The 56,063-nt window shown below is 42.2% G+C and carries 65 protein-coding genes (2 of these 65 cut by a window edge); 30 read left to right on the top strand and 35 right to left on the bottom strand.

Annotation, left to right across the window (positions count from 1 at the left end; translation table 11 throughout):
* The 4 genes from pheT to DLD82_RS15155 all read left to right on the top strand — a co-directional run.
* Nucleotides 1–1,128, top strand: partial view of a phenylalanine--tRNA ligase subunit beta gene (pheT, locus tag DLD82_RS15170; protein WP_109941993.1) — the 3' portion only. The gene continues 486 nt to the left of window position 1, outside the view; only the last 1,128 of its 1,614 coding nucleotides appear in the window; its start codon lies off the left edge, out of view; the stop codon is at nt 1,126–1,128.
* A 60-nt stretch (nt 1,129–1,188) separates the two neighbouring features.
* Nucleotides 1,189–1,665 carry an acylphosphatase gene (locus tag DLD82_RS15165; RefSeq protein WP_109941960.1) on the top strand — a complete coding sequence of 159 codons (477 nt, stop codon included), beginning with the start codon at nt 1,189–1,191 and terminating at the stop codon, nt 1,663–1,665.
* On the top strand, nt 1,665–2,036 hold the full coding sequence (locus tag DLD82_RS15160) for a hypothetical protein (RefSeq protein ID WP_109941959.1): 372 nt from the start codon (nt 1,665–1,667) through the stop codon (nt 2,034–2,036). Before DLD82_RS15165 ends, DLD82_RS15160 begins: the two co-directional genes overlap by 1 nt.
* Nucleotides 2,037–2,131: 95 nt before the next feature.
* Complete coding sequence (locus DLD82_RS15155) at nt 2,132–2,710, top strand: hypothetical protein (protein ID WP_109941958.1); 579 nt, start codon at nt 2,132–2,134, stop codon at nt 2,708–2,710.
* Here the strand turns inward: DLD82_RS15155 and DLD82_RS15150 are convergent.
* The 3 genes from DLD82_RS15150 to DLD82_RS15140 form a co-directional block, all read right to left on the bottom strand.
* Nucleotides 2,692–3,738 carry a response regulator gene (locus DLD82_RS15150; RefSeq protein WP_109941957.1) on the bottom strand — a complete coding sequence of 349 codons (1,047 nt, stop codon included), beginning with the start codon at nt 3,736–3,738 and terminating at the stop codon, nt 2,692–2,694. The genes DLD82_RS15155 and DLD82_RS15150 overlap by 19 nt on opposite strands.
* Nucleotides 3,735–6,029 carry a histidine kinase dimerization/phosphoacceptor domain -containing protein gene (locus tag DLD82_RS15145; RefSeq protein WP_109941956.1) on the bottom strand — a complete coding sequence of 765 codons (2,295 nt, stop codon included), beginning with the start codon at nt 6,027–6,029 and terminating at the stop codon, nt 3,735–3,737. Before DLD82_RS15145 ends, DLD82_RS15150 begins: the two co-directional genes overlap by 4 nt.
* 74 nt (nt 6,030–6,103) lie before the next feature.
* Complete coding sequence (locus tag DLD82_RS15140) at nt 6,104–7,492, bottom strand: PAS domain-containing protein (RefSeq protein WP_109941955.1); 1,389 nt, start codon at nt 7,490–7,492, stop codon at nt 6,104–6,106.
* 344 nt (nt 7,493–7,836) lie between these two features.
* On the opposite strand from DLD82_RS15140, the gene acs reads away from it, so the two are divergent.
* A complete protein-coding gene (gene acs, locus DLD82_RS15135; protein ID WP_109941954.1) occupies nt 7,837–9,726 on the top strand; it encodes an acetate--CoA ligase in 1,890 nt (629 codons plus the stop codon).
* 22 nt (nt 9,727–9,748) lie between these two features.
* Nucleotides 9,749–11,005: an L-lactate MFS transporter gene (locus tag DLD82_RS15130; RefSeq protein WP_245920468.1), complete on the top strand. Its 1,257-nt coding sequence runs from the start codon at nt 9,749–9,751 to the stop codon at nt 11,003–11,005.
* A 28-nt stretch (nt 11,006–11,033) separates the two neighbouring features.
* Here DLD82_RS15130 and DLD82_RS15125 read toward each other — a convergent pair whose 3' ends face one another.
* The 3 genes from DLD82_RS15125 to DLD82_RS15115 form a co-directional block, all read right to left on the bottom strand.
* Complete coding sequence (locus DLD82_RS15125) at nt 11,034–11,222, bottom strand: hypothetical protein (RefSeq protein WP_109941953.1); 189 nt, start codon at nt 11,220–11,222, stop codon at nt 11,034–11,036.
* A 25-nt stretch (nt 11,223–11,247) separates the two neighbouring features.
* A complete protein-coding gene (locus tag DLD82_RS15120) occupies nt 11,248–11,499 on the bottom strand; it encodes a DUF7123 family protein (protein WP_109941991.1) in 252 nt (83 codons plus the stop codon).
* An 85-nt stretch (nt 11,500–11,584) separates the two neighbouring features.
* Nucleotides 11,585–13,423, bottom strand: a complete 1,839-nt coding sequence (locus DLD82_RS15115; protein WP_109941952.1) for a DHH family phosphoesterase — start codon at nt 13,421–13,423, stop codon at nt 11,585–11,587.
* Between the two features lie 336 nt (nt 13,424–13,759).
* Here DLD82_RS15115 and DLD82_RS15105 point away from each other — a divergent pair, with 336 nt between their 5' ends.
* Complete coding sequence (locus DLD82_RS15105) at nt 13,760–14,302, top strand: flagellin (protein WP_109941950.1); 543 nt, start codon at nt 13,760–13,762, stop codon at nt 14,300–14,302.
* A gap of 87 nt (nt 14,303–14,389) precedes the next feature.
* Here the strand turns inward: DLD82_RS15105 and rnz are convergent, their stop codons facing one another.
* Genes rnz through DLD82_RS15085 form a run of 4 tightly spaced genes read right to left on the bottom strand, consistent with a single transcriptional unit; the run spans nt 14,390 to nt 17,346 of the window.
* Nucleotides 14,390–15,340: a ribonuclease Z gene (rnz, locus tag DLD82_RS15100; protein ID WP_109941949.1), complete on the bottom strand. Its 951-nt coding sequence runs from the start codon at nt 15,338–15,340 to the stop codon at nt 14,390–14,392.
* Nucleotides 15,331–16,101, bottom strand: a complete 771-nt coding sequence (locus DLD82_RS15095; protein ID WP_109941948.1) for a sugar phosphate isomerase/epimerase family protein — start codon at nt 16,099–16,101, stop codon at nt 15,331–15,333. The genes rnz and DLD82_RS15095 overlap by 10 nt, the downstream gene beginning before the upstream one ends.
* Nucleotides 16,098–16,646, bottom strand: coding sequence for a dephospho-CoA kinase (locus DLD82_RS15090; RefSeq protein ID WP_109941989.1), 549 nt, complete (start codon nt 16,644–16,646; stop codon nt 16,098–16,100). The genes DLD82_RS15095 and DLD82_RS15090 overlap by 4 nt, the downstream gene beginning before the upstream one ends.
* A complete protein-coding gene (locus DLD82_RS15085; protein WP_245920467.1) occupies nt 16,600–17,346 on the bottom strand; it encodes an anaerobic ribonucleoside-triphosphate reductase activating protein in 747 nt (248 codons plus the stop codon). Before DLD82_RS15085 ends, DLD82_RS15090 begins: the two co-directional genes overlap by 47 nt.
* Nucleotides 17,347–17,491: 145 nt before the next feature.
* Between DLD82_RS15085 and thiC the strand changes: the two genes are divergently transcribed.
* Nucleotides 17,492–18,772, top strand: coding sequence for a phosphomethylpyrimidine synthase ThiC (thiC, locus tag DLD82_RS15080; protein ID WP_109941947.1), 1,281 nt, complete (start codon nt 17,492–17,494; stop codon nt 18,770–18,772).
* A gap of 58 nt (nt 18,773–18,830) precedes the next feature.
* Nucleotides 18,831–19,250, top strand: coding sequence for a secondary thiamine-phosphate synthase enzyme YjbQ (locus DLD82_RS15075; RefSeq protein ID WP_109941946.1), 420 nt, complete (start codon nt 18,831–18,833; stop codon nt 19,248–19,250).
* Nucleotides 19,251–19,331: 81 nt separating this feature from the next.
* Here DLD82_RS15075 and DLD82_RS15070 read toward each other — a convergent pair whose 3' ends face one another.
* On the bottom strand, nt 19,332–19,595 hold the full coding sequence (locus tag DLD82_RS15070) for a UPF0147 family protein (RefSeq protein WP_109941945.1): 264 nt from the start codon (nt 19,593–19,595) through the stop codon (nt 19,332–19,334).
* A 63-nt stretch (nt 19,596–19,658) separates the two neighbouring features.
* Between DLD82_RS15070 and DLD82_RS15065 the strand changes: the two genes are divergently transcribed.
* The gene (locus DLD82_RS15065) at nt 19,659–20,060 is read left to right on the top strand and encodes an Sjogren's syndrome/scleroderma autoantigen 1 family protein (protein WP_109941944.1); all 402 of its coding nucleotides are present in this window, start codon (nt 19,659–19,661) and stop codon (nt 20,058–20,060) included.
* On the opposite strand, the gene DLD82_RS15060 is transcribed toward DLD82_RS15065, so the two are convergent.
* Both DLD82_RS15060 and glyS read right to left on the bottom strand, forming a co-directional pair.
* Nucleotides 20,030–22,282: a DEAD/DEAH box helicase gene (locus DLD82_RS15060; protein ID WP_109941943.1), complete on the bottom strand. Its 2,253-nt coding sequence runs from the start codon at nt 22,280–22,282 to the stop codon at nt 20,030–20,032. The genes DLD82_RS15065 and DLD82_RS15060 overlap by 31 nt on opposite strands.
* Entirely contained in the window at nt 22,282–24,000 is a 1,719-nt protein-coding gene (glyS, locus tag DLD82_RS15055) for a glycine--tRNA ligase (RefSeq protein ID WP_109941942.1), read from the bottom strand. Before glyS ends, DLD82_RS15060 begins: the two co-directional genes overlap by 1 nt.
* 252 nt (nt 24,001–24,252) lie before the next feature.
* Here glyS and DLD82_RS15050 point away from each other — a divergent pair, with 252 nt between their 5' ends.
* The 6 genes from DLD82_RS15050 (at nt 24,253) to DLD82_RS19455 (ending at nt 27,506) form a co-directional block, all read left to right on the top strand.
* The gene (locus tag DLD82_RS15050) at nt 24,253–24,864 is read left to right on the top strand and encodes a helix-turn-helix domain-containing protein (RefSeq protein ID WP_109941941.1); all 612 of its coding nucleotides are present in this window, start codon (nt 24,253–24,255) and stop codon (nt 24,862–24,864) included.
* Between the two features lie 7 nt (nt 24,865–24,871).
* Nucleotides 24,872–25,525 carry a metal-dependent hydrolase gene (locus DLD82_RS15045; protein WP_109941940.1) on the top strand — a complete coding sequence of 218 codons (654 nt, stop codon included), beginning with the start codon at nt 24,872–24,874 and terminating at the stop codon, nt 25,523–25,525.
* A gap of 256 nt (nt 25,526–25,781) precedes the next feature.
* On the top strand, nt 25,782–26,387 hold the full coding sequence (locus DLD82_RS15040; RefSeq protein WP_146199827.1) for a hypothetical protein: 606 nt from the start codon (nt 25,782–25,784) through the stop codon (nt 26,385–26,387).
* 413 nt (nt 26,388–26,800) lie between these two features.
* The gene (locus DLD82_RS15035) at nt 26,801–27,124 is read left to right on the top strand and encodes a histone family protein (RefSeq protein WP_109941938.1); all 324 of its coding nucleotides are present in this window, start codon (nt 26,801–26,803) and stop codon (nt 27,122–27,124) included.
* Nucleotides 27,125–27,279: 155 nt separating this feature from the next.
* The gene (locus DLD82_RS19370) at nt 27,280–27,405 is read left to right on the top strand and encodes a hypothetical protein (RefSeq protein WP_281268016.1); all 126 of its coding nucleotides are present in this window, start codon (nt 27,280–27,282) and stop codon (nt 27,403–27,405) included.
* Nucleotides 27,360–27,506 (top strand): DUF2117 domain-containing protein, encoded by a 147-nt coding sequence (locus DLD82_RS19455; protein WP_342764575.1) that lies wholly within the window; start codon nt 27,360–27,362, stop codon nt 27,504–27,506. The genes DLD82_RS19370 and DLD82_RS19455 overlap by 46 nt, the downstream gene beginning before the upstream one ends.
* 68 nt (nt 27,507–27,574) lie before the next feature.
* Here the strand turns inward: DLD82_RS19455 and DLD82_RS15025 are convergent, their stop codons facing one another.
* A complete protein-coding gene (locus tag DLD82_RS15025) occupies nt 27,575–28,657 on the bottom strand; it encodes a hypothetical protein (protein WP_109941936.1) in 1,083 nt (360 codons plus the stop codon).
* A 241-nt stretch (nt 28,658–28,898) separates the two neighbouring features.
* A complete protein-coding gene (locus DLD82_RS15020; RefSeq protein WP_109941935.1) occupies nt 28,899–29,270 on the bottom strand; it encodes a tetratricopeptide repeat protein in 372 nt (123 codons plus the stop codon).
* Nucleotides 29,271–29,416: 146 nt separating this feature from the next.
* On the opposite strand from DLD82_RS15020, the gene DLD82_RS15015 reads away from it, so the two are divergent.
* Nucleotides 29,417–29,971 (top strand): class I SAM-dependent methyltransferase, encoded by a 555-nt coding sequence (locus DLD82_RS15015; RefSeq protein ID WP_109941934.1) that lies wholly within the window; start codon nt 29,417–29,419, stop codon nt 29,969–29,971.
* Nucleotides 29,968–30,546, top strand: a complete 579-nt coding sequence (locus tag DLD82_RS15010; RefSeq protein ID WP_109941933.1) for an HD domain-containing protein — start codon at nt 29,968–29,970, stop codon at nt 30,544–30,546. Before DLD82_RS15015 ends, DLD82_RS15010 begins: the two co-directional genes overlap by 4 nt.
* A gap of 51 nt (nt 30,547–30,597) precedes the next feature.
* Here the strand turns inward: DLD82_RS15010 and DLD82_RS15005 are convergent, their stop codons facing one another.
* Together DLD82_RS15005 and DLD82_RS15000 are read right to left on the bottom strand one after the other, a co-directional pair.
* A complete protein-coding gene (locus DLD82_RS15005; protein WP_109941932.1) occupies nt 30,598–31,932 on the bottom strand; it encodes a hypothetical protein in 1,335 nt (444 codons plus the stop codon).
* Between the two features lie 106 nt (nt 31,933–32,038).
* Nucleotides 32,039–32,398 (bottom strand): hypothetical protein, encoded by a 360-nt coding sequence (locus DLD82_RS15000; RefSeq protein WP_109941931.1) that lies wholly within the window; start codon nt 32,396–32,398, stop codon nt 32,039–32,041.
* A gap of 81 nt (nt 32,399–32,479) precedes the next feature.
* On the opposite strand from DLD82_RS15000, the gene DLD82_RS14995 reads away from it, so the two are divergent.
* Nucleotides 32,480–32,935, top strand: coding sequence for an NDR1/HIN1-like protein (locus tag DLD82_RS14995; RefSeq protein ID WP_181391465.1), 456 nt, complete (start codon nt 32,480–32,482; stop codon nt 32,933–32,935).
* A gap of 70 nt (nt 32,936–33,005) precedes the next feature.
* Here the strand turns inward: DLD82_RS14995 and DLD82_RS14990 are convergent, their stop codons facing one another.
* From DLD82_RS14990 to DLD82_RS18710, 7 genes are all read right to left on the bottom strand, one after another.
* Nucleotides 33,006–34,358: an alpha/beta hydrolase family protein gene (locus DLD82_RS14990; RefSeq protein WP_109941929.1), complete on the bottom strand. Its 1,353-nt coding sequence runs from the start codon at nt 34,356–34,358 to the stop codon at nt 33,006–33,008.
* Between the two features lie 74 nt (nt 34,359–34,432).
* Complete coding sequence (locus DLD82_RS14985; protein ID WP_109941928.1) at nt 34,433–35,146, bottom strand: helix-turn-helix domain-containing protein; 714 nt, start codon at nt 35,144–35,146, stop codon at nt 34,433–34,435.
* Between the two features lie 101 nt (nt 35,147–35,247).
* Nucleotides 35,248–36,084, bottom strand: a complete 837-nt coding sequence (locus DLD82_RS14980; RefSeq protein WP_109941927.1) for a hypothetical protein — start codon at nt 36,082–36,084, stop codon at nt 35,248–35,250.
* 63 nt (nt 36,085–36,147) lie between these two features.
* Complete coding sequence (locus DLD82_RS14975) at nt 36,148–37,227, bottom strand: hypothetical protein (RefSeq protein WP_109941926.1); 1,080 nt, start codon at nt 37,225–37,227, stop codon at nt 36,148–36,150.
* A gap of 74 nt (nt 37,228–37,301) precedes the next feature.
* Nucleotides 37,302–37,592, bottom strand: a complete 291-nt coding sequence (locus DLD82_RS14970) for a DUF1294 domain-containing protein (RefSeq protein WP_245920466.1) — start codon at nt 37,590–37,592, stop codon at nt 37,302–37,304.
* Between the two features lie 82 nt (nt 37,593–37,674).
* A complete protein-coding gene (locus DLD82_RS14965) occupies nt 37,675–38,241 on the bottom strand; it encodes a cysteine hydrolase family protein (RefSeq protein WP_219968465.1) in 567 nt (188 codons plus the stop codon).
* Nucleotides 38,238–39,101 (bottom strand): GNAT family N-acetyltransferase, encoded by an 864-nt coding sequence (locus DLD82_RS18710; protein WP_181391464.1) that lies wholly within the window; start codon nt 39,099–39,101, stop codon nt 38,238–38,240. Before DLD82_RS18710 ends, DLD82_RS14965 begins: the two co-directional genes overlap by 4 nt.
* A gap of 104 nt (nt 39,102–39,205) precedes the next feature.
* Here DLD82_RS18710 and DLD82_RS14955 point away from each other — a divergent pair, with 104 nt between their 5' ends.
* Nucleotides 39,206–39,727: a TIGR04255 family protein gene (locus tag DLD82_RS14955; RefSeq protein WP_109941925.1), complete on the top strand. Its 522-nt coding sequence runs from the start codon at nt 39,206–39,208 to the stop codon at nt 39,725–39,727.
* On the opposite strand, the gene DLD82_RS14950 is transcribed toward DLD82_RS14955, so the two are convergent.
* On the bottom strand, nt 39,724–40,554 hold the full coding sequence (locus DLD82_RS14950) for a V4R domain-containing protein (RefSeq protein ID WP_109941924.1): 831 nt from the start codon (nt 40,552–40,554) through the stop codon (nt 39,724–39,726). The genes DLD82_RS14955 and DLD82_RS14950 overlap by 4 nt on opposite strands.
* Before the next feature lie 76 nt (nt 40,555–40,630).
* Between DLD82_RS14950 and DLD82_RS14945 the strand changes: the two genes are divergently transcribed.
* Nucleotides 40,631–41,848, top strand: coding sequence for an FprA family A-type flavoprotein (locus DLD82_RS14945; protein ID WP_109941986.1), 1,218 nt, complete (start codon nt 40,631–40,633; stop codon nt 41,846–41,848).
* 37 nt (nt 41,849–41,885) lie between these two features.
* Here the strand turns inward: DLD82_RS14945 and DLD82_RS14940 are convergent, their stop codons facing one another.
* A complete protein-coding gene (locus tag DLD82_RS14940; RefSeq protein WP_109941923.1) occupies nt 41,886–43,382 on the bottom strand; it encodes a transglutaminase domain-containing protein in 1,497 nt (498 codons plus the stop codon).
* Nucleotides 43,383–43,561: 179 nt separating this feature from the next.
* On the opposite strand from DLD82_RS14940, the gene DLD82_RS14935 reads away from it, so the two are divergent.
* Together DLD82_RS14935 and DLD82_RS14930 are read left to right on the top strand one after the other, a co-directional pair.
* Nucleotides 43,562–43,867 (top strand): GYD domain-containing protein, encoded by a 306-nt coding sequence (locus DLD82_RS14935; protein ID WP_109941922.1) that lies wholly within the window; start codon nt 43,562–43,564, stop codon nt 43,865–43,867.
* A gap of 92 nt (nt 43,868–43,959) precedes the next feature.
* Complete coding sequence (locus DLD82_RS14930) at nt 43,960–44,637, top strand: MarC family protein (protein ID WP_109941921.1); 678 nt, start codon at nt 43,960–43,962, stop codon at nt 44,635–44,637.
* Between the two features lie 6 nt (nt 44,638–44,643).
* On the opposite strand, the gene DLD82_RS14925 is transcribed toward DLD82_RS14930, so the two are convergent.
* The 5 genes from DLD82_RS14925 to DLD82_RS19015 form a co-directional block, all read right to left on the bottom strand.
* Nucleotides 44,644–45,387 carry an MBL fold metallo-hydrolase gene (locus DLD82_RS14925; RefSeq protein WP_109941920.1) on the bottom strand — a complete coding sequence of 248 codons (744 nt, stop codon included), beginning with the start codon at nt 45,385–45,387 and terminating at the stop codon, nt 44,644–44,646.
* Between the two features lie 111 nt (nt 45,388–45,498).
* Nucleotides 45,499–46,032, bottom strand: coding sequence for a DUF308 domain-containing protein (locus DLD82_RS14920; protein ID WP_181391463.1), 534 nt, complete (start codon nt 46,030–46,032; stop codon nt 45,499–45,501).
* A gap of 78 nt (nt 46,033–46,110) precedes the next feature.
* Nucleotides 46,111–47,268 carry a TIGR04083 family peptide-modifying radical SAM enzyme gene (locus DLD82_RS14915; RefSeq protein ID WP_109941918.1) on the bottom strand — a complete coding sequence of 386 codons (1,158 nt, stop codon included), beginning with the start codon at nt 47,266–47,268 and terminating at the stop codon, nt 46,111–46,113.
* Between the two features lie 51 nt (nt 47,269–47,319).
* Nucleotides 47,320–47,526, bottom strand: a complete 207-nt coding sequence (locus DLD82_RS19620) for an acetyl-CoA hydrolase/transferase C-terminal domain-containing protein (protein WP_369333097.1) — start codon at nt 47,524–47,526, stop codon at nt 47,320–47,322.
* Nucleotides 47,471–47,746: a hypothetical protein gene (locus DLD82_RS19015; protein WP_219968478.1), complete on the bottom strand. Its 276-nt coding sequence runs from the start codon at nt 47,744–47,746 to the stop codon at nt 47,471–47,473. The genes DLD82_RS19620 and DLD82_RS19015 overlap by 56 nt, the downstream gene beginning before the upstream one ends.
* Here DLD82_RS19015 and DLD82_RS14900 point away from each other — a divergent pair.
* Nucleotides 47,745–48,461, top strand: coding sequence for a DNA alkylation repair protein (locus DLD82_RS14900; RefSeq protein ID WP_109941916.1), 717 nt, complete (start codon nt 47,745–47,747; stop codon nt 48,459–48,461). The genes DLD82_RS19015 and DLD82_RS14900 overlap by 2 nt on opposite strands.
* Before the next feature lie 48 nt (nt 48,462–48,509).
* On the opposite strand, the gene DLD82_RS14895 is transcribed toward DLD82_RS14900, so the two are convergent.
* Complete coding sequence (locus tag DLD82_RS14895; protein WP_109941915.1) at nt 48,510–49,556, bottom strand: tetratricopeptide repeat protein; 1,047 nt, start codon at nt 49,554–49,556, stop codon at nt 48,510–48,512.
* Between the two features lie 117 nt (nt 49,557–49,673).
* On the opposite strand from DLD82_RS14895, the gene DLD82_RS14890 reads away from it, so the two are divergent.
* Nucleotides 49,674–50,267 carry an endonuclease dU gene (locus DLD82_RS14890; protein WP_109941914.1) on the top strand — a complete coding sequence of 198 codons (594 nt, stop codon included), beginning with the start codon at nt 49,674–49,676 and terminating at the stop codon, nt 50,265–50,267.
* Here DLD82_RS14890 and DLD82_RS14885 read toward each other — a convergent pair.
* Nucleotides 50,215–50,757 (bottom strand): hypothetical protein, encoded by a 543-nt coding sequence (locus tag DLD82_RS14885; RefSeq protein WP_109941913.1) that lies wholly within the window; start codon nt 50,755–50,757, stop codon nt 50,215–50,217. The two genes, DLD82_RS14890 and DLD82_RS14885, sit on opposite strands and share 53 nt — an antisense overlap.
* Before the next feature lie 302 nt (nt 50,758–51,059).
* Here DLD82_RS14885 and DLD82_RS14880 point away from each other — a divergent pair, with 302 nt between their 5' ends.
* Nucleotides 51,060–51,737, top strand: a complete 678-nt coding sequence (locus DLD82_RS14880; protein ID WP_109941912.1) for a hypothetical protein — start codon at nt 51,060–51,062, stop codon at nt 51,735–51,737.
* 47 nt (nt 51,738–51,784) lie between these two features.
* Here the strand turns inward: DLD82_RS14880 and DLD82_RS14875 are convergent, their stop codons facing one another.
* Together DLD82_RS14875 and DLD82_RS14870 are read right to left on the bottom strand one after the other, a co-directional pair.
* A complete protein-coding gene (locus tag DLD82_RS14875; RefSeq protein WP_109941911.1) occupies nt 51,785–52,603 on the bottom strand; it encodes an esterase/lipase family protein in 819 nt (272 codons plus the stop codon).
* Nucleotides 52,603–53,181: a DUF2115 domain-containing protein gene (locus tag DLD82_RS14870; RefSeq protein ID WP_109941910.1), complete on the bottom strand. Its 579-nt coding sequence runs from the start codon at nt 53,179–53,181 to the stop codon at nt 52,603–52,605. The genes DLD82_RS14875 and DLD82_RS14870 overlap by 1 nt, the downstream gene beginning before the upstream one ends.
* Nucleotides 53,182–53,286: 105 nt before the next feature.
* Here DLD82_RS14870 and DLD82_RS14865 point away from each other — a divergent pair, with 105 nt between their 5' ends.
* From DLD82_RS14865 to DLD82_RS14850, 4 genes are all read left to right on the top strand, one after another.
* The gene (locus DLD82_RS14865; RefSeq protein ID WP_109941909.1) at nt 53,287–54,318 is read left to right on the top strand and encodes a mechanosensitive ion channel family protein; all 1,032 of its coding nucleotides are present in this window, start codon (nt 53,287–53,289) and stop codon (nt 54,316–54,318) included.
* Nucleotides 54,319–54,387: 69 nt separating this feature from the next.
* Nucleotides 54,388–54,681 carry a carboxymuconolactone decarboxylase family protein gene (locus tag DLD82_RS14860; RefSeq protein ID WP_245920465.1) on the top strand — a complete coding sequence of 98 codons (294 nt, stop codon included), beginning with the start codon at nt 54,388–54,390 and terminating at the stop codon, nt 54,679–54,681.
* Nucleotides 54,678–55,883: an Nre family DNA repair protein gene (locus tag DLD82_RS14855; protein ID WP_109941907.1), complete on the top strand. Its 1,206-nt coding sequence runs from the start codon at nt 54,678–54,680 to the stop codon at nt 55,881–55,883. Before DLD82_RS14860 ends, DLD82_RS14855 begins: the two co-directional genes overlap by 4 nt.
* A gap of 84 nt (nt 55,884–55,967) precedes the next feature.
* A protein-coding gene (locus DLD82_RS14850; protein ID WP_181391462.1) for a response regulator crosses the window boundary here: on the top strand, nt 55,968–56,063 show its 5' portion. 552 nt of this gene lie beyond the right edge of the window; the window shows 96 of its 648 coding nt (coding positions 1–96); its start codon is at nt 55,968–55,970; its stop codon lies beyond the right edge, outside the window.

The following is a 56,063-nucleotide window of genomic DNA, read 5'->3' as shown; positions in this document are numbered from 1 at the left end:
TTTGACCGGGAGATGACCCTTGCGGAGATCATGGAAGAGCACCCAAAAGGCCGGGACTATGCTCATATCGTAAAAGATAAGCCGGTCATGCCTCTTATCGAGGATGCAAACGGCAATGTGCTCTCATTCCCCCCGATTATCAATGGTGAACTGACAAGAGTGACCGAAGCATCAAGAAATCTGCTCCTTGATGTGACCGGAACCGATGAGCGTGCAGTCATGACTGCTCTTAAGGTACTCTGCACGACGCTCATCACCGCCGGAGGAAAATGTGAGAGCGTATCCATTAACGGAGTAATCATGCCTGACCTCTCCCCTGAAACCAGGGAAGTAAAGGTATCATCCTGTAACAAACTCCTGGGTACCTCCCTTTCCGCCGAAGAAATGGCTGAAATCCTCAGAAAGATGCGGTTTGGTGCTGAAAAGTCCGGTGATAATTCTGTCTCCATTCGGATACCCTGTTACCGTGCTGACATCATGCACGAATGGGATGTCTATGAGGATGTAGCCATTGGGGCAGGATTTGGATCGCTTAATGCTGCCCTTCCGACGACCTTTGCAGCCGGATGTGAGCATCCCATCATGAAACACGCATCGGCTATCCGTGATATCTGCTGTGGGCTTGGGTATCTTGAGGTCATGCCGTTTACCCTCTCAAACGAAGATGTCATGTATACCCGGATGCAGCGAAATCCGGATCCAAATGCACTCCGGGTCCTCCACCCGATTTCAGAAGAGCAGACTCTGGTAAGGACAGACCTCCTGCCCCTTCTCCTTGATCTCCTGCGAATGAACAAGCGGCGTGAACTCCCTCAGCGGATCTTCCACACCGGAGATGTGGTTCTGGAAATGCAGACATACCAGAAACTTGCGTTAGCTTCAACCCATCCGGGTGCGGATTTTTCTGAGGCATATGCAACCACCGATGCTCTCATGAGAGAACTTGGAATCTCTTATACTCCACGTGAAAGCAGCGATCCGGCATTCATACACGGCCGGTCAGCAGACATCATGGTTGACGGGAAAAAAGTAGGAGTCTTTGGAGAAATTCACCCCGGAGTCCTGAATGGATTTGATATCGATCAGCCGGCAATGGGAATTGAACTGGATCTCCACCTCATTTTTTGACTATGAGAGTATCGAAATCTTAAACCCGTTTCCCGTCTCAGCATAGGACAACCATAGCCTATGCAGAAACGATTAACTATTCTTGTAACCGGGCGTGTCCAACGAGTCGGGTTTCGGGGATTTGCCCGGCTGGTTGCCAACCGGTACGGTGTTTTCGGGTATGCTGAAAATCTTCCGGATGGGTCAGTCAGGATCGTGGCCGAAGGTGAAGAGGAGATGCTATCCCGGTTTTGTGAAGATTTGAAAGCAGAGGATGAACCACTCATCTCTGTTGAATCGATGAATATTACCGAGACTGAATTTCATGGTGACCTTACTCACTTTGAACCACATTTTGGAGATTTCCAAAAAGAAATGTTTTATCGGTCTGAGCTTGGTCTTGAGTATCTAAAAGAAATGGTCAAGCTACAGAAACGAAGCCTGAAGATGCAGGAAGAGATGGTCTCGGCACTTCGGGATATGAAAAAAGAGTCAAAAAAGAGACGTGAAGTCCTGGAACGGGTTATTGAAGCAATACATACGCAGGGGGTTGGATAATGAAAGAAAAAAAACCAGAATTTCCGGTAACCATAGCAAACCTGAAACCCGGGATAAAAGCAGACATACGGGCACTTGAACAGATATCACTTCGGGAACGTTGTGAGGTCATCGTATATTTTGAAGAGGACCTTGCCAGGAATTCCAGTTACGAAAAAGATCTGAAAGAATTTAGCAGTTTTGAGGAACATGAAAGACCATTCATTATCCTCGAATCTTTTTTAAAGTTCCAACGTGAGATGAACCCTATCTTTAATGAAGCCCTTGATCAGATTCCTCTTGGTATCACCATCATCAGGACCGAACCAACCGGAGAATATGTCCGGGTTATTGGGCTTTTACCCTTCCTAGATGAGATGGATATGTCCTGATTAAATAATAAACTCTATTCTGCTATATATCTCAGAGAAATTTTTTTTTTGAACAGATACGAATATCTTCATGCCGGAACAAGGATCTTATTAGTATGGCAGTGAACATTGGACGAGGTGTCAATTCAGATTTCAGGGAACAGTTCATGACACTGAAAGTAATGTCCAGCAATATTAAGTCCCAGGAACAGTTTCTTATGATGGTTGAGAGGCAGGATATTATTCCGGATATGGCCCGAAGGCTGTCAAGAGAGGCTGTAGGTTCTGACCTCCAATCAAACAAACGTGTTCTTCTGGATTTTTTGTACAACATGCTTGCCAGATCAGAAAATCAGGATCTAAATCTTGATGTGGAATTCCATTATATCATGATTGGTAAGGAATTTTTAGAGGTTGATAAAAGTATTCTCTGGATGGAGGATATTGAACTGCCAATCCCTTATGAAATCGGTGATAAACTGGGAAAGGTTATGGTGGGAGAAGATACCACCGAACCTGTAAAAAAAATCCTGGCTTTTTACAAAGCTGCAGAAGCCAGGTTTGATCGTGAACATTTTGGAAATCTTGACCGATGTTCACTGCTCATTCTGGAAGAGCATTATCCGCAAGTCTCATGGCATATCAGGATGAGACTGCCAGCCAAGATCCTAAATGATTACCCGGTCAGTATCTGACCGCTTTTCTTTTCTGTCTGTCCGGGATAAGAGATATTTCTTATCTCTCCCAGGTTTTTAAGGACTTCATCTGCCCTGGTGACTATCTGGTGGAGACGATATGTCTCTTCTGATGACGCCAGGAAACGGATCTCCTTGATTGTGTCAATTGCTTCTTCAAGGAGGTTTCCTGAAGAATCAGAAATTCCCGGCCCTCCCGCAGGTCCGGCTTCACTGGGCAGAATGATACCGGCGATAAAATGGAGCACTCCTTTCTCCATGATCGGGAGCATGTCAATCCTGAACCGGTGGGGAGCTCCTTTTACCTGAATCGGGCCGTTGATTGAGAAACGTTTTCCCTCTTTGAACCGGTCTTTTCCCGAAACCCATACTTTTTTGCACAATTCCGGGAGGTCATCAATGGTCCCGGCCTGCATATCGGACTGTCCGGTAACCACCCGGTAAAAACTTCTGAATGCCCCGTTAGTATAAGCGATTGTTCCGTTGGTTGTGAGGAGGATGACCGGATGCGGCAGGGCCTGTACCGCAAGTATGCCAAGACGCAAATCCGGAGGGCGTCCGGTCTGCTGTGCTGGGGGAGATGGTGGCTGATATCTCTTTTCCGGTTCTTTTTCCGGCTGTTCAGGTTCGGGTCTTGCGGTAGTGGTTTTATAGAGTTTATGCTTATGAGCCACCATCTCAATATTGCTGTATAACTCACGTTCCTTGAATGGCTTTATGAGGTATCCGAATGGTCCGGACTCAACCGCACGCTTGATAGTATCTTCATCTGAATGAGCTGTCAGGTAAATGCTAGGGATATTAAGTTGTTTATATATCTCCTGTGCCGTTTCAATCCCGTCCATATCTCCCTGGATACGGATATCCATCAGGATGAGGTCCGGATGCTTGGTTTTTGCAATCTCGATTGCTTCCAACCCGTCAAAGGCACTCCCTACAACCTCATATCCCAGTTCTTTCAGGGTTTTTTCAAGCATTACGGAGGTCACTGCCTCATCTTCCACAATCAGGATTCTCCGGGGACTCATACTTTTATCCTCCCTTCTCCTGTTTTGGGGAAAATTACCGAAATACTTGTTCCATGTTCTCCGGAAATGGCAAGTTTACCCCGGAGCTGGTGTGTCAGTTGTGAAGTCAGTTCCATCCCCAATGACTGAGACTTTCTCACATCAAAATCACTGGGAAGTCCACGCCCGTTATCCTCGACCCGCATATGATATGTTCGTTCATTCTGTGTAAATGAAATCCGAATCTCCCCCAACTTATCTGGGTCAAAGGCATATTTTACTGCATTCATAATCAGCTCATTCAATATCAGACCACAGGGGATACACCGTTCAATATCAAGATAGATATCTGGATCTGTTTCCACAATGAACTGCAGGCGCATGGATATCCCCTCATATTCATGTTTAAAATGATCAACGAGTTTGCTTATATATTCTTCTAACCTGATTCTTCCAATATCCTTTGAATTATATAATAATTCATGGATAGATGCCATACTATAGACCTGGTTTCTGCACTCTTGGATGATCTCCTGTGCTCTTGGATCAGTTATCCGGAGTGATTGAAGTTTTAATATCCCCGATATAATCTGAAGATTATTTTTAACTCTGTGGTGAATTTCCTTAAAAAGGAGTTCTTTCTCGTGTAATGACGAAATAATCTGTTGTTCTGTTTTAACCCTGCTGGTTACATCATTATAGATCAGAAAAATTTCCATACTCTGTTTTTCTGATCCGATCGGTGCAATATTCAAAAAAATATCAAAAAAGCGGATACCATATGGATATGTAATTTTACATTTTACCAGGGTACGTGATTGTTTATCCTGAAGCATTCCGGATAGTGCTTCATGAAATGTCGGATCTGCATCGCTAAAAATAGATTCAAAGGACTTTCCGATCAGCTCCTCCTTTTTTTTCCTCTCAATCTCTTCGGCAGCATTATTGATATCAACAAGAGTGGTAGATTGGATGGTTCCTTCACTTCGAAAGATTGCACAACCGGCATTCATGAGCATAAAAAGAGTTTTCAGGCGGGTATGGAACATTCTGACCTGATCATCAAGGAGTTTCTGTCTGGTAATATCCATGATGATTCCTTCAATGCCGATAAGGCTACCTTCATCATCATATATCCCGGTTCCCTGTTCAAGAACCCATCTGAATTTTTTTTCCTTTGTGGTAATTCGGTATGTCAGTCTGAACATGACATTTTTTTCAATGGCACGGGTGATCACTTCAGGAATATGGACTCTGTCCTGCTGATGAATAAGAGATCCCCATGAACAAACCGAATTTTGAATTATTTCCTCAGGAAAATAACCGGTAAGGGTCAAAACGGCATCACTTACAAACTCCATCGTCCGGTTTTCATCAATATGACCCTGATAGACCATACCCGGCAGATTGCCAATCATGGCTTTCATCCGGTTTTCACTTTTCTTCAACGCTTCTTCGGCCTGGCGATCAGAAATATACCCGGCAATCTGAACAGAAATATCTGTTACAAACCGCTGAATGGATAAATCAAAGGTATCATGTTTCTGGTATGAAAAAACATGTGCTGCACCTATTATCCTGCCATGGTGGTGCATGCCGATACAAATATCGGAAAATACAGAATCCTGTTCAAGCAGGGAAGGGGTTGTTTTTCGTATCTCGTTCTCATCCCTGAATGCCGGACTCTGCTGTGTGATAATTGACGTAATAAATGAACGAATCTCCTCTTGAATATTGTCTGATATATATTCCTGTCTGTTTCCGCTGGCTGATTCGAGAATTAGTTCTCCATCGGTATAAAGATATATTGCGACTCCGTTCATTCCGGCAACATCAAGAATTGCGCGAGTACATACAAGTAGTGTCTCTTCAAGACTTTTGGCATTTGCATTGGCAAGAGCTAGATCACGCTGAATTTTTAAATTTTTTTCTGCCCTGTATAATTCAACAGAGTTCGTTACTGCATGGGCTAGTTCTGCAAACACAACCTGGGGTAAATTCTCCTTTTCAACATAGGAATTTGCCCCGTATTTCATCGCCTCTATGGCTATCTCTTCTTTTTCATGAATCGTGAAAAGAATAAAGGGAATCGAATTATTAATCTCACGAATTTTACGAAGAAATGTGATCCCATCCATCTCCGGCATCGAATAATCTGAGATGATGGCATCTACCGGTTGGTTTTTAAAGATTTCAAGAGCTTCTTCCCCTGAAGGAGCAGTTATTGTTAAAAACCCGTATTTCTGTTCCAGTATCCGCATTTCAAGATCAAGAAGATCGGGTTCATCATCAACCAGCAGGATACGTATCATATCGTTCTTTCAATTGAGCTATGCTTTCAATTAACGATATTGGTAGATTGATAGAACCCTGCTATCAATGCTGGTTACCTGATTTCCCTTGCGATGGAACAAAAAAGAGTCATGGGCCCTGCTTTAATAAATGTCCGCGATAAGTCAACCGGGATGATAGTCCCGTCCTTACGCAGATGAGTTGACACAACTCTTGATATCCCGGATTCCTCCTCTGATTTTTCCCACATGGTCTGCCAGAGAGAAAGGGTAATCTCCTGATTTATTTGAAAGACAGAAATTTGTTTGATTTCTTCTTTTGAATATCCGAGTAGTCTGCAACTACTTTCATTTGCCCGCCAGAGAGAACCAGACTGCTCAAATAGAAGAATCGAATCGGAAGCATGATCAAATGCCGCTTCTATAATGAGAAGTTCACGTTCGATTCGTTCCCGCCGTGCAATCTCTTTCATGAGGTCCTGGTTGGCCTGTCTCATCTCCTTTGTTCGTTGTTTGACAAGGGCCTCGAAACTCGCATGAAATGTATTTAACTGCTCTTCCAGGTGGTGCTCTTTCGAAATATCGTGGCCAACTGCAAGGTACCCGGTTAACGTTCCATCCTCTGCAAAAAGGCCTCGATAAGTCCATTCTTCGTACGCTACCATTCCGTCAGGCTGAATCGCTTTAAACGAAATTGTCTGGATTGGTGAATGGGGGGTGACTTCCTGTTTTAACCTGGTCAGTCTTTCAAGGTCCTCATGTGATATTACCGGTTCATAGGGAAAACCCAGCAATTCCTTTGGGTTTCTATCCATGCGGGTGCAAAAAGGGGCATTAACTCGTTTTAAAATCCCGTCCGGATTACATGTGAACATAAATTCCGATAGATCATCAGAGACGGATTTGAGTTCCTTTTCACAAATTTCAGCCTCACGAAGGGCACTATAAAGGAGTGTTTTATCTTCGATGAGAAATGCACAACCTGCTCTCCCATCATCAAATACAATGGGAATAATTCGGACATGCAAATTTTTTGAAATTTTTTTATCAGCTATCGTGAGATCAAAAGATGCTGGATTACCAAGGACAGCACGCTTGCACATCTCCGGTATTGATTCCTTTATGAGGGGTGAAAGGATGGCGTCTGTCAGTTCCTTTCCTGTGATATCGCCTGTAATGTCACATATTTCCTGAATATCGCCGGAATATTCCCTGACAATTAGTCTGGCGGTAAACAGGATATATGAACCCTCAAAAAAGGTACGGATGATTGATGCAGGTATCCTGCATGAGGGATGATAAACTTTAGAGGTTCCCATTATCCGAAGATCAACATCTCCCTTCATCTGCAGCATATCCAGATATTTTGCCGCTGTAGTCCGGTGGAGCTGTAATTCTCGTGCTATATCTGTTATTGAAAGTCCTTGTGATGATACATGTAATAAATCCTTAATAGCACGGATTTCATCATAATCTCCGATCATGAATTAGTTCTCCCCGACCCTCTCTCTTGCAGATGGATAAATGTCGTACATATTCTAACGAGTTCCATGCCGATAAAGATTACTTTATTATTTTTGATTTTGAAAAACTGTGCCTGAATACTATTATCTAATTTTTTTTCGATAAATTTTAGTTTTAATGATAAATTAAAGGTCTTTTAATGTTTAACTAATTTGTACAACTAATACAAAAAGTTATACCTGCCGCTATCGTTTAATCATTTGATGCTTAGCATATCCTATCTGAACTGCTATCGAAGCATACGGAGTTCTCTCCATGAAATCACTCATGTCAAACCATTTATGAAAATTAAAGGAGGGGGATAATGTCAGAAAATTTCGAAGTAAAAGTAGATTCAAAATCATACATCCCTGATCCGGCTTACCGGGAACAATCGTTTCTGGGGGATTATAAAGCCGTTTATAAGGAATTCATTCAGGATCCAGACGAGTTCTGGAGCAGGATGGCTAAGGAAATTGAATGGATAAAACCCTGGACAAAGGTCCTTGAGTGGAACCATCCCTACGCACGGTGGTTTACCGGTGGAACACTCAATATCACCACGAGTTGTCTCGACCGCCATGTCAAAGAAGGCAGACGGAATAAACTGGCCCTGATCTGGCGTGGCGAGGATGGTGAAGAACGGGTATACACATACCGACAGCTCCACCGGGATGTCATGCGATTTGCAAATGCTCTAAAAAAAATTGGGGTTCAAAAAGGGGACCGGATATGCTTTTACATGCCACTTGTTCCGGAACACATCATCGCTCTCCTTGCCTGTGCACGTATTGGTGCCATTCATTCCATTGTGTATGCCGGGTTTGGCGCAGAGGCCTTACATTCAAGAATCCGGGATGCTGAAGCGAAAGTAGTTATAACGGCAGATGTCGGCAAACGGAGGGGAAAAGTAATCTCTCTTCGCAGTATTGTAGATGATGCAGTCCGGAATGCTCCAAGTGTAGAGAAGGTGATAGTTCTTTGTCGGGAAAAGTGTTCGGTAGAACTATATTCTGAGATGGAAGAGGATTTTTACAGCCTTCTGGAGGGGGTAAGTGCTGATTGCTCTCCGGAAGAGATGGATGCAGAAGAGCCCCTCTTTATTTTGTATACCAGTGGTACAACCGGAATGCCAAAAGGCATTGTCCATTCCTGCGGCGGGTATGCTACGGGAGTTCACTATACAGCAAAATATCTGTTTGATCTGAAGGAAAATGATGTCATCTGGTGTACTGCAGATACTGGCTGGATTACCGGGCACAGTTACATCGTTTATGGGCCCCTCTCCGTCGGAGCAACAGTGGTAATTACCGAGACAACTCCTGACTGGCCAGACCCGGGTATCTGGTGGAGCATCATTGAAGAGCTGGGTGTTACTCTTTTTTACACCGCTCCAACGGCAATCCGGATGTTTATGAGGGTGGGAGAAGAATGGCCGAATAAATATAATCTGGATTCACTCCGGATTATCGGTTCGGTTGGAGAACCGTTAAACCCTGAAGCTTTTGAGTGGTATTACCGAGTCATAGGCAAAATGCGATGCCCGATCCTGGATACCTGGTGGCAGACCGAGACTGGTATGCACATGATTACTACTCCTCTTGGGGAACCGATGAAACCGGGTTTTGCGGGAGTTCCAATTCCTGGCATTATCGCAGATGTGGTGGACGAAGAAGGTAATAGTTTGCCTCCGGGGCAAGGTGGTCTGCTGGTAATAAAAAAGCCCTGGCCTTCAATGATGCGGACAGTATACCGCAACGATGAACGATACAAGAAGTACTGGAACCAGATTAAAGACTATTATGCTGCCGGTGATCTTGCAGTAAAGGATGAAGATGGGTACTTTATGATCCTGGGTAGAGCTGATGACATCATCATCGTAGCTGGTCACAACCTGGGAACTGCAGAAGTTGAGTCTGCTCTTGTCGAACATGAAGCAGTCGCCGAAGCTGCAGTCATCGGTGTTCCGGATGAAATTAAGGGGCAGGCGGTTAAAGCATTTGTCATTCTTGTCAAGGGATATACGCCCAGCCAGAAACTGGTTTCAGAACTCACTTATCATGTCAGGATGAGTATCGGACCGATTGCGATGCCGGCGGCAATTGAATTTGTTGATACACTTCCCAGAACCAGATCCGGAAAAATCATGCGTCGAATACTGAAAGCAAAAGAGATGAACATGGATCTTGGAGATACTTCAACATTAGAGGAGTAATGGGTCACACCGCGGGGATATCATGACTGAAAAACAAACCACGGAAAGCAGAATTGATTGTAGAATTTGGGGCATGGAAGCAGAAAAAGGAAGATGGATCCTGATTTTTATGGGGATGGCCATCAACCTTTGTCTTGGGAGTGTATATTCCTGGAGCGTTTTTGTAGGGCCTCTTACTGAGTATTTCACAAAAAATCTCGGAGAAGCGGTTACTGCCGGAGAGATCCTGATGCCCTTCTCAGTATTTCTGGCCTTTTTTGCAATTGCTATGCCACTCACCGGCAAATATCTCGACACCTATGGTCCACGAAAGATTATCATAGCCGGGGGAATTCTTACCGGCCTTGGATGGATTCTGGCATCCTATGCAACTTCAGTACTCATGTTGTTCATCCTTTACGGGTTTATCGGGGGTCTTGGAGTAGGAATAGCATATGGTGCACCAGTTGCAGCAGCAGCCAGGTGGTTCCCTGACCGTCGCGGTTTTGCCGTAGGGCTTGTCCTCCTTGGTTTTGGGTTTTCGGCATTTATTACCGCAAATCTGGCCGGGTACCTCATTACCCTCACTGGTGTCATGGGAACTTTCCGGATATTTGGATTCATCTTTATCATTCTCACAGTTCTTCTTGCACTACCCTTCAAATTTCCTCCGGTTGGATGGATTCCGAAGGGATATTCCGGACCAGCCTGCACAACTGAAGTCTGTTCTCTGGACCTTCGCTCTATGGTCAGAACAGGGCGGTTTTATGCCCTCTGGATCTGTTATTTCATCGGCTGCCTGGCAGGTCTTATGGCAATTTCCATTGCGAAACCAGTTGGAGCGGAAGTCGTTGGAATTGAAGCGGCACTGGGAACCCTGCTGGTTGGGTTTTTTGCGATTTTTAATGGTGGGGGAAGACCGGTTTTCGGGGCCCTGACCGATAAAATCAATCCGGGAAATACTGCAGTACTTTCATTTCTCCTGATTGGGGGAGCATCTCTTCTGCTTGGCCTTTTTCCGTCTGTTCCGGTTTATATCTTTGCTTTTGCCCTGCTTTGGGGGTGTCTGGGCGGATGGCTTGCAATTGCTCCGGCATCAACAGCCAGGTTTTTTGGAACATCCGACTATCCACGCTGTTATGGAGTAATTTTCCTGGCATACGGGGCCGGGGCAATTGCTGGTCCGCAGATTGCAGGATATATCAGAGAAGTAACCGGTTCATACCAGGGTGTTTTTCCGGTTGTAGCCGTCCTGGCAGCGTTTGGATTAATAGTGGCTTTTTTCTTGAAAGAAAAATAAATCCACTTTTTGCAAGAAAAAGAAATGTTCAGACTTTTTCAACAGTGATTCTGACCCGGTCTCCGGCCTGTAATCCATGACCTTTTGGGACATCGATGTTAAACCAGAGGACTTTTGGATCATCCTGGGTATTGTCCTGGGACATCAGACAGTCTTTAAATTCGTTGATGTCACCGACAAATTCCAGATCAGATTCAAATGATACAATCTCTTTCATAATACAATAACTTGGAAAAAAGAATTTAATTTTTTACCGGGGAAACCATCCAGGTGGTGCTATTGGAATAACTCCACTTGACTATGGTAAGTTCCTGGCAGATTTCTGCAAGAATTGCCATATTGGTTCCCACTTCCTTGGAAGATAATCCCAGGTCTTTAGCAATATACTTAGACTTGAAATAATGTCTTCCGGATTCGAGACCTTTTCTGAGATAAGTTACCAGTCGCGATTGCGTCTCGTTATACTTTTCTCTAAATTTTAAGTGTGATGGCATTATTTGTCCTCCATCAGCGTACTTTACACATTCCATTGCAGGGATTTAAACTTACCTTAATTATCATGATTTATCATGACCAATATCAGGCCGTTGGAAATGCTCCTATTTTTTCAGAAAGGCGGGCAATGACCTCTTCTCTCATCCCTTCCACAAACTTGATACTTCCGACAACAAGGTGACCCCCTCCATTCACTCCGGCTCCTGGCATCTCTTCACGGAGTTCGCGAACCATCTGGGGGATATTCATCAGAACACCACGTGAGCGGAGCACAACAAAATCAGGTCCAAATCCGAGGGTTACTACCGGTTCAGGGCTGTGCTGCTTACATAATCTGTCATGGACCTCACCGCATGTTTTTCCTGGTGGCGGGAAGGTAAACTTGTGAGCATGGATCTCCACATCAATCTTGAAAAGATGCGCTCCGTTTGGAAGAGTAGAGGATATGACATGCGGCATACAGGTTTTGACCTGTTCATCGATGGCAAATTCAGCTTCAGCTACCAGGAGAGAAACCATGTTCCGGTACCGGTCATGATCCCCATTGAGGTCCAGAATATCCTTTATTAGTTCTTTACCGTCATTAAACCTGAGATAGAACTGAATGTAATCAAGGGCCAGAGCAATTTTTCTGCAGTCCTCTTCACTGTATTGATCCGCAACAAGGTCAAGGTATTGTTGGCGTTCTGGTGCCTCACTCCTGTCTGCAACTCCGGCAACTCCGGCGATATGGCGTATCTGATTATCAACCTTTGGGAAGATAAGTCGTGCAATTTCAGTCCCGAGCATCCCGGCAGTAATCCCATAGTCACCATCCACGTGGTACGGGTTCACGTGGGCAACGAGATACTGGTCTACTATCTCATCCGGGTGATGATGATCAAAGACAATCATGGGAATGCCATAAACCTTTGCCATCTTCATCGCCGGAAGATCCTCCTCGGTTGACCCGTTATCGGTCAGCATGATAAGGGGCATCTTCTGGCCGAACCTGATATTATCTCTGGTTGCGTAGTCAAGGTCTCTGACTATGTCTTCAATCTCGTAGAATGGAGCTTTAGATGGTGCCCGTTTGAACAGGTAATTAGCGGTATCATAATCTCCACCTGAATCATTGATGAGTGCAACAACTGCCTGCTCAATGGCAACTGCAGAACAGATACCGTCTGCATCGGCATGATGGCGGAGAAGAATTGGCTGGGCAGTGAAGATTGCTTTCCTGATTTCTTTAGCAATTTTGCGCATCTCCGGGAGCAGTTTTTCAAGAACCGGACTATCAATGAGAAGGGGAATATCTGCAGGTTGTGCTCTGTCTTCTATTGCTTGTTCTATCCGATTAAGAACCTCTTTTGCTTCTGCCCCATGCAAAGCCTCAAGTCTGGAAAGTTCCACCTGGACCTGACCTCCCCGCATCATAACATCACCGGTAGCCCGGACAGTATCTCCCTGATTTACTTCAGGAAATGCTCTTTTACCTGCTTCGATAAACCCAGCAGCGTTTTCTGTGCCGCTTTCATCGACAAGCGTAAAAATCGTGGGGCCGGAAGTCTGTTTTACCTGTGCAACCTGGCACTCAAGAGTTACTGTCCTGCCTACTTTCTTTTCGAGTTCCTCGAGTCTTGTGGTTTTTCGTTTGCATACAACCGGCTGGATCTGATAGGATGTAATGACGATCTCTTCAAGGTCAATATTTCCATTATCACGGATATTTCCAACCCTGACAATGACAGTATCTCCCTCCCGGTGATTCATCAGCATGTTTGATTTATGGATGAGTCCTTTGATCGAACTATTGAGGAATACAAACGCTCCAAAATTCGCAAATCCCTGTATTGTTCCGGTATATGTCTTACCGATGACGATGTCTGTAATACTGCACCCATCGCCTAAGCTGTAAACTATTGTCTCTGTTCCTGTTGGCATATTATTCACCAAAGTGATATCCGGCCCGTCAGCCGGCAGCAGGAATTAGAAAATTCTGCTCCATTGAAGGCGGAATGTAACGTATCGCGTCAGAAGAATACCGTTCCATATTATGGGACGGTTCATATGAGTAGAAAAGTATCATCCTTTCTCCTATTTCAGGAGATCCATCATATGAGAAAATGTCCTTAGAAATTTTTCTGTTCTCTTTTACCATTCAAATCAATTTCGAAATAATTTAATTATTAAAAATTTAAGTAAAAAGTAGTTACATTATGTAATGCCTAAACTCGTACGGGCATCTGCATCTTATTCTCCAAATGGGGGGGGAATAATATGGGGTCAAAAGCATCAAAATTTAAAAGTAATGCATTTAGTGATAATGCATTCAGTGGCCTGGAAGCGGCTATCGTGCTTATTGCATTCATCGTTGTAGCAGCCGTTTTTAGTTATTCTTTGATTGGTTCCGGATTTTTTGCATCTGCAAAAGCTCAGGCGGCAACAGGCGCAGGAGTAAAACAAGCAACATCCAATGTTGTTGTGGATGGTTATTTATACGGGACAATGGATTCCGGAAAATTGAAAGTTCTTGATTTTCTTATCATTGTTCCTGAAGGGAATGAACCCTGTTCTCTTTCTGACATTAGGTATATCTACTCACATGATGGAAGTTCTCCCCAGGAAATTACGGGAACATCTCCTTCTGGAATTACCTCCGTTACATCAGATCAATCAGTACAGGTTAGTTTAGATAATTTGGGAGGGCCTGCCGCTGGAGGGACATTTACTCTTGAATTAAAACCAAAATTTGGAGCAAGTCTCTTATTGACCAGAAAACTGTCAGATGGGTATACTGGAGGAGTAATTCTTACTGCCTAAAAAAAGGTTTTTGTTTTCTCTATTAACTATTTTTTTGATTTTCCTGACGATTGGGTACCCTTTTTTAACGTGCTGACTATCGTTTTCCTATTCATTTCTGAATGGAATGTCAATGATATCCAGGTCATTCGGAGCAAATATCTCCCCTGAAAAATGGGTTTTTGCATCAGTAACGTGTGTTTCTGTAGAGGTATACCTGGTACTGAAATGAAAGAGGGCAAGCCGGTGGGCTTTTAGTGTCTCTGCGACCATCCCTGCCTCTGATGCTGTTGCATGCATAAATTCTTTTGCCCGTTCTACTTCCTGATGGTCAAAAGTTGCATCATGGATAAGAAGGTCAGCATCTTCTCCGATATCACCAAGTTCTGAAAGAACCGGCCTAGTATCCCCGGTATAAATCACCTTTCTTCCGGACCTGAGGGGACCCATAACCATTTCGGGAGAAATAATTCGTTCTTCACCATCCACTGTGATTGTTACATCAGAACCTCTCTGAAGTTTACCAAAAAGGGGTCCGGGTCTGATACCCAGTTCAATGGCTTTTTCCCGGTTAAAACGACCTGGTCTCATATTTTCTTCAAAAATGTATCCTACTCCCGGAATACCATGGTCAGCATCAAAAACCCGGATTGAATATCCATCGTATATGAGAATATCTCCAGACTTTACTTTTACAGATTCTACCGGAAATCCAAGTCTGGTCCGGCAGAGGCGGGTAATATCGATTACCATATCGTGGACACAATCCGGACCTACGATGGTCAGTGGCTGTTCCCTTCCGTTAAATGACATGGTCTGAAGAAGGCCGACAACCCCGAGAAAATGATCTGCATGCCAGTGAGAAATATATATCACTTCAGGAGAAAACCCTGCACGCGCTTTCATCATCTGACGCTGAGATCCCTCGCCGCAGTCAAAGATGAGATCATGAGATCCCCACTTCAGGAGGATACAGGGCAGGTTTCGTGATATTGTAGGTAGTGCTCCAGAAGTGCCAAGAAAAAAGACCTGCAGGGTTTCTCCGGAAATTATTTCCACCCCCGGATTTCAGAAAATGAACGCTTTGCTTCAGGAATGGATCGTCCCTCCACGACAACAACTCCCTGGTAATTTTTCATAATTGCATTTGAAACACGATTCCAGTCAATGTTTCCTTCTCCAATCGGAAGATGTTCATCTGACTTTCCATGGTTATCATGAATGTGGATGTGAGAGGCTAAGGGAAGCACTTTTAAAAAATCTTTAACTTTTCCCATGGTATTTGCATGACCAAAGTCAATGGTCATGGAGACACCTTCAATCCCTTCAATAATGCCAAGGATTTCTTCAGGGTACCGGCAAAGAAAATCCGGGATATCCGGCATATTCTCAAGACATGCAACCACACCGTATTCAGTTGCAGCTTTTCCAACCTCTTTCATCGCATCTTTCTGGAGCTGCCAGATCTTATCTGGAACCAGTTTTCCTGTGCAGGAGAGATAACCCGGGTGGATGGTAACCCGGTTAGTAATTTCTGAGGATAGCCTGATGCATTCAGTCAGTTGTCTGACCGTTTCCCGCCAGATTGGATCATTGATAGCTGCCGGGTTTAAGTCTCCGTAGGGGGCATGAACAGTAATGTCAAGATTTGTTGATTGCAATGTTTCCACAACCATTTCGTACTGACCCTTTTTACTGAAATGGTAATTTCCGTCAGCACAGACCTCCCAGCCATCAAAACCGGATTCTTCGATCCCATAAATCCATGAAATATCATCCCAGACCTTAGCTGACGATCCAAAAAAAAACCGGATGCTCATGCTCCCTCTCTCATCCTTGTCAGATATTCCCTTACTTTATCTCTGAACTCTTCACGTGTTCCATTATTGTCAATTCTGACTGATGCAAGACCCATTGCCTTTCCAAGACCAAAAGAACACTCACGTTCATCCCGTGCGATAAGTTCGCTGATATTCATCAGGTCATCTGATCTGCCACGCTCTGAAAGTCTGGCAAACCGTGTTTCAAAGGGTGCCTCTATGGAAATAAGAGAGAATTCCGGAAATGCCTGTGAAAACTCGGTAACTTCAGCATCTCCTCTTACGCCATCAACAAGAATTACTTTTTCTCGTTGTCTTTGTATGGTCGGAACACAAACATGGGCAATTGCTGCCATTCCGTATTGTTCTCTGAGTTTTCGCGCAACGATTCCCATACTTTCATCAGTTGGTGGCAGGCCCTGATTTGAAACTTCCGCTCTTATTACATCCCCCATTACCACAACTGGTATCCCAAGTTCCTGAGCAACGGTTGAAAATTCACCCTTCCCTGATCCCGGCATCCCCACAACTGCTATTACCTTCATATGATATTTCTCCATCACTCCTCGTGCGAATTCTGACCCTGCGATTTATTGTATCAGCAATTTTTTTCAAATCATGAATATCAAGAGGTCTGATTCCTATGTACACTCCCTGTTGAAGGACTAAATCCACATCCGGAGCAACATCGCGCGATATTGTCATAACCTCCTCACCATATCCAGGGAACAGGGTTGTTACCACCTCAAAACCGGGGAGGGTTCCGGCATGATATGCTGCAGTACAAAGTGTCAGTGATTCTTTAACCTGTTTTCCAACCGCCCGTTCCTTTCCTCTCACGGTATACAAGTTCCACTCGGCTTTGATATCGAGGGCGATATGATCAATCAACCGCTTTTCGATAAGTTTTCGGATAACATCCGGATATACACCATTTGTATGAAGTCCGTTTTTCAGCCCCATTGACTTACAATATTCCGCCAGTGAAAAAAGCGCAGGTGGTTGCATCGTTGCTTCTCCCCCGGAAAAAATGACGCCACTGATGAGTAAAGAAGATGAACGGATAAGATCCTTGATTTCCTCGATTGGTCTCTTATCTTCACCGGTCAGAATAGTATGGTTATGGCAATACCAGCATTTAACCGGACACCCCCTGAAAAAAATGACGCAAACAGACCTCCCTCGCCAGTCTACCGTGCTAAGCGGGACAAATCCTCCAAAGTTTATATGTATTGATTCAGTCACTTCTTATGATATTTTGATCTCCCTGCTATAGAACATTCAGGGTGAAATGAGGCATAAGCAATATTTCTTGTTTTCCAATAAACAAAAATTGCCTCTTTTTAGTAAAAAAGAGCCTTTATGTATCTTCTTATGGAACATATAGGCTATGTCAATAGTCGAGGATGCAAGAAAAGGCATCATCACCGAAGAAATGAAGGTTGTAGCAGCCCAGGAAGGCGTTACTGAAGACTTTATCCGGAGGGGCATTGCAACTGGTCAGATTGTAATTCCGGTATCACCATATAGAAAAGTTAAACTCTGTGGTATCGGAGGAGGTCTGAAGACCAAGGTGAACTGTTCTGTCGGGACTTCCACCGATATTGTTGACGTTGATATGGAAGTTGAAAAGGTAAAAGCAGGTGAGCGTGCCGGTGCTGACACCATTATGGAACTTTCAACAGGTGGAGACTTTGTTGAGGTTAGGAGACGCTGCATTGAGGCAACTTCCCTTTCCGTCGGGTCAGTTCCATTATACCAGGCTTTTATCGAAGCTGCCAGGAAAGATGGTGCTGTCATTCACATGAGAGAGGATGACCTTTTCAGGATTACTGAAGAGCAGGCAAAACTTGGTACCAACTTCATGGCAATCCACACCGGAGTAAATCGAATTACTCTTGACCGTCTTCAAAGACAGGGAAGGCATGGTGGTCTCTGTTCCCGTGGAGGTGCATTCCTTACCGCATGGATGCTCCACAATGACAAGGAAAACCCTCTGTATGCGGAGTTTGATTACCTGTGTGAGATTCTGAAAGAACATGAAGTAACTCTTTCAACCGGAAATGGGATGCGGGCAGGGGCAATACATGATGCAACTGACCGTGCACAGGTTCAGGAACTCATCATCAATACTGAACTTGGTGATCGTGCCCATGAGATGGGTATCCAGGTAATTATCGAAGGTCCCGGTCATGTTCCCCTTGACCAGGTGGAGACCAATGTCCGGCTTATGAAACGTATGTCCGGAAACAAACCCTTCTATATGTTAGGCCCGATTGTTACCGACATTGCTCCAGGATATGATGATCGCGTATCCGCTATTGGTGCAGCCATGTCCTCGATGTATGGTGCTGACTTCATCTGCTATGTCACTCCTGCTGAGCATCTGGCCTTGCCAAATCCGGAAGAAGTTTACGAAGGAGTCATCTCCAGCAGGATTGCGGCGCATGTTGGTGACATGATTAAACTTAAAAAGACCGAGCAGGATCTGGCCATGGGTCATGCACGCCGTGATCTTGATTGGGAAGCTCAGTATAATCTGGCCATCAATCCCTCCCGTGCACGACAGATCCGAAATGAGCGTGCTTCTGCAGACACAGACGCCTGTACGATGTGCGGTGATTATTGTGCATTAAAGATAGCAAACAAGGTTATCAAAAAACTTGACTGATATCTGCACCTGACTTTACCAAAAGATCTTTTTTTCCCGGAATGCGACTGTTAAGACAATGGTAATTTCCGGAAGTATCACTCTTTCCACCAGGGGTGAAGGAGATATTATAGATATCACCGACAGAGTGCAGGAGTTAGCCCGCTCATCCGGTGTTAAAACTGGCATCTGTCATATTTTTGTTACTGGGTCAACCGCAGCAATAACCACGATTGAATATGAATCCGGGGTTCTAAAAGATCTCTCCCGGGCATTGTCGGTATGTGCTCCATCTGATATTACGTATGCACATGACAGTCGGTGGGGTGACGGGAATGGCCGTTCCCACGTAAAAGCTGCCATGATCGGTCCTTCATTGACAGTACCGGTAAGGGACAGCGCGCTTGTTCTTGGGACCTGGCAACAGATAGTCCTTCTTGAACTTGATACAAGGCAAAGACGGGACAGGCACCTGATGGTGACTGTTATAGGAGAGTAACTTTTGGAAAGCATATTCTCCACCGTACATAAAAGGCTCTGGAGAAGAGTTTACTCTCCTCCGAAAACAGAATGTGCGTGATTAATCGAGCGGTACAGTCTCAAGTTGTGAGACCAGTTCCCAGACGCGGGTGCGTGCATGGACAGGCATATTCGGATCGCTACTGATTTCATCAATCTTGGAAATTGCTTCTGCTGCCCGAAGACCGAGCTGGCGATCCTGGTTTTGAAGAATAGTGCGGGTTTCGTCTGCTACACGGCGTATATTTCTGGGTATCGTGCCATCATCAATAATGGCGGATAACATCTGAATACAGATATCGATGGTTTGTTCTGGAGTTGGCATATTATCACCTGCTGGAACCTTCGCTTATAAGTAGACCCCCACCCCATAAAACAGTACTGACCGATGACTCCTATAAAAAGTCCTGATGAAATAATGGCAGAGTACCTCTTAAAGGGAGGGAAAATGCTTGCAAAGACCTGTTCTGTTTGTCATTCTCCCCTTTTTGAATATAAAGGAGAAACTCTTTGTGTAGTATGCAAAGAGGAGAATAAAGCCATGGGAAATGAACCTGGACCGATGTCAGGAACTGCTCCTATATCAGAACCTGCAACTTTTCAGTCTGGTAAGACTCAGGCACCCGGGGGACTTGAAGATGAATTTGCTATGACTCTCCGTGCTCTTCTAAAGGAAGCCCGTGAAGAGAAAGACAGCACCCGGATTCTTCATCTTATGGATGCAGTAAAGCATGGGGCCGAAGCATATGCTCTCCTCCTTTACGGGTACGGGCGACGGGATAATTCATAAATTATCTCTGCCTTTTTAATCCCTATACCTGGAACCTGTAGCAGGTCTTCTTTTTTGGCATCAATGACTGCCCTGATAGATCCAAAGGCGGTAAGAAGGGCACGTGCGTATTTTGGGCCCAGGTCCGGAAATGCACTCATGATTGCTTCCTGTGCTACGGCAAGGCTCTCATATGCTTCTTTCTGACCCGAACCGCGTTCCTTGTATCCGGTCTCTTCCTCTCGCCGTGCAAGGACAAGGAGAAGGTCTGCTGTGTCACCGGGATCCCTGGTCATGAAAATGGCGATTCCCATTGATACTGATATGGCTGCTAGTGCCCCTCGTATTGCATTCGGGTGGATATCTCTTTGGGAGTAAATATCTCCCCCTTCAATGAGAAGAACCGGTTTTGGACAGGCTCTGGCCATCTCTCTGAGCTGATCAAGAAGGTTCCGGTCGATTAGACTGTCAACAAAATCCCGGGATGTTTTTCGTTCGACAAGGATCCGCTCACCAATTTTATAATCTCCTTGAATCAACCGTTCAATCCTGATAATTGCTCCTGCCGATGAAAGATTTTCAGCAACTTTAGAGACCAGTTCCCGATCATCAATGATGATTTTCGGCCCCTCAAAGAACTCTTCCTGGACTACTTTTGCTTTCTGCAGTTCATCCGGGTCAAGTGGAAGAGCGGTCTGAAGGAGTTTTTTTTCATGGATTACAAGATCCTTCATCCCGGTCGTCATTGCTTTTTCACGTCGTCTTGACACTATCTGGAAAGTCTCATCAGATGTCTTTCTGGTGACAAGAACAATGATTCTCCCTGTTCCATGCCGCCCAGTCCTGCCCTTGCGCTGGATACTCCGGATTTCTGACGGGACCGGCTCATAAAAAATCACAACATCGGTTGAAGGGATGTCAAGGCCTTCTTCTCCAACTGAGGTTGCAACGAGTACCTGGAACTCTCCTTCCCTGAACCTGCCAATGGTTGCAATCTGTTTTTTTTGTGAAAGACCCTTCTCCTGATCTTTTGTAGCCTTGCCTACAAAACGTTCAGTGGAGATGCCTGCTGCCTGAAGGGTTTCAGTAATCATCTTCACAGTATCCCGGTAGGTTGCAAAAATTATGATGCGGCTATCTGGTGAATCTTCAAGGATTGACATCACCAGGTCTGGCAGAATAAGGAGTTTGGGATGACATTCCTCTTTCCAGTCTATAGATCTGTTTAACAGTCGCATAAACCTGGGATCGGATGCAATCCGCTTTGATGCCTTGGATCCTCCCGGAGCATTTCCCTCTGCCAGGAGTTTATTCAGGTAGTTTTTCAGGACCATACAGCCCTGTGATTCTGCAAGTCCGATAGCATGGCGCAGTTTCATAAGTTCTGCATGAATACTGGCGGCAGTAAATCCTGATGCATCCCGTTCAGCAATTTTCTGTTGAATGATTGCAGAGAGCTCCTGGAGAGCCTTCATTGACAGGGACGTCTGTTCGGTAACTGGAAAACCTGCCTGTTTTAACAGACTCATCCGGTCACTGACCAGGGCTTTCAGGTCTTCAAGAGATGCCTTAAGATCCAGAGGAAGGTCAACATGGATAACTTCCAGTTCTTTTTCATGAACATATGGGGATACATCAGGGTCAGTTTCGGTCCTGGTTTCAACATTTTTGATATGGAGGTTCTCCACGATATCAGCAATCTTCTCTTTGTTGCCACCCGGAGATGCCGTCATGGCAAGGATAAGTGGATCCTCTGCGGTCTCCATGTACCTATTCGCAAGAAAAACGTAGGCATAATTTCCTACCGCCCGGTGTCCTTCATCAACAATCAGGAGTGAGACATCCGTCAGGTCATACCTTCCGGCGATAATATCGTTTTTTATTACCTGTGGAGTTGCCAGGATGACTGATGCTGCCATCCAGTCTGTTGTTCGTTTCTCCGGAGATGATTCCCCGGTGAACATCGCGAATTTTGCTTCATCATCTCCCGGGATTGTAAGATGTGCTTTAAAATACCGCAGGTGCTGCTCCACAAGAGGCTTTGTCGGTGCCATCATGAGCACCCTGCCTCCATTCTGGTACAGCCGGGATGCAGCGACAATAAGTGCGATTGCAGTTTTTCCAAGACCCGTGGGAATCACTACAAGGGTGTTTTCCTCAAGGGCGCTCATGGAGATGGAGAACTGGTATGTCCGTTTCTCCATTGACTCCGGAGTAACAAAGGGATGGGAGATATATTCCATCAGATGAGTGAAGAGAATGAGCTTTTGCCCCTGATAAGGGCTGGGATCAGATCAGCTAACTGATCTTTTTTCACCCGCACCTGCTGCATGCTGTCCCGGTCACGCAGAGTAATAGTCTCATCTTCCAATGAATCGTAATCCACCGTCACAGCATATGGTGTCCCAATTTCATCCTGTCTCCGGTATCTGCGACCAATGGCTCCAGAGTCATCATATTCGGCAAGGACTCCCTGCATCTGAAGATTCCGGGTAATCTCTTTTGCCATGACATCAAGACCGTCGCGTGCCATGAGTGGGAATATTGCAACCTGAACCGGAGCAATCCGTGAGGGGAACCTCATTACTTTTCTGACTTCTCCCTCTACTTCTTCTTCATGGTAAGAGTGTTCAAGAACTGCATAGATCATCCGGTCAATTCCGTAACTGGGTTCGATAACATGAGGTCTTACATCAACACCCCGGACATCCACCTCCTGTTCTTTTATTTCATACAGTTCAGCGGGGACAAAGATCTCCTCTCCGTCAATAACCACGGTAGCACCATCCGGTCCTGGTGTTACCTCCTGGAGGGCATCTGATATGTCCTTTGCTTTTCCACGGTATTTTGGTCCGAGCACTCCCATATTAGCATTAATTACGCGTCTCATCTCGCGCTTTGGCTCATCATACTGGATATATGCGGTAAAGGAATCTCCACTCTTATCAGCATGAGCACGGAGGTCATAGTCAGTTCGATCAGCAATACCAACCGTCTCCACCCAGCCGAACCGTTCAGAATATATCTCTGCATCCCAGCAGTCTTCAGCATAATGAGCACGCTCATCAGGAAGGTGCTGGCGGAACCTGAGCCTTTCTGGAATAACTCCGACAGACACCAGGATCTCATGAGTCATTGCAAGGTAATAAGCGACATATTCGTTTGCAATAACTCCCTGTGCCACTGCATCTTTCATGGTGTATGTCTTTGCTTCAAGCTCTCCCAACTGCTGCTCTGAAGATAAAAGAGGAAATGCATAGTCTGAGTACCGGGAAAAGTTTGGATGTCCTTTCATTGCCGGGTGGACAAAGATCTCGGCTTCAGCCTGGGTAAATTCCCGAAGCCGGATCATACCCTGCCGTGGTGAGATTTCATTCCTGTATGATTTTCCTATCTGAACCGTTCCAAATGGAAGTTTATCCCGGTAAAAGCGGAGTAACCGGGTGAAATCAACAAATATTCCCTGTGCAGTCTCAGGCCTTAAATAACCGATTCTCTGGGATCCAGGTCCGATGGTTGTCTGGAACATCAGATTAAAGCTAAATACATCAACTTTTCCGAGAATTTTTTCACATGCCGGACAGGGGAGGCTGTTTATTTTTTCTGCCAGCATTTCACAGGAAAGGGTCGCTGCATTCGGAATATTATGTGCCTCTGCGACATGATCTGCCCGAAGATATTCTCCACACGCCGGACACTGGCACATCTTATCAGAAAATCCCTTTACATGTCCGGATGCTATATACATGGCTTCCTGGCCAATTGTCGGACATTCTATCTCGTAATAACCTTCTGATATAACATAGAACTGGCGCCAGAGGTCTTCGATACGGCGTTTGACAAGAGTGCCAAGAGGGCCGTAATCGATAAATCCTGCAACCGAGCCATAGCATTCTGTTGTTGGCCAGACAAACCCTCTGCGTTTTGCCAGATCCATCACATTATCAAAGACGTCACTCATCTGGGATCACAAACCGGAATACATAAAGCTCTCATCTACGATGAAGATTTTCTTCTGCACCTGCCCCGCCTCTGTCAGATACTTAAAACCCTGATATAGCTGAGCCGTGCTTAATGAGTTGCAACACTACACTTTTTTGTCTCATCTGGTATGTCCATATATAAGATTTCGGTCTTATTTCGCATAAAATCCAACAAACTTAAATAATTTCAGCGGTATCTATATCGGTATCCCTAATGTGTGTGATTCCCCATGCCTGAAGAGGTTGCAAAGAAAGAACAGTTGTTACAACTGTTTGCCAATATGACCGGCAACACAAAGATTGTGGAGCCGATGAAGAAGATCCATGGTACCCTTCGTGATAGCGATGCGGTTGAACGGGAGATAGCGTTAATCATGCGTGAACTCCTTGACCAGGGATTCTTCAAAACAAAATTAAGACCTATTCAGCTTGCTAAGCTGATTTGTGCTTATTATGGTGGGAAAAATGACACGGAGATTGCAAGAGAATTGGGAGATGAAAAACTCTCAAAGACTGTTGCCCGTGCCCGTGTCAGAATGAAACTCTTCCGTGAGCTTGATTTTAAAATGCCCTTTGACCGTAATCAGATGGAACATCTGCTCTTATCTGGTAAAACCATGAAGGAGATTAGCGAAGAACTGGGTATCAGTCCTTCAACCCTTCGGGAATACCGCCATGTTCTGGAGGCTATGGTTGACCGGGAGATGGATCATTACCTTGAACGGATCAGGGATGTCATGGAAGATCGTGACCTGACTGAAAGTATGACTTCCTCTGCCACGAAAGATGCCTTTGGCGAGTCAATTGATATCACAGAAGCAGAGCTGATTGATATCACCTGATTTTTTTATGAAGATAATCTATCCCGGACATGCATGTGTAATACTGGATGGTTCCAGACGTGTCCTCATCGATCCTTTTGTTCCTGAAGGAGAAATCCCGGTTCAACCTGACATTGTTGCAGTCACTCATGCTCATGCAGATCATATGGGTATTGTTGCATCCTTTTCTGTTCCGGTAGTATCAAATAATGAAATTGCTCATTATCTCCGGGGGAAAGGCTGCATTACTGAAGCGATGAATATTGGTGGAACCATTGTTGTTCAGGGTGTCACTTTTACCATGACCCAGGCACTTCATTCTTCATGGATTGAAGAAGAAGGGATTGGAATGTACGGTGGTTCTGCAGCCGGTTTTCTTATCACCATGGATGGAGTTACGGTTTATCATGCCGGTGACACCGGACTCTTTTCAGATATGAAACTCATTGGTGAGATCTATCATCCGGATGTTGCGCTGATTCCAATTGGGGGAAGATTTACTATGGGGCCACGAGAAGCGATGATGGCTGCAGAATTTATTGGTGCCCCGATTGTCATTCCAATTCATTACAATACCTTTGAGAAAATCAGTCAGGATGAGCAGGAGTTTGCAAGAGCAGTAAATGAAACAACAGATATCGAGGTCGTCATCGTGAAACCCGGCATGGAGTATACTCTCTGAACAATGGTATTGTTTAGTTCAGAGGACACTGCTTTTCACGGTGTATCTGGTTTATTGAGTTTATAGGTAAATTGAGATAGAATTTATATTCTTTTTCCTTTTTGGTTAATTTTTTTGTGGTCGAGACCTGATTCTGGTCCACTTATCTGCGTTGTTCGTGATTACTCTCTGATTCTTTTCTAATGATTGCTTTGCTATTCAATGATTTTATCATCTCACATGGTATAATCAAAGATCAGGAGGTATACCTGTTATTGTGTCTGGCAGATTGTTATCCGGGCAAGAGGAAGAGTTCAGGAAGTCACTTCTCAAAAAGTGGATCCGGGATCTCTCTCCATTAGATAGCAGGATCAGTGTTTTTACTCATATACGGGATATCCCGTATGCGATAATACCAGAATGGAAGAGTGCTGATGATACAATCCGGATGATGGTTATGGAAAACAAGGGGTGGTGTGGACCAAAACACCGCCTACTGATGTGGATGTTTGACCAGATGGGAATTAAAACTGAACCGGTCCTGATTCCGTTCAGATGGCAGGATCAACCTTTCAGATACCCTGAACTGATCCGGCAACTCCTCGTATTGCTTCCGGATAGCACCCATCTTTGCTGCAAGGCCTGCCTGGATAATCAATGGCATATCATTGATGCCACCTGGGATTCTGCTTTAATAAATGCAGATTTTCCGGTGAATTGTCGGTGGGATGGTATGTCTGATACAATTCCTGCAGTATCCGGGTTTTATCCTGTTGAAAAAAATCGTCTGCCTATCACGTCTCCAAAGGCCCCTTTTTACCAGATCAATTTTATCAAAGAATTAAATCGGTGGCTGGAAGAAGTAAGATTGAACCATAAATAAATTCATTATCATAGATTGTTACATCGTTAGTCAATAATTACTTTTTTTCGGGAAACGGTGAATAATCTGATAAAATTCTGTCTCTCGTATAATATAGCCGGGAGAAAAGATCTTAATAATTCTTCGGTATATTTGTACCGCTTTTATTTATTTTATCCCGATATCATTTGTAATTTTTTTCCTTCTGTTCAATCCCTTTAGGAAGAGGATGGTATATGGATATTTTATGAAAAATGAATCTTTCATATCTTCAAATCATAAAAAATAGAAATTTTCTACCATAATTTTTTTAATATCCTATTCATAATATAAATTAATCATGATGATGTTATTCCTGAAGGAACCTGGAACAACAATCCTGTATACGCAGTTTTCATGAACACGTGCAGCACATCATGATGGAATGAGGAAATATGGTAAGTAAAACAGTGCCAAAAACTGCATCTAAAAAACCTGGGAAATTGGCAGTAAAGGCAAAACAATCTACTTCAAAAAAGGCTGCTCCGGTAAAACCAAAAACTTCGGTCCGGGCGACAGATCTGCCGATCGCGGCAGTTGTCAGGATTGCAAAGGCAAATGGAGCTGAACGGGTCGGAAGTGATGGTGCCGAGCTCATTGTTCAGATGACTGAGGCATATCTCGGCAGACTGACGAAAGAAGCAAACAAAATGGCATCTCATGGGGGACGGAAGACAATCAAAGAAGAAGATGTCGAACTGGCTTCCCAAAACATTTAATCTTTTTATCCTGCCTGGATAGTTTACTGATACAAATTATTTCCTTTGTGTTGCATCGTATATACTCCCCTTTTTCTCTTATTTTGAATAAATTTTTCAATGAGTTATCCATAGATTCAGGAACCGGTCAGATACTTGTGTGAGGTTATGTAGATATGGAAATTGTCTCATATCTAGTCAAAAAACCGGATATTCATGTTTATCCGGTAAAGCACATCTGGCTTGCCCTCCGGAAATTCGCAGTATCGGTGGATGCCTTCCTGGAGAACTGGTTTTTGTAAATGGGATAATTATTGGTCACGCAACTGGTGAAGAAGCAGTCATCACTATCAGGAATTGTTTAAAAGAATTGCCCGATTATTCGGTCATATGGGAAGAATAGGTGGAAGAGAATATCAGAAAATTTGGGGAAAAGGGTGGATTTTTCACGGAGTGAAAAACTTATGCTTTTCACAATGTAAGCGGCGGACATGGTCCAAGATATGAGTCCAGATTTTTTCTGTCTGATACCTTTTGCTCTATTTCAGGAACATCACTGATTAGAATTTCAAGGAGAGGAGAAACTTCAGTTTCAAGCCCTGCGTTTTTAAAAATATTCAGCATGTCAAATAATTGATAGATGTCACCCCCGGTTTCCTGAATAAGGGTTTCAATATAGATTCGGTCAGATTTTTTATTACTTGAAAAAAAAGTGAGCAATCCTTCACCTATTGCATACAGAGCTCTATATCTCCGGATTCCTTCAAGGTTCAGGATAAGTTCCTGAAATACTCGTGGGTCCTGAGTAGTTACCGAATCGCGTAATCTGCTCATGGTTTTTTGTGCTCCGTCAGCGACTGCTCGAGCAACAACAAACCCGGTAAAAGCAGAATATTCACCGTCATACATGATTGCCTGAAGGATTGGATTTAGTAAAAGCCCAATCTGATAATGGAGTGAGGATGTGTGAAAATAAAGTTCAATATCCCGGTTTTCTGTTATGTCTAATTTGAACAGCAGATTAATCGCTTCTATTCTCTCACGAAGGAACAGTGAGGAGAGGCAGGTATAGGAGTCCGGGTCATCCAGAACATCAGCGTTCATGACACAGTTTTGAACTCCTGATTCTTTTAGAAGTTCTTTCCACAATTCGTATGCGGACTTTCTGTCCCCAAGTCTTGCTGAAGCGATGAAGGCACAAATCTTCTCATGAGATGTAACGGGGTTTTTAAGAAGATCCTGTAGTATCTCATTCATGCCGGATGAATCACCAATAACACCGCAATGAGCGGCATATCTGAGTTTTGGAAGGAGAAATGTGGGGTTATTCTGTATTTTGGACAGGAGTTCGAGTGCTTTTGCATCCTCACCAAGAATGGTAAGCAGTGATTCACAGTCAAGTATGAGTAGATGATCATCCTGGTTTTTTTCAAGCATTCTTTCATAATCTGAAAATATGGCAAGAATCAGGGATTTTGAAAGTTGACCGCAGATAAGGTCAAATGCATCTGAAAAATCTTCAACATTTTCACGGATTGAAAAGAGAGAACCCATCTCTTAATATTTGACCTTCAGGGAAAAGGATGTTTCATTCCGATATCATTATCGGTTTGGAAACATGAAAATCCAATCTTCTTATCATAGATGAAAAAGGCCGTTTTAACAAAAAGAAGAAAAGTTACGATATTTCGATTCCAAGTTCAAAAAAATGCAAATATTCATCCGGAATACCAGAAATTTTTTGATGTCGGTATAAGTGGTTTTTATAGAATGGCTTTGTAAGGAGAAACCGGTGTTATTTTTGCTCTTCTTTTATTTTTCTGAGGTGTAGTAATGCAAGGTAATGGTTTGGTTCAATTTTCAGAGCTTTTTCACAGTGTGTTTCTGCTTCTTGAAATTTACCCAGGTAAATAAGTGCTTCTGCTTTAGAAGTCAGGGTATCTGTATCATCAGGACAAGCCATTAGTACATGGTCAAATGCTTCATTCGCTTCCGCATATTTTTGTAGTTCCATATAGGCTGATCCTTTAAGGATCCATGTTTTGGTATCATCGGGGTTGATACTTAACCCTTTATCAAGATATGTAAGTGCATCTTCATGATAGCCTCCTGATAACAATGCAAATCCTTTATTGTAATATGCATCTACATCTCCCCTGGATCCCATAATGAATATTTCTCGTAATGAATAGATTATAATTTCTTTTTACCTGTAATGCTGACTCCTTTTATTTACTTAAATATTATGATGAAAAAACACAATTCGCCATAATTCTAGTGTATTGATATTGATTGAACAGGAAATATGTCTACATGGCCCATTCAGTATGCTCTGCAGAACGAGCCAGGATGCTAGATAATCCGCTCCGTTCTCTTCTTATCAGACCCAATCGTCTCCTGGCTCCTTATGTAAAACCAGGGATGACGGTTCTTGACATCGGGTGCGGACCCGGATTTTTTATCACTCCCTTAGCACAGCTTTGCGGACCTTCAGGTCGAGTTATCGCTGCTGACCTGCAACGCGAAATGCTGGACATGGTAGCAGAAAAAATAAACCGCCAGGGATTGGCTGACCAGGTTATTCTCCACCAGACATTGGCTGACTCAATAAATCTCCCTGATAAAAACTATGTTGATTTTGTGATTGCATTTCACATGGTCCATGAAGTTCCCCGTCCGGGAATTCTTTTTAGCGAGGTGTTCGATGTGTTAAAAAAAGGAGGAATATTCCTCCTCAGCGAGCCAAAAGGACATGTGAAAAAGGAAGAGTTTGATCAGGAATTAATCCATGCTAAAAACGCTGGGTTTACTTGTTTTTCAGATAAAAGTGGCCTGATGGAATACCAGATAATCTTAAAAAAGTCATGAATAAACTATTTATTTCCATGAAAGAGCATGTCAGAAAGACTCTTGTTGAACCAGGCTCACATGGATTTGACCACACCCTCCGGGTGACCCGGTTATGTGAAATTATCGGGAAAAATGAGAACGCTGATTTGAATATTCTCATTCCCGCCGCTCTTTTTCATGATATTGCGAGGCCTCTTGAAAAAAAGACAGGGATTTCTCATGAGATTGAAGGATCCAGGATAACTGAAGAATATCTTCAGAATATCGGTTATCCACGTGATTTAATTCCCTTTATCACCCATGCAATCAGAACCCACCGTTTCAGTTCAGATCTGGTCCCTGAAACATTAGAAGCGAAAATTCTCTCTGACGCAGACAAACTCGATGCAATAGGGGCCGTGGGAATTGCCCGGACATTTATATCCGCTGGTGAAAGACAGGGTGATATTACCGATGCTATGGATCATATCGATGAAAAACTCATAAAACTAAAATATATGATGTATACGAGAACCGGTGAAGAAATTGCCATAAGGCGGCATGAATACCTGTTTTCATTTGTCAGGACAATCCGGAAAGAAATGGAAGAGTGATAATTACTCAACCCGTGAGGACATATTTAATATTTTCTCAAAAATCAGAATTTACAGGTCAGTTTCTGTAGAAAATGATACTGCATTTTCATATGTGGATGTTGCTCCGTCCCCATTCCACACAGAAAGATCCAGCTGACCTGATGTAACTTCATCTGAAAGAGGAGCATTGATCTTCACCCTGATTTTTAATGTATTGTGCATGAGAACCGGCTTTGGTGTGAAAGAAAACCACTTGAGGTCTTCATTAGCAAGAAGGATTTCACATGGTTCCATCATCTGTTTTCCTGAAATGGTGATATCTTTTCCTTCATCCGGAGTCAGGAGTGGTGCATCGATGGATATTATCTCGGGATCAATAAGTCTGTCTGTTACTTCAAAAGGTACTGTTGCTTTTCCATCCCTGGTAGTAATCACCAGATCCCATATTCCCTGTTCAGCATCGGCGGGGATGTCAATCATGACCACTCCATATTTCTGGTTTTCTTCAAAACAGTAATTATATGCATCAATTCCCTGGTTATTTTTTACCAGGGTTACATAAACCGGGGATGCAAAATGATCTCCGTATACTTTTATACCCATGGTGTTTCCTGCCCCGCCACTATATGGGTAAATACTGGTAACATGAAGATTGCGTTCATTGATGATTTTTTCGCTCATTCCAGCATATTGTGTGTCAGTATTCTGCCTATCGGCTCCGGAATCCGGAGCAATGGTTATTTCAGGAGTCGGAATTTCAGTTGGGACTGGTGTATCCTCTTCAATGGTAGCATTGATGGAATTATTTTCATTATTGCCGATAATGGTCAGGTTAACAACTTTTGTCCGGAGATTAGTTCCGTTCACAAATGCTCTGACAGGATAAACACCCGGTTTTGCTGTATCCGGGATGGTCATGCTGATAATTCGTTTTGTATCCCGGTTGATAAGGTCAGGAACTTGTGATCCTACCCCTATTCCCAGGAGTTCAGAATCCGGAACAACCGGGAAATTCACTGTTTTATTCATAAATCTGGATGTATCAACTGACCAGACTCGGTCCTGTGTATTTTTCAGGACAGCCCCATCTTTTCCGGTTAGAGTCATTGCAGAAACGCTTAAATCAAGCAGACATTCGATTTCATCACCTGGTAAAATTTCATCTGGGACAAATTTTAAACTCCCTTTAAGTAAAAGAGTCCCTTGTGGAATTGGAGAATCCCCCGACCAGTTAGAAAATCCCTGACCATAATTTTCAAAGAAAGGACCATTGAAGATGATACCATTTTCTTGCTCTGTTACGGTTCCGTTTACTGGTAAGATAAGAAGAATCAAAAGAGAAAAGAAAACTGCTATATATTTTCTCTCTTTTTTTGAATTGCATTTTGCATACATAGGTTTCATCAGAGTTTCCTACCCTTATTTTGTTTTGTTAAATAAAACATCTCTCCTCTATTCTGATAAAAATATCACCTGGACAGAGACAAATTTTTTTCAGATTCATCTTTTTTTAAACATCTGGGTCAATAACAACATCCTCAACTGTCATATTTGCGAAAGCTAATGTTTCTTTTATGATGGGTATGTCCATGAATCCTTCCACGTTTCCTGAAGCAAGAGATGAAATAATTTGGGTCAGGGATTTATCGACCATTGAAAAGATGGTTTCTCCATCATTACCATATGAGAAATCAAATCCAATTTTCTGAAGGAGAGAAAGCAAAATACTGATCTCATCAGATTCATAATCTGATAATGTGGTATTAGAAACCAGGTTGTTATCAGCAAATGTAAAACCAGAAATTAAACCGACTAACAGAATATATCTAAAAATTGTCCGGATTAATTGATTGACAGATGTTTCTCTCATTGGTAGTAATCCTTTTTTTGTGAATGTGTTTGTATATTGTTAATGCCCATGTATACAGTAAATAAATCCGGTTATATTATCATGAAAAAAATTTGTCTGTTAATTTTCCTGCTTATATCAACCCTTCTCCTATGTGGTTGTACTGCCCTTTTTAAAGAACCGACGGTAGATGTCAGTTCTGTTGATCTTGCTTCTATCAATGCAACTGATCTTTGTCTTGATGTCACGCTGGCAATTGATAATCCCAATCCATTTGGAGTTTTGTTTCAGAAGATAAATGCCAATGTAACATATCTGCAAAATGGGAAATGGGAACCTTTGAGTTATATTGAAAAAGCAGATGTTGATATTTCAAGTGGTGAAAATACCCTGCTTTTACCGGTATCTGCAAAGAATGCCGATCTAATAAAAGCCGGGTTTAGGTTCCTTATTTCCGGAGAAATAACGGTAAAAGTTGAAGGTACTGCAGAGCCAACATTTTTTGGTTTTTCTCCTAAAATACCTTTTAATCAGACCAGGACTATCCAATTACCCTGAATCTGAACTTCTCATTCCTTTTTTCAGAGACATCCGATCTATTATTTAGGATATTCTACAAAAATCGAAATCAAGGATTTAACTGGTCATCCAACCAGTCAAATTTTTCCTGGAATGAAATTGCTGATGCTCCAAGCTGACAGTGTTCACCTGCACAATATTCATCGGTGAATTGGAGATATTTCTTTGGGCAGGTTAGGATATCATAGAATGTTTTTGCCTGATTACCAATTTTTGAATCATTTTGTCCATCGCAGACAAGTGTGGGACACTGAATCTTATCCAGAATCTCTTCAAGGTTATAATCCTGGTATACCAGCATGACATCTGCGGGAGTGTTAACGTTAAAAACAAACATACCATTTGCCATGCTCCAGTTCATGCTGGTTGAATTATTCATAATGGCATACATCTCCATGTTCATATCACCCTCATTTTCCCGGATGAATTCGAAAACATCCTCTCTTGTTGTGTTTTGAGGATCGGGAAAACCCTGTTTGATCTCTTCAACTTCCTGTGCTGCCATATCATATATTCCTGAATCTGCGATAAGGGCAGAAATCCGGTGGTCAAAAACAGCAGCCCTGGGTGCAAGGTATCCTCCCATACTAATCCCCCACAATCCCACTCTTTCAGGATCTACATCCGATCTTTGCAGTGCATAATCAAGGACAGGAGTGATAACTGCTTCCCAGTCATACCTGAATGGGATTTTCTGAATCCTGATTACTTCTCCCTGTCCCGGACCTTCGAATGTGAGAACATTATAACCTCGTCTGACCCCCTCCAGAGCATTCGAGTAGAGTTCTTCCTGAGTCCCGTCATATCCTGTCTGGATAATCAGAAGTGGTCTTTTCTTTCCTGATTCATCAGCGGAATAGAAGTATCCGGGAAGAGTGGTATTTTCATAAGGGATCTCGACAATTTCCATATTGACTGGGTCCAGTTTCATTGCATCCCTGAAAGTATCCACACTATTTTGCCAGGAACTGATTATCCGGGGGTCATCTGGATTATTGTGGAGGAAAAATTCAGCAGTCCGATAATATGTCTGTGCCCTGAGCCAGGCATCATGTGCGGAAACCAGATGTCCATTTTCATATGCATTATTCCCAATATCTCTGAAGTGATCTGCCGTTTTAGTCCATTCTTTATACCAATTTTCATAAGACAGAGGATCGATACGAGCAGCTGTCGCTATTACTTCTCCCAAATCTGATCCCTTTGAATACATGCTGGTAAGTGTCCTTTTTAATTCAAAGTCAAATTCAGGGTCATCAACCATGAATGGTGAACAGGATTCATTCACCATGATTACCGTGCTAGGTTGTTCATCAGTAACAGATGATGCAGATACGAGGGTAATTCCTGACAAAAAACACAAAATCAGGATTATCTTTACAGATGTCCGAAAAAGTAACATGTCTATCCCTCTACGGATGAGGTAAAAAAGATAATGATCTGATTGAAGTATTCCGATTTTAAAAATTTTCGTAATTATTTACTCATCATGTATCGTTGAAGATCGGCGCCTCTGATATGGTACATTGTTCCTTCCATTTTCGCAGGTAAAAATCCGTTGGTGATGAATTCTAGGATAACTGCCTCTGATTCACCGGCAATAGCTGCCGCCTCACGTATTGTGTAGTCAACCTCACCTCTGACTCCTCCGATTGAATCACGAAGTGTACGTTCATCCACCCGGTCTGGACCGGAAAAGTTTGATGTCAATAGTTCATCAGACTCAATGCCGGGCTCCTGAACAGAATATTGAACATCCTCTACTGAAACCTGGTATGGTTGAATTGTATCAGCAGTTTCCGATTTCTTATTTCCAGGTTTTAGATTTTTTTTCTCATCGCAGAATGGGTTTTCTGGATTATCACGGAGGGTTGCATTGAAAGCCGGGTATTCATGTTTAATAACATGTGTTGTAGGTGTCAGGGTTGAGAGCCGTGTTATCTGATCCCGAAGCCAGATTATTTCTTCATCCTGACGATGAATGATCTCCTTTAATCCCTCCGAATCTGAAAAAACCGGTTGTCCTATCCTTTCACTTTGTACAATCCTGAATGCTTCCGGTTTTTTACCCTGCATTGCCTGGTTTAACAGGTCTGTGGCGATAACCTCAACAGTAACCTTTTGTTCTGAAGCTAAATGTTGTAACTGTAAGGCAATATCAGATGAAATGGTGAGGGTAATTTTTTGCATTGGGTGGGACATCCTCTATGTGTTGTATTGGTTTTTGATGTGAAAAAAGGATCTCAGGATCTTTTTCCTAAAGGGTATCCTGACACAAAGTGCCCCTTTTTTCACCTGGTTTTTTGATTATTTCCAATAAAATGGGATGAGGATAAATAGCATATGCGGAAAAACCCAAGCATTGTTACTGCTGAAAGAAACATAATTTGCCCGATTACTATTATGGGAAATATATTCATTGCATCATGGAAGTTGATTATATCCTCAATTTTAAATCCGGTAAATACTGGTTCTACCATATATAAGAGAAATATGGTGGTGGAACAGAGAAGAAGTAATATTCGGATTATTCCTGACTGAACCGGTATGGAAATACAATATATCGGTAATATTGTGGTAAAAAACACGATTAATCCTGCTCCAATGAGAATTACACAAGGTAATAATAAGATTAACGGATGAATCTGGTACGAGGTCAGAAAAATTCCCACATCTTTAGAAGAGTTAAAAACCCGTAATGGGATATATGAAAATAATGCTCCCAGATTGAAGACCAGGATCCAGAATATTGCTGTTATGATAATTTTCGATCGGATAATTTGAGATTTGAAAAAAAACCAGAAACACAGTAAGGATGCAAGGGCATTCATCAGAAGGCCGCTGATTGCGATAATCCCCGAATATTCCTGCATTGTTGGTAAATATTGTATGTAAGAGTAACTTTCAGTAAAAAAGGGAATTCCTGGCGGATAATAATTGATGAATGCTGGCAAAAATGAAAAAGAATGGACTTGGTTTGTCTGAAAAGATATGCCTGCAATTTTTGCAGCCATATAATGTCCGGATTCATGAAAGAACGCTTCAACAATTCGACCGCAGATAATTCCAATGATAGTTGCCAGCAGAAATCCTCCCTTGTTTTCCCAGATATTTCTCTGAATTTTCATAACCGTACATGCCCTGATTTGTAATTACCATATGTGTTACTATAGGAAAAAGAGTACAAAGGATCATCCTGATATGACCAATACTCTCCAGGGTATGTTATGTAAGGAAATTGTAGTCCAATAAGTCATTTTACTTGTATTATCAGGATTACTGATTTCTTGATCTCCTGTTCCTGATGTAAAGTCAATTAATCCACAGCCGGAAATCACCCGGGTCGGAGGAGATTTTGAAGGAACTGATATATTTGTATCATTCTCTCCTTTGTATCCAAGAGATGTTCCATCTGGCTGGATGACCTGGATAGTGAACTGATAATCATTAAATGGAACCTCCATCGAGTTTTTTACAAGTTCATCCGGATGAAACAAGATGGAAAGGTAACCGGTAAGTGAATTAGAAGAAGAAAAAAGAGGGTAAACAATATTTACTGCTTTTTCACCTTCCAGTGTCTCAATATATCTACTCATTCCCGGAACTGGGTATTTTATTAATTCTGATATGAGTTCTTGTCCACCGGTGTCCGCTCCAATGCTTGCTTTATAGGATTCAGGATATACCTCAGTGATTATTCCTGCCCTGTTAAGAACGGCTACCTCAAAAATTTCCGGATACATCTCTATCAAATTTTTTAGATATGGTGTCAAATTGCTGTTTTGAAGATTAGTTCCTTTTAGTTCAGCCGCTGTGTTTTTCACACCCTCATTCATAATCTCCAGTTTTTGCTGTAATGCCGTAGAGGACTCAAGAAGAAGTTTTGTCATTACAAGATCCCGGTCGGGATTGAAGTCTGGATTTTCTCCTTCATACCATCCTTTTTTTATTTCCGAAGGTTCTTCCGTAATTTCAATAGACTGAATACGAAGTGGCTGTCCCCACATCTGAATTGTCATAACATCAGGATCAATGATTCCGGTAATCGTTACCAGGAGACCTTCTTTTTTAAACTCATCAGGAAGATCAATTGGAAGGTAATTATCTCCTTCCTGGGTTGTTATACCAAAAAATCCTCCTTCAAGGTCATTGTAAATGATTTCTCCGGTAATTGTTAGTGAAGGGTTGGTTTCTGATGCAATACACCCGCTGACGCCGATGAGTGCGAGTGTCAGAAGGAATACCAAGGTAGGTACTGATGATCGAATCATACCATCCTTTTCGGCAGAAAAAAAGAAAAGAGTTCTGGTATTGTTCAATTATCGTAATACTGTATTGATAAAGGTTAGGAATGGAGGTACCCTGAAATCATCAGGCCATATATTCCGGCATGTACCAGTATAAACAGTGGAATCAGAATTGAAAAAAGTGGTTTTCGGATTTTATGTCTGAAGATCCTCATACCGGCATATGCCCCAACCGGACCAAAAAATGCCGCAGTTAATAATCTTTTTTCTGGGATGCGGTATTTGTCAGAAACTGCACGATATTTGTCAATTCCGAAAACTGCCAATGCTATGACATTAAGGATAAGATAGAGGATAAATGCTGCATCATTCATATTGTTTATTCCCATTTTCCGTCTGATCAAATATGGTGTCTGTTTTAATTTTCTAAATGGTTATTAATTTGGTAATAGTTTTCAATTATGAGACTTATTACGATGGATTAAATTCCTGATTTGAAAGAAACTCCTCTGTCGAGAAAATTCTGGCATATAATCCAGACAGGGAACTGATAAATGACGCATGCACATAATGAGAAGGTACTCTCTCATCTTCAAAGGTCAGTTCTCTTGTTGCACATGCATCATGGATCAAAATACAAGAGTAACCCAAATCAGTTGCAGCTCTGGTAGTTGTGTCAATACACATATGTGTCATCATGCCTGTGATGATGAGTCTCTCAATATTGTTTTCTCTCAGTATTTCCTCAAGATTTGTCTCCCTAAAACTATTTGGGAAGTTTTTTATAATTATTCTCTCTCCTGAAAGAGGAGAAACCAGTTCATGTATCTCTGAACCGACTGTTCCCGGGAGAAAAAACGATGCTCCGGGTCTTGTTGAGATATGTCTGATGTGGATGGGGATTACCCTTCTGTCCCTTGCCCATTGTAAAATTTTCCCTGCATTTTCACCGGCCTTAATGCTTTTCACACATTCCATAGCCCCCCCGGGGAAGTAATCATTTTGAATGTCTATTAAAAGTACTGCTGTTTTTATCATAATCCTTCATGATTCTCCAAAATATATTGCCTTGGATATAATCCAAACTTCTTGTAAAATGGCATAACAACCTCGTTTCCAACGGTAACATATGCCCTGATATCTGATACTTCCTGCTCCTTCATCCAGGAAAGGGCATGATTCATCAATGATGTTCCGATCCCGTTGTTTCTTGCCTCTTCATGGATGAAAATTGATTCAACTTCTCCAAATGACTGGGGGGCAGCTGAACAGATACAATATCCAATATCTTTTCCTGTTTTATCATCAACTGCAAAATCCAATCTGATTTTTCGTTCTTTATTCTTCTCGATAATTTCTATTTTTCGGTAATAATATCCTTTCTTTTTGATTTTGCTGGAAAATTGTGGGTTGTTCTGGATAGTATATTCTCGGAGTAATTCCCATAATGATTCTATCCGGTCAATCTCTTCCGGTCCGGTTGTATCAACATGGTACGATTGGATTCTGGTGGTTTTTTCTTCCTTTTTTTCCTCTGTCTCCAATGGTAACCGGTGAACTATATCTGGAGAAAAAGCCGGGATGCATATTGCGATGTATTCTGCTCCCTCAGGTGTCTGGTATCGTATGGTAGATCCCTTAAGGACGATTATTGCCTGACCATGAGAAACACTGAACCTTTCGGTTTCAGTTTCGATTATGAGTGTCCCTTTTAGAACCAGTGTATACTCATCAAAATCAGGTGTCTGAAATGGTTCAGTCCAGCCAGGGGGACTCACCATCTTTGCAATACTTACCTCTGATATTCCACATACAACTCTGCCGATATATTCTTCTATTGTTTTTGGTGGTGTTCCTGCAGCTGGGATCACTCGAGGTTTATCAATTATCGTGACCATATCTAATGGTTTTTTCCTGTTTCTATTTGATGATTCGGAAAATGTCCATTTTGCAATTAATCGGCGATGAAACCTTTATACCATTTTGATGAAATGATACTTTCATGCAGGTTCCTCCCCATAAATATGCACACTCTCCTGTTGATGAAGTCCGTGTACGTTTTTCTTTTGACGCTCATGCACCGGTAGAGACGATTATTCCTTCACCATATCCTGGATGGCAGGAGGTCAGGGAGAAAATTGCAGAAGTTCTGGACTCTGTTTCAGTTAATAAAACAATGCATTCCTGTATGCTTCGGTATACTGATATATTTCCTCTTCATGAAGGGGATATTCCTCATGATCTTATCTCTATAGCTCCAAGAGTCCCTGATAGTGAATTTTTCCTGCCATCCGGGAGATCAAGTTCTGAAATATCGGTGAAAGGGAGAAATCATGGTTCTATGATTATCATCCGGTTTAATCAGGAGAATGATCGCATGTTTCTGGTATTCGAGGCGGTAAGTGACAGAAAACAGGAAATCTGGTTTGATTCTGTTTTAGAATGGTTTGATTATGCCCGGGAGGATATTCACAGTTTATTTGATTTAATTGTCTCTCATGAACTAATACAAAGGTTATCTTAAACTATTTGAGAGTTAATATTTTTAAAAAATACCTCTCCTGTTGTCTTATTTTTTTTTATAATAAACCGGCAGTGATCATCACCTGCCGAGTAACATTCCACTTCTGTGATCTGGACCGGACTATGAAAGTAATTTGTAAATATTGCTGATAATACCCCAATATCAAAAGAACATGTACCATGACCTGTTATCGGGAGATCTTCACATTCAAAACACCCATGGACAGTCAGGGAAACCGGGTCTGTACTACTTAATATAATGGTTCCCAGTCCATGTTCCTGCCAGAAATCACTCATGTTTTTTACCATTCCTGAGAGGTCCGGATTATATACCAGATGAGCAAGGATAGTTCCCATCTCCCATCCGGTTCGTTCAAGTACCGGGTCAACGTTTATCCCGAGTGCCATAGCTTCTGTTCTGAATAACCTGACCCCCCATCTGAAGAATGAGGGGATATCACCTGGGGTAAAAGGAAGAGTGGATGATTCTGTCAATCTTTCCTCCCGGGTTGGAGCATTCCTGTCTATGTTCGTGAGGCTACCGATTGGAATTGCTGAAATTGTAAGGATTTTTTTCCGGTTATCAAAAGGGTCAATTCTGGATGTAATAAGTCCGGCATTTATAAGGTCACGAATGTGGACAGAAACCGTGGATTTTGCTTTACCGCATTTGGTTACAATTTCGTCAAAGGAATAATCTCTCTCTTGAAGGAGTTCAAGAATTTTTTTCTTTACCTCACTTTCAATAGCCATAACCCGGTTTTTTGAAGAAAAAAGAAGAATTTCTCCATCCGCATCAGGTTCTGTGCCGCTCTGCTCTCCTGCCACATAGAATATTTATCCGGAAGATTCATATTTGTTCGCATGCAATAGAATGTTCGCAATATCACGAACGAGGATGATCATGAAAGCTACTTCGTATAAAATGGCTGAAGGTGTATACTGGGTGGGAACTCTTGACTGGGACCTCCGTTCTTATCATGGATACACCCTTGATGGAACCACATATAATGCATACCTGTTGTTTGGTGATAAAACCGTATTGGTTGATAATGTTTATCCGGGACAGGCTGCCCAGATGTGGGGCAGAATTGCCGATGCTTGCAAAAAAGAAGGACGAGACCTTAAGATTGATATCATCGTCCAGAACCATGTTGAAAAAGACCATTCCGGAGCACTCACCGAAATCCATAAGAAATTCCCTGATGCACCGATATACTGTACCGAGATTGCTGAAAATGGGCTACTCCGTCACTATCCTGGTCTGAAAGAAGCAAAATTCAGACATGTAAATACCGGAGATACTCTTGATTATGGCGGAAAAACACTTGCTTTTGTGCAGGCTCCTCTTCTTCACTGGCCTGATTCCATGTTCACTCTTCTTGTTGATGATGGAATTTTATTTCCGAATGATGCTTTCGGTCAGCACCTTTGTTACACAAAAAGACTTGATACTGATATTCCGGAATCAGTTCTGATGGATGGTGCACAAAAATTTTATGCTAATCTCATAGTTCCACTATCCGGATTGTTTATTAAAAAAGCTACAGAACTGACAGAACTTGATCTGATAAGTAAGGTGAAGGTTATTGCTCCATCGCACGGACAGATCTGGACAGATCCCTTAAAAATAATTAATGCTTATGTCGGGTGGGCAACAGGGTCCATGATTAAGCCGAAAACTACCATCGTTTATGATACCATGCACGGGTCGACAAAGATGCTCGCTCATGCCCTGGCTGAAGGTGTAATAGCAGGAGGATGTGATGTAAAAGTTTTCAATCTTCATGAGGATGAAAGATCAGAGATTGTAAAACATATACTGGAATCAAAAGGGCTGATGGTCGGAGTTCCCACGATCAATGACGTTCCTTATCCCAGTATTGGAGACCTCCTTTATTATCTGAAAGGTCTGCACTTTAATCGGACAGGTGAACGCTTTGCCCTGACTTTTGGTTCCATGGGAGGAAAAGGAGGAGCACCGGCCATGGTTGCGGAAGAATTAAAAATTGCAGGTTTTACCATAATTGATTCCATGGAAGTTCTTTATGTTCCAGATGGTGATGAACTGGATAAAGCATATGAGGCAGGTCTTGCAATGGCAAACAAGATAAGGGGTTGATCAAAAAGAAAAAATCTCCCTAATCATATCCTGATTTTCACTCTTTTTGTTCTTCAAAGGTATAAGTCCAGGATGCCATTCCAATCATCTCCACATCTTCATCAGAGTTTATACAGATAAGAGACGGGTTTTGATGAACGATAGTAAACAGGATATCCGGGTTTGGTTCTCCACTGAAGGGTTCATCCATATCTGTCTGAATGGTGAACCGGTAGGGATCCATGTTTCCAAAAAAGAACTCAGAATATTCTTCCACCTGCTCTGGTGTAGCATTATATGCCCATGTTCCTGCTTCTGCGATAGTTACATCCACTGGCATCCATCCATATTCCGGAAGGAAAAATTCAGCCCAGAAATGCGTTCCGGAATAACCGGGAAACAACTGGTATCCCCCTGGTGCCCGTGCCGGAATTCCCACTGCCCTGCATAATGCTGCAAAATATGCACTCTGTGTTCCACAATCACCAAATCCGGTATCATGGACAAAATCCGACTCTGAAATGTTCATTGCTGCAATATATGTATGGGGAACATTACTGTAAGGCAGTGAGTCAATAATGTAATCATAGATTAATTTAGCTTTTTTATAGGGATTTGTCTCATCTCCGACAATCTGGTGAGCAAGTTTAACAATCTCCTGACTGACATTGATACTTGCCTGACTTTGTGTGTACCTCTGGTAAAGGGGACTGTTGGTATCATATGCCTTGATGTCATCCGGATTAATCCGATTAATCCTCGGACTAGTAGTAAAAGAAAACTCCGTTGAAATGTTCACATATTCTCCGGTCATCTCTTCGAGGGGTATTTCAAGGTACACTTCACCGATATTTCCTGATGTTTGCGGGCCGGATACGACATAAGCAGATGGTTCTACTGAAAGAATGGAGATATTTTTTTGATATTCAGTTGCAACCGGAAGCGGCAGCCAAACTTGCAATGTCCCATTCTCTACGAGTTCCTCACGTGGAATACTCATTACTCCGATAGCAGTATACGTATGATTCTGGTAAATTGGATTATCCGGGTTTTCTGCGTTTCCAATATATGGGGACATCTGATCAAAAAAGGGAGATTCTCCACTTTTGCGCATATTTTCCCTGATTAACGTGGTATTATGATACTGGATGTTTCGTGCGATTCCTTCAAAATAAAAGGTTTCCCCATCCGATTCGGTCTGAATAGATTTTCCAGGTTCCAAAAAAACCTCTCGTTCATTTGGGGTAAGAACTGGAATGGTTGCTGCAATAATCTCATCCGCGCTGGTTTTATTGAGCTGCATCTCCGCAAACATCCAGTTTATCCTCTTCGCCTGTTGAAGAGATTTACGTTTCATATCTGTATCCCCTGAAAGTGCGTAACCCTCAGAGGCATTCAGAAACTGGTAATATGCTTCCTCATACCTGGATTGTTCCATCGCTGTTTCTGCCTGCTTATACAATTCATCCGGAGAGAATATTGGTTCATCAGCAACCAATGAAGGTATCCCGGTTAGTAGAATAACGAATAGAAAAAGGACAATATTCCTGATCATTTACTGTTTCCATCCTGTGTTACATCTGTTAATTTTTCAGCACTAAAGTCCTTCCGTGTTTCTTCTTCTCAGAATCTGTTAAAACATTTAAAATTCAGTTGAATTTTAAAATAATCCGTAAAAATTTGATATTATTGCAATAACACGAAGTTTATAAATCATGTCGCCAAGTATTTTCCATGCTCACTTTCATCCTTCTTGGAAGACTGACCAGTCTTGCACTTGAACAGGCCCGGGAGTTTAAGGAACGTGACAGAAGAGCTGCTAAAATTATAAAAGATGCCGGAGGAAACCTGGTTTCTCTATACTATACCTATGGGCAATACGATTTTGTAGCGATTATTGAGGCACCATCACAAGATGTCATGACAATGATTCTCATTGAAATTGGCCGATTCAGTACAGTGTGTTCTGAAACCCTGATGGCTATGCCTCCGGATCAGTTATATCAGATTATTGAAAATTTTCCAGAACATGAGAGATAACAACAGGAGAATAGAAAAAACCCCTTTAGGTGAACTTTAGTGTATAGGGAATTTCATTAAGGCTGTAAAACCAATAGTAACAATACGCGGAAATGGTGTCAGACATTGGCTATCTGGTAGGAGCAGTGGGAACCTTCTTTGCTATTCTTGATCCGTTTGGAAACCTCCCCTTTTTCATTGCATATACTAATAACCTGACCTCCCGGATCAGGAAAAAAACTGCTCTTATTCTTTCAGCTTTTATCTTCCTGTCAATGACAATATTTTTATTTTCAGGTCAGATTGTATTGAATTTTTTTCATATATCCATTCCTGCATTCCAGATTGCAGGAGGGATCATTCTTTTCGGGGTAGCATTTTCAATGATGAGCGGGACTCACACCATTACCATGAATAAGGTAATTCATGATACCGGAAAGGAGCAGTTATTAGAACAGAATGAATCTATTCTTCCAAGAATTTTTGTACCTCTTGGCATTCCTTTGTATGTTGGTCCGGGATCAATAGCTGCTGCAATTTTGTTTGGAAGTAATGCACCGACTGATACTGCCTTTCTGGGTGGTCTGCTCGTTATTTTAAGTATTGTAGTATTCATCACCATCCTGAATCTTTGTTCTGACCTAATCGGAAAAATACTTGGTAATCAGGGAATTGAAATCCTTGTAAGACTAATGGGTCTGGTTCTTGCAGCAATAGCTGTGCAATTAACTCTTGAAGGAATTACCGGGGCGATAACAACCATGATAATTCCTGAACTGAATCTTGGGTGAAAAAAATTAGAGCCAGATTACCATATTGTCCTGCCCAATAATCACTTTTGAAAAATCAGGACTGATGTTTTTAATGGCTTCTCTTTGCTCTAAAGATGTATAGAGATCAGCAGCAAAATGAACCAGTACCAGTTTTTTTGCTCCAGATTTTACTGCCATTTGTAATGCGGTTTCCGGATTTAGGTGAGGCCAACCTGGATTTTCCTGTCCGGGAAGATAGGAGCATTCAGTTATCAGGAGGTCTGCCCCCGTACCAAGAGTGACAATCCCCTCACATGGGCCGGTATCTGTGCAAAATGCGATGGTTTTTTCGAGTTCAAACCGATATCCATTTACTGGCTGGTTGTGAACAAGATCTGCTGAAATAACCGCAAATGGAATATCTGTACAGGATTTTGTGAATTCTTCGATTGACACCGTATATGGAAGTTCAGCTATCGGAATTGTGTATGGATACCCAATAAATGAGTGTAGTATATTCACTCCGGTCGGGCCAAAAATTCGAAGACCTTTTTCAAATTTGCATCGTGCCAGAGTATGAAAACCTGATATATGATCCAGGTGAAAATGGGAGAGGAAGAGGAAGGCTGGTTTTTGAACGGATGGATATACATCAGGAATCTTTGAAAATCCTTCTCCGGCATCCAGGATGATAAAATAATCCGGAGTATCGATGGTAAGACAGGTTGTATACCCGGTTTTTGAGGTGTACCATCCGTTTGTTCCATGCAGAGTGATGGTGATTGTCATACAAATCTATGCAGTACATCGAACTCCGGAACAGATATAAGAAGCGTTCCTGTTCCGGATTAGATCAAACCGGGTGTATTTTTATGTAACGTAAGATTCTCCTTTCCAAAATTACTGGTAATAAAAGTCAGAACATGGCACTTTTCTTGATCTGATATATCCAATGATTCCATAAATGATTAAATAGCATCCAAGAAATGCCATGACCAGTTGCATGCCTTCCTGTGGGTACAGGATCATGTAAAACCCAACAAGAAGGGTGATAATCCCTCCTCCAATCAGGAAAAACCATGATAATCGATCCTGAATGAATTGTGGTGAGAAAAATAATTGTGAAACTCCCATTATTAGAATTACTATCCCCAGAAGGATACCTATTAGTGAAACGGTCACTTCCGGACTGAGAAGAGCATACAGACTTAATCCTCCCCCTATGACACCGATAATAATAAGTGGGACAGATAGCCCTGTTCCTCTCATGGTAATTCCAATTCCAATCAATGCAAGAGAGAGTATGAATATTGCTGCTGCAAGAAAGATGCCTATCAGGCCCGGAATGAATGGAGAAAATATGAGGAGCAGTAGGCCGAAAAGAATTGAAACCAATGCAGTCTGCCCTGATCCCCGATTACTTACCCATATCATTTGCATACAGGCAGGTTGAACCGGATCCATAAAGGTGTTTAGTACTTGGGCCTTTTCACGGATGGTGATTTTTCTTTTTTATCGCATGGCAATCTTTTGCATAAGTGCCATGATTCCGGGTTTTTTGCCTTTCAATGAAGGGCTGTTTTGAAACCCGCTAAACATAGGGGGTGCCTCAAACATCTCAGTGTTAAGTCTGCCTGATATTTCGTCGAATATTCTTTTATATGCAGAGCAGTGGGGATCAACACTGGTTATCGTTCCTCCGGATGGAGTTATTGCGTTATATGGGCACCCACCACGACAGTACTTGATATGGGAACAATCAGCACAATGACTATCTACATACTGTTTGTAGTCACTCATTAGTTTCCCGGGTTTGGAATTATCAAGTTCTTCCTGGGTCGGTCGATTCCTAACATTGCCCATTACATACTCATCCATTCCCACAAACCGATAACAGGGATAAATATTCCCATCCGGACCAATAGCATAGGTATTACTCATACAGTCTGCGAAAGTGCAGACGTTTCCCCGACGGGTAAAGACACACCTGACAAGGTCATTGATATTCATAATATCAATCTCATTGATGTGTTCAAGGGATTCATCCAGCAGATATACGAGGAGTTCACCAAATTTTTCCGGCGCCAGTGCCCATTCATCCGGATTGGAATTACGAAGTGATGGAAGTGCCGGGTGTAATTTCATGGTAAAACCCTGATCAAGGAAGAACTGCACGATTTTTTCCCGTTCTTCTACTGAATGCCTGGTAAAGGTACAGATAAACCTGACTTCAAGGCCGTGGTTTTGTGCAACAGAAAATCCCTGCATTGTCTTGTCAAAATATCCTTCACCCCTCTGGTAATCAGTTATATCTTTCGGGCCGTCGATGCTGGAACCGATGGGGATATGATATGCTTTAAATATCTCTGCAAGTTCCGGAGTCATCCTCCAGAGGTTTGTCTGTATTGCAAATGACGGGTTATTTTTTGTAAGACCCTCCGCAAGTATTGGAAGGGCCTTAAGGTAAAATTCAGGGCCTGCAAGAAGTGGTTCACCCCCGTGAAAGGTTATCGTGACCGGGTCTTTTCTAAAATCAGAAAGCCAGGATACAATGTCTTGTATGGTTCTGATATCCATTATTGGCGAGCCTTCTTCCGAACTCCAACAGTATTTACAGTTAGATGGGCAGCCAAGTGTTGGTATAATCATTATATGGAAGGGAGTCTTCATTGGAATACCACAAATCTCGTTATTAGATTATCGTTGAACGGGAGAACTAAATTAGATAAGCCCCACCACATCCGCTTCATGGAGCAGGTTGTCACGGTATGCAGGATGTGCAAGTTTAATGATAGCAAGCGCACGCTCTCGTGTATCCTTCCCTTTCAGGTTTACACTCCCGAATTCGGTGACAAGATAATGAACCTCATATCTAGTAGATATTGATGTTTTGAAGGTTTTCGGACAGTATTCTGTCTGCAAGTGCACGAAGAAGTGCAGGAGGCTGGGACACACTCATCCCATATACAATTGTTTCTCCACTTTCAATGGGTTTGACTGCGTCATCAGGGTTTTTTAGTAGTGCCTGGTATCGTGAATCAGATGTAGTATATGTCATTGTTGTATCATATTCCAATGAGCAGCAGAGGTGATATACAATCTGTATATTTCGAATAGCATATATGGGGACTCTTCCTACTCCTTTCATGGATCCGGTTATTGCAGAAATCAGGGAAGAACTGCAGACGGTAATAGATGAGAAAACCAGGGAGAGTTTTCATCGTTTTTTTAAGGAAGATGTTAAGGCATACGGGTGTAAAACAGCAGCAGTTACGAAAATTGCAAAAAAATACTGGAAACTGGTAAAAGACCAGAAAAAAGAAGAAATATTTACTCTCTGTGAAGAACTTTATGATTCCGGATTTCTGGAAGAGGCTTTTATTGTCTCCACCTGGGCTGCGAACATGAAAGATCGCTTTGAACCGGAAGATATTGACAGATTCCGGAACTGGATTGAGGTATACATTACCAACTGGGCCACCTGTGATGGATTCTGTAACCATGCTGTAGGAGATTTTATTGAAAAATATCCAGAATATATCGTTGAACTAAAAGATTGGGCTCGATCTGATAACCGGTGGATGCGAAGGGCCGCTGCAGTATCTCTTATTATTCCGGCAAAGCAAGGTCATTACCTAAAGGAGGTACTGGAGATTTCAGATCTTCTTCTTACGGATGAGGATGACATGGTCCGGAAAGGATATGGCTGGCTATTAAAAGAAGCAAGCCGTCTTCATCAGGATGAAGTTTTTGCTTATGTTCAGGCTCATAAAAAAGATATGCCTCGGACTTCACTACGGTATGCTATTGAACTCATGCCCCCTGAAAGAAGGACCGAAGCGATGAAGAAAGACTGGAAGTGAAATTATACTCTGCTGATGAGTTCTATCTTAAAAATTTCATGTTCCTTATCAGAAGATAAATGAGTCTTCCATAAAACGTTCAATAGATGTTATCTGCTTCTCCAAATCATCACTGAGCTGTAACGCCTTTGCACGACTAAGGTATTTTCGTGCTTCAAAAAAATCCCCCTCATCTTTACATTCCTTTGCATACTGGATCATGAGATCTGTCATCTCCGGATTCGGGCCAAAGGGAACATCATTTTTTTCCAATAATTTATGACCATGTGATATGAGATCTGAAATGTCGGGAGTTATTCCAGATATCTCTGTGATGTAACTAATTTCCCGTGCGGTCACTGGGGACTCTTCCCAAGTTGTTCCCATAAGGTAACAGGTGATGGCAATTTCATAATCCCTTGACTCTGTAAAGTAATATCCCATATTCCGATATGCATGTGCAAGTTCTTCAGGTCGCCAGGCATAGGTAAAACACCGGTTGGTGATTTTTCTGTAATCTTCAAGTTCGCCTTTGTTACGATATAGTTCTGCAATTTCAAAGAGAATTTCATCATTTACCGGGCTGACCCTGGCCAGATATGTAAAAATTGCGAATGCCCTGCTCCTTTTTTCCTTTCCTGCACATATTTTTCCTAATACAAAAAGAATTTCTGTCCCCAGATACGGATACACAGGTAACTCTGATTCCGGGTTTAGGTACATTGCATAATATGCATATTCGATAAAATCTCTAAAAGATACAAAAGCAACATCTTCTTTCTCCTTTGGATTTCCATTAGCATAGGGTAGGATATAATCGAGATAAGTCTCTGTTTTCTGAAATTTTTTTTCCTGGAGAAAAAAAGTGGCTGCATCCAGAACTGCCTGAATAATAGGTTCAGGCTGTATTAAGTGGCTGATATACTGTTGGAATTCTTCGGTGGATAATGATTGAATCGCAAGTGATGAAATTGCTTTTGTAATTTCCTTTTGACATTGATGAGATGAAAAACGGTTAGTTTGATCTATAAGATAATCTCTTATAAAACCATGGTTTTCCGGAATGTTTTCCTGTATCTCCTGAAGTATTTTTTCACAACTCTCTGGTATTGTCATGGATAATTACCACCGCTTGTATTAATCTGGTATATGTTTCTATCACCCTGTGGGTGTAAAAAAAGTTAACGGTTTTTCCAGGAGATCCTTTTTACCTTTCATGATGATGTTATCTTCATGCAACTCCAAAAACATGGCATCCGGGTCCTGGGAATTTCTGAGAGTTTTTCAGACCGGGAATGGTCTGTTTTGTGCGGGGTTGTTATGAGAAGAGACCTGCATATTGATGGTTTTTGTTTTGGCAAGGTCCGGGTTGGTGGAATGGATGGTACCGATGAAATACTCCGGATGATATCATCTTTGAACCGACAGGATGTAAATGTGATTTTACTGAATGGATGCGTCATTGCATGGTATAATATCATTGATCCTACATTCATTGCAGAAAGAACCAATCTTCCGGTAATCTGTGTGTCATACCAGGATTCTGAAGGTCTTACAGAACACATAAAACATCATTTTCCTGGTGATGATAATCGGATCAGAGCATATGTAGGGCTTGGAGAACGGATGACCGTCCCATTAAAAACCGGATTGGAACTATTTGCCCGTGGATATGGATGCAATGAACCTGAAGTCAGGCAGTTATTGAGAATTTTTACATTGCATGGAAAAATACCTGAACCAATCAGGGTTGCACGACTTTGTGCCCGTAATCTTATGCAGTATACCAGGCTTGAGAAAAAATCCGGTAATCCTTCATCTGGCTGAAGATGTATTCAGCCTCGTATTCTTCCATGTAATCTTCATCCAGCAAGTTCCCTGGTGGGAGATAATTACGTGAATCACTCTTTTGATATATTCGAAGTTCAATTATATCTCCAGGATGAATATATCCGTTTTTTAAATCTATGACAATAGTTTCTCCTGGTGAAAAAAACTGTCCGCTGCATCCTGAACCACCAATATTTTTCACTCCAAAATGCCTGGTCGGTATAAAATCATATCCATGAAGTGTATAAATATGGGCAAGCAGATAATCACCATTTACTTTCAGCCTTGCCATTAGAAGATTGTTGTCCAGTTCATCAGGTGAAAAAGACCGGATGACCACCTGGCTTTCAAATTTTGCTCCATTGTGATTTATACCGATTATTTTAATTATTGGTGGTGCAAGTGAATCATGAAACAGGTCGAGAGAAAAGAGTCCCATTACTAAAAACAGAAGTACAGATCCCATGATAACTACAATTGTCAACATCAAAATATTTCCCTGAATGCTTGATCCTGCTTCATCGCACTGCATTTTTTAGTTATCATAGATTTCTTAACCTGAATTATATACCCTGTGAAATAAATTTCAATGACCTTTAATGAATGGGAGAGTCCCGGCATGGATTTATTGTTTCTCTCCAATCTTCATACGAAGAACCTTTTTGGAAGGAGAGTTATAGTTACTTAAAGTTGTACCGGTAATAATTCTGTCAGAATGATTGTCACAAAATACCAGTTCCGGGATGAGCTCCGGATGGAATGGATATCAATAGTGGCATTAGGTGTAATATGAACCCGAAACGTTTGTTTGTTGGAAATCTTACTTATACGGTTGATGAAAAGCAACTCTGGGGTCTCTTCTCCAGACATGGTGAAGTGGTCGGAGTGAGGATTATCGAAGGAAAAGGTTATGGTTTTGTAGAAATGGAGAGTTATGAGGATGCCAGAGCCGCCAGAAATGCTCTCAATGAAACTGAGTTTCAGGGAAGAAATCTTCTCATTGACGATGTCCGCCCTCCAAAAAGCAAATCCAGTTATCAGAATGGGTCTGGTAGCGCATGGCAATCAGGAAGAGGAACTGCAAGATCTGGGACTTCTGTTAGAAAAACAGGTGACAAGATCCGGAAAAGCAGTCCAGGATCATCTCGTGGTTCTGATGTGAAAATGAGATCTGAATATCCTGAACGTTCGTTTAAAAGTGCACCACGACCATATGGAAAAGAATCCGACGACAGAAAGAAACCTGGTAATAAATCTGGTCAGTTCTCACACGGGTCAGCTTCTAAAACCTCTAAAAATTCTGGTAAAAAAGATTACTCTACCAGATCATCACATGAAGACAGGCACCATTCCAGAAGTAACTCTACGCATTCAGATAAAAAAATTACTGGTTTTAAACCGGTAAAAGACGAAGCACCATCACCAAAAAGACCAAAAGTGCGATTCTGGCCCGGCGGAAGACGCTAAACTCATTTTTTTTATAATATATGATACCCTAGAATTTCATGGAAAATTTATGGGAAGATTTCTGATGAAGGAAGTAAGGGATTTTCGATATATTTTATAACCAGTCTTATTACTTCCGGATTTTTAGGGAGGTGGATATGACAATACCGGTATGGTTCTGTCTGAAGAGAAGATGGATCAATGGGGATTAGATCAAACCCGGTTCCCGGCAGATATGAATCAGCATTCGGAATAACTCCGTCACCAAGCCAGGTTTTCTTCCATGTGTTATCATGTCCGAAAACCCAGGTTTTACCCTCAAAGCTGGGAAAAAATGCAGGATCGCCTGTTCTGTTAGCCGCAAGAATATTCCGGTATTTAATATCCTTCCTTAACCCTGCATTACATAACTGTGCTGTCTCCCGGCTTTTAATACGCAGCCCCTGGACATTGACATCATGAGTCGGGATATATTTTTTTGGAACAAATTCTCCTTCAAGAACATTGATTATGGCCGGACCATGTTCTGGATCATTGAATATCTCTGCCATGGAAGATCCCTGGTTTGGAACACCTATTTCGATGAGTTGACGAATTTTTTCCCGCTTTTTCTCACCATCAAGTACCTCCACGAAATATCTGGTTACATAGCCTCCCATAGAATGACAAACAATGTCTATTGGTCCAAAATAACCAAGTTTGGTTCGGTTTTCCTGTATAAAATCTTGTAATCTCCTTGCAATTTCCTGAATAGTTGATTCATGTAAGGTCGAATAATCAAATGACCATATCCGATCTGGTGGAAGGTTTACTCTCTCTTTTAGTCGGTTCCATACTCCCGGATGACTTTTCCATCCATGAATCAGGACAAGCACTATTGTTTCCATTATTCACCCGACTGCTTTGCAGGGCAATAATTACATATGGAAAAAAATACGTCTTTTTCTTTATCTCTGATAGGACAGAGGTAATCGTTTCCTTTTTTTTCAACGGTCAGGCCACCTGGAAATGGCGTACCTACCGGATGACCGGGTTTATCCATAATAAACATGGTGAATGCAGCAATCAGGTAGTAAAATAAACGGTGTCGCGGGTTCCATATTTCCGGATTTTTCCATGTGGTTTCGTCCCATGCTGTGCAGCCCTCCGGTATCATCTGGCAATATGAAATAAAAGTATCGTGGTCGTGAATTTTATTTTTCAGGTGTTGAAATGTTCCTGATCGGTATTGTCTGAGCAACTCATGGTATGCCCCGAATACTTGTTCTATAAAGTATGGTTTAACCCTTTTTTTATAGGGAGATGGTAGAGATGCAATTTCAAGGTTTAATCTTCCTCCTATTACCTGGAGTTCAAAAACCGAGTAATTCAATATTTCTTCCGATATAATGATACCAAGTTCACCTTTATTCGTCGCCTTTGACAACCGGATTGCAATTATTTCGATTTTTTGTTCACTTGGCACCGTTTCACTTGACTATACATGTAATTCCGGAGACTGCATATATCTGATGGTAAAATCCAATCAATGATGCCATGCACTATAAATTATCAGATCAAACATTAATTTATGAATCCTGCAAATTTTTCTGCATTAGTCATTTTCATATGCGGGATGATCGGTGTTCTGTTTGTAGTGATAATCGGGCATCATTTGAAAAAGAGAGCAAAATCTACCGATTCACATTTTGATGATATCATCATTTCTTCAATAGGCAAACCTCTCGTTTTTTTTCTTTTTATTGCTACCATCTATTATACTCTGCTTGTGAGTTCAATAATCCCTGAAACATATCGATGGATTCTGGATAGCAAATACCTGATGGTAATTTTTACTCTCATCGGTGCCTGGATTATCTGGTCATTTGTGAGGAATGTGGGACTTCAATACGAAGAAAAAATTATCAATTCTGCATCAAATCCTGCTGCTTTAAAAATTTACCATTTTTTTAAGGCTACTTATTCTTATATCATCTGGATAATTGCGTTAATTCTCATTCTAGGAATTTTAGAAATTGACATAACTCCTCTTCTGGCAACAGGGGGTATTGTCGCTGTTGCGGTAAGTTTTGCAGGAAAAGAAATATTGGGGAATTTTTTTTCCGGAGCTGTCCTTGCAGCAGATCAACCTTTTAAAATCGGTGATCGGATAGAGGTTCAGAATTATACCGGAGATGTCATAAATATCGGGCCCAGAAGTACCAGAATAAAAACCCTGGACAGCCAGCTGGTTACCATTCCTAACTCTATTCTTACCAATGATATTGTTGCAAATTATGCAGAACCCGATGTTCAGATGAAGGTAAGGATTAATATTGGGGTTTCATATGGAAGTGATATTGAAAGAGTCAAAGAGATCCTTTTGAATATTGCAGATGAGGCAATAAAAACCGGTTTGTGTATTGAAGACCCGGCTCCTGCCGTCTATTTCCTTGAATTTGGTGAATCAAGTCTTAATCTGCAACTGATTCTCTGGACACATGAATATTCACTGGTCTTTGATGTTAAGGATTATATCAATACGAAAATCTTTAAAAGATTCCTGGAAGAAGGTATTGAAATTCCGTTTCCACAAGTGGATGTTCACATGAGATCATCATAGGTAACAGAAATGCTTCCTGATCACTTCATGAGATAAGAAACTGAATATTATACTATGGAAATCTCTCCCATGGAACTTTTTCAAAAAGAAGCACCTGATGTAGCATCTGCCTTTAATGGGTTGATTCAGTCACTTATTGCATCTAAAGGGCTTGACCAGAAAACCAAACAGTTGATCTATATTGCAATGAAGACGGCAATGGGTGATTCCATAGCGGTAAAGGCTCATCTTCCAATGGCGAAAGCAGTTGGAGCAACCCGGGATGAAGTAATTGATGCAGTCCTTTTGACTCTTACCGTTAGTGGTATCTCCGGCGTTGTCAAATGCCTCCCGGAAGTTATCCGAATATATGATGAAAAATGAGTGTCGGAAAAGCTGAGTACTTAAGAACCCTTACCGTTTCAACACTTCAGAGCAGGTCGGTTCCTATTGGGACTGAGCTTGACGGCAGCACTCCTCCTTCAATATTTATCGGGAGTGCTGGTTACCCAAAGGTCTATGCAGGGCCACTTATTACACCGGAACATGGTGATACCGGTAAATATGATACCCCTGAGTTATGGATTCCTGCACAAACTTCACAGGAGGAGATAATCAGGTACAGGCTAAACCTGGTCAGGGGGAAACGGCTTGTTGAAACCAGGGATATAAGCAGCCGGTTTGTCAGCCAGCTCCAGGAAATTGTCCTTTCTGACACATCGGTAGAAAGTGAAGCTGCTTTTCGTGAGGTCCCGACAGGATTTTCTTTAAGTGAAGATCATGCACCGTTTGGACCCAGTGCTACCATAGATAAACTCTCTTGTGACCCGGTCAGGTGGAACCATCGTCTTGAGAAGGTATTTGATGATACTGACCTTCGTGCGACTGATGCTGTTATACGCCTCCATCAGGATAAAGTCCCATTTTCAACCATTCAAAAAGCGTTTTCAGCTGGAACAATGGGTAATGGAAAAAAGAGGCATCTGGTTCCAACCAGATGGTCAATCACTGCGGTGGACAGTGCCCTAACGAATCATCTATTTAACCGGGTAAAGCAATACAGCCCGATTGATACCTGGAGAGTTCATGAATTCAGCAGTCTTCATAACCGGTATGCAGTCATTCTGACCCCGACCGGATGGCAGTATGAATGGACTGAAGCTTTTATCCGGGTGCTAGGTGATGAGGAACTGGTTTTTTCTGATAGTGAGATAAAAAAACCTAAAGCTGAATATTCATCCGTTGGTGGCTGCTATTATTCATGTAAAATGGCCATCCTTGAAGCTCTTCTTCGTGAACAGAAACAGGCTGGTGCAATTGTGCTTCGTGAAGCCACTGAAGGGTATGTTCCCCTCGGGGTATTCAATGTCCGTGAGAATGTCCGGAATGCCATGGCAGTTAAAGGAAGAGAATTTGAGACATTCAAAGATGCATTCTCCTATGTATCAGATACCATGACACTGCCCCCTGACCGGTTTATAAAATCAGGTCGTGTCTTAAGATCTCTGCTTCAGGAACAACAAACAAGGCTGTCTGATTTTTTCAAAGGGCCTTCATCAGGAAAAAAGAATGAGGAATTATCATAAGGTTCAAAGATGAAGAATGATTAATACACAGATATCTTAAAAATTTTGAGAACATATCTCTTTCATCTTACAGAGGTTGCCCTTATGCCAGGTAAGAGAAAAATCCTGATTATTGACGATGAGGAACTCTTTCGGAAAATTTTCAGTGAAGATCTGGTATATTGTGGGTACACCTGCAAA

This window comes from Methanospirillum stamsii (genome assembly GCF_003173335.1).
Taxonomy (GTDB): Archaea; Halobacteriota; Methanomicrobia; order Methanomicrobiales; family Methanospirillaceae; genus Methanospirillum; species Methanospirillum stamsii.
This window is presented reverse-complemented; position numbering and strand designations above follow the sequence as displayed.

Bases quoted from the DNA above. Each gene is read 5' to 3' on its own strand.
- DLD82_RS15165 (WP_109941960.1), top strand. From the start codon at position 1,189: ATGCAGAAACGATTAACTATTCTTGTAACCGGGCGTGTCCAACGAGTC.
- DLD82_RS15160 (WP_109941959.1), top strand. From the start codon at position 1,665: ATGAAAGAAAAAAAACCAGAATTTCCGGTAACCATAGCAAACCTGAAA.
- DLD82_RS15155 (WP_109941958.1), top strand. From the start codon at position 2,132: ATGGCAGTGAACATTGGACGAGGTGTCAATTCAGATTTCAGGGAACAG.
- DLD82_RS15150 (WP_109941957.1), bottom strand. From the start codon at position 3,738: ATGAGTCCCCGGAGAATCCTGATTGTGGAAGATGAGGCAGTGACCTCC.
- DLD82_RS15145 (WP_109941956.1), bottom strand. From the start codon at position 6,029: ATGATACGTATCCTGCTGGTTGATGATGAACCCGATCTTCTTGATCTT.
- DLD82_RS15140 (WP_109941955.1), bottom strand. From the start codon at position 7,492: ATGATCGGAGATTATGATGAAATCCGTGCTATTAAGGATTTATTACAT.
- acs (WP_109941954.1), top strand. From the start codon at position 7,837: ATGTCAGAAAATTTCGAAGTAAAAGTAGATTCAAAATCATACATCCCT.
- DLD82_RS15130 (WP_245920468.1), top strand. From the start codon at position 9,749: ATGACTGAAAAACAAACCACGGAAAGCAGAATTGATTGTAGAATTTGG.
- DLD82_RS15125 (WP_109941953.1), bottom strand. From the start codon at position 11,222: ATGAAAGAGATTGTATCATTTGAATCTGATCTGGAATTTGTCGGTGAC.
- DLD82_RS15120 (WP_109941991.1), bottom strand. From the start codon at position 11,499: ATGCCATCACACTTAAAATTTAGAGAAAAGTATAACGAGACGCAATCG.
- DLD82_RS15115 (WP_109941952.1), bottom strand. From the start codon at position 13,423: ATGCCAACAGGAACAGAGACAATAGTTTACAGCTTAGGCGATGGGTGC.
- DLD82_RS15105 (WP_109941950.1), top strand. From the start codon at position 13,760: ATGGGGTCAAAAGCATCAAAATTTAAAAGTAATGCATTTAGTGATAAT.
- DLD82_RS15095 (WP_109941948.1), bottom strand. From the start codon at position 16,101: ATGAGCATCCGGTTTTTTTTTGGATCGTCAGCTAAGGTCTGGGATGAT.
- DLD82_RS15090 (WP_109941989.1), bottom strand. From the start codon at position 16,646: ATGAAGGTAATAGCAGTTGTGGGGATGCCGGGATCAGGGAAGGGTGAA.
- thiC (WP_109941947.1), top strand. From the start codon at position 17,492: ATGTCAATAGTCGAGGATGCAAGAAAAGGCATCATCACCGAAGAAATG.
- DLD82_RS15075 (WP_109941946.1), top strand. From the start codon at position 18,831: ATGGTAATTTCCGGAAGTATCACTCTTTCCACCAGGGGTGAAGGAGAT.
- DLD82_RS15070 (WP_109941945.1), bottom strand. From the start codon at position 19,595: ATGCCAACTCCAGAACAAACCATCGATATCTGTATTCAGATGTTATCC.
- DLD82_RS15065 (WP_109941944.1), top strand. From the start codon at position 19,659: ATGACTCCTATAAAAAGTCCTGATGAAATAATGGCAGAGTACCTCTTA.
- DLD82_RS15060 (WP_109941943.1), bottom strand. From the start codon at position 22,282: ATGGAATATATCTCCCATCCCTTTGTTACTCCGGAGTCAATGGAGAAA.
- glyS (WP_109941942.1), bottom strand. From the start codon at position 24,000: ATGAGTGACGTCTTTGATAATGTGATGGATCTGGCAAAACGCAGAGGG.
- DLD82_RS15050 (WP_109941941.1), top strand. From the start codon at position 24,253: ATGCCTGAAGAGGTTGCAAAGAAAGAACAGTTGTTACAACTGTTTGCC.
- DLD82_RS15045 (WP_109941940.1), top strand. From the start codon at position 24,872: ATGAAGATAATCTATCCCGGACATGCATGTGTAATACTGGATGGTTCC.
- DLD82_RS15035 (WP_109941938.1), top strand. From the start codon at position 26,801: ATGGTAAGTAAAACAGTGCCAAAAACTGCATCTAAAAAACCTGGGAAA.
- DLD82_RS19370 (WP_281268016.1), top strand. From the start codon at position 27,280: ATGGAAATTGTCTCATATCTAGTCAAAAAACCGGATATTCATGTTTAT.
- DLD82_RS15025 (WP_109941936.1), bottom strand. From the start codon at position 28,657: ATGGGTTCTCTCTTTTCAATCCGTGAAAATGTTGAAGATTTTTCAGAT.
- DLD82_RS15020 (WP_109941935.1), bottom strand. From the start codon at position 29,270: ATGGGATCCAGGGGAGATGTAGATGCATATTACAATAAAGGATTTGCA.
- DLD82_RS15015 (WP_109941934.1), top strand. From the start codon at position 29,417: ATGGCCCATTCAGTATGCTCTGCAGAACGAGCCAGGATGCTAGATAAT.
- DLD82_RS15010 (WP_109941933.1), top strand. From the start codon at position 29,968: ATGAATAAACTATTTATTTCCATGAAAGAGCATGTCAGAAAGACTCTT.
- DLD82_RS15005 (WP_109941932.1), bottom strand. From the start codon at position 31,932: ATGAAACCTATGTATGCAAAATGCAATTCAAAAAAAGAGAGAAAATAT.
- DLD82_RS15000 (WP_109941931.1), bottom strand. From the start codon at position 32,398: ATGAGAGAAACATCTGTCAATCAATTAATCCGGACAATTTTTAGATAT.
- DLD82_RS14995 (WP_181391465.1), top strand. From the start codon at position 32,480: ATGAAAAAAATTTGTCTGTTAATTTTCCTGCTTATATCAACCCTTCTC.
- DLD82_RS14990 (WP_109941929.1), bottom strand. From the start codon at position 34,358: ATGTTACTTTTTCGGACATCTGTAAAGATAATCCTGATTTTGTGTTTT.
- DLD82_RS14985 (WP_109941928.1), bottom strand. From the start codon at position 35,146: ATGCAAAAAATTACCCTCACCATTTCATCTGATATTGCCTTACAGTTA.
- DLD82_RS14980 (WP_109941927.1), bottom strand. From the start codon at position 36,084: ATGAAAATTCAGAGAAATATCTGGGAAAACAAGGGAGGATTTCTGCTG.
- DLD82_RS14975 (WP_109941926.1), bottom strand. From the start codon at position 37,227: ATGATTCGATCATCAGTACCTACCTTGGTATTCCTTCTGACACTCGCA.
- DLD82_RS14970 (WP_245920466.1), bottom strand. From the start codon at position 37,592: ATGGGAATAAACAATATGAATGATGCAGCATTTATCCTCTATCTTATC.
- DLD82_RS14965 (WP_219968465.1), bottom strand. From the start codon at position 38,241: ATGATAAAAACAGCAGTACTTTTAATAGACATTCAAAATGATTACTTC.
- DLD82_RS18710 (WP_181391464.1), bottom strand. From the start codon at position 39,101: ATGGTCACGATAATTGATAAACCTCGAGTGATCCCAGCTGCAGGAACA.
- DLD82_RS14955 (WP_109941925.1), top strand. From the start codon at position 39,206: ATGCAGGTTCCTCCCCATAAATATGCACACTCTCCTGTTGATGAAGTC.
- DLD82_RS14945 (WP_109941986.1), top strand. From the start codon at position 40,631: ATGAAAGCTACTTCGTATAAAATGGCTGAAGGTGTATACTGGGTGGGA.
- DLD82_RS14940 (WP_109941923.1), bottom strand. From the start codon at position 43,382: ATGATCAGGAATATTGTCCTTTTTCTATTCGTTATTCTACTAACCGGG.
- DLD82_RS14935 (WP_109941922.1), top strand. From the start codon at position 43,562: ATGCTCACTTTCATCCTTCTTGGAAGACTGACCAGTCTTGCACTTGAA.
- DLD82_RS14930 (WP_109941921.1), top strand. From the start codon at position 43,960: ATGGTGTCAGACATTGGCTATCTGGTAGGAGCAGTGGGAACCTTCTTT.
- DLD82_RS14925 (WP_109941920.1), bottom strand. From the start codon at position 45,387: ATGACAATCACCATCACTCTGCATGGAACAAACGGATGGTACACCTCA.
- DLD82_RS14920 (WP_181391463.1), bottom strand. From the start codon at position 46,032: ATGATATGGGTAAGTAATCGGGGATCAGGGCAGACTGCATTGGTTTCA.
- DLD82_RS14915 (WP_109941918.1), bottom strand. From the start codon at position 47,268: ATGAAGACTCCCTTCCATATAATGATTATACCAACACTTGGCTGCCCA.
- DLD82_RS14900 (WP_109941916.1), top strand. From the start codon at position 47,745: ATGGATCCGGTTATTGCAGAAATCAGGGAAGAACTGCAGACGGTAATA.
- DLD82_RS19015 (WP_219968478.1), bottom strand. From the start codon at position 47,746: ATGAAAGGAGTAGGAAGAGTCCCCATATATGCTATTCGAAATATACAG.
- DLD82_RS14895 (WP_109941915.1), bottom strand. From the start codon at position 49,556: ATGACAATACCAGAGAGTTGTGAAAAAATACTTCAGGAGATACAGGAA.
- DLD82_RS14890 (WP_109941914.1), top strand. From the start codon at position 49,674: ATGCAACTCCAAAAACATGGCATCCGGGTCCTGGGAATTTCTGAGAGT.
- DLD82_RS14885 (WP_109941913.1), bottom strand. From the start codon at position 50,757: ATGTTGACAATTGTAGTTATCATGGGATCTGTACTTCTGTTTTTAGTA.
- DLD82_RS14880 (WP_109941912.1), top strand. From the start codon at position 51,060: ATGAACCCGAAACGTTTGTTTGTTGGAAATCTTACTTATACGGTTGAT.
- DLD82_RS14875 (WP_109941911.1), bottom strand. From the start codon at position 52,603: ATGGAAACAATAGTGCTTGTCCTGATTCATGGATGGAAAAGTCATCCG.
- DLD82_RS14865 (WP_109941909.1), top strand. From the start codon at position 53,287: ATGAATCCTGCAAATTTTTCTGCATTAGTCATTTTCATATGCGGGATG.
- DLD82_RS14860 (WP_245920465.1), top strand. From the start codon at position 54,388: ATGGAACTTTTTCAAAAAGAAGCACCTGATGTAGCATCTGCCTTTAAT.
- DLD82_RS14855 (WP_109941907.1), top strand. From the start codon at position 54,678: ATGAGTGTCGGAAAAGCTGAGTACTTAAGAACCCTTACCGTTTCAACA.